Annotated in this window: 65 protein-coding genes and 1 other annotated feature (1 of these 66 running past the window's edge); of the genes, 12 read left to right on the top strand and 53 right to left on the bottom strand. The window is 48.0% G+C overall.

The window, feature by feature from the left end; all coding sequences use genetic code 11:
• Positions 1–116: 116 nt before the first annotated feature.
• A complete protein-coding gene (gene obgE, locus ACI3E1_RS02965) occupies positions 117–1,418 on the bottom strand; it encodes a GTPase ObgE (RefSeq protein WP_405024192.1) in 1,302 nt (433 codons plus the stop codon).
• Positions 1,419–1,483: 65 nt separating this feature from the next.
• Positions 1,484–3,259 carry an excinuclease ABC subunit UvrC gene (uvrC, locus tag ACI3E1_RS02970; protein WP_405024193.1) on the bottom strand — a complete coding sequence of 592 codons (1,776 nt, stop codon included), beginning with the start codon at positions 3,257–3,259 and terminating at the stop codon, positions 1,484–1,486.
• Between the two features lie 138 nt (positions 3,260–3,397).
• Here uvrC and ACI3E1_RS02975 point away from each other — a divergent pair, with 138 nt between their 5' ends.
• Positions 3,398–3,541, top strand: coding sequence for an SPJ_0845 family protein (locus tag ACI3E1_RS02975; RefSeq protein WP_405024194.1), 144 nt, complete (start codon positions 3,398–3,400; stop codon positions 3,539–3,541).
• A 52-nt stretch (positions 3,542–3,593) separates the two neighbouring features.
• Here ACI3E1_RS02975 and ACI3E1_RS02980 read toward each other — a convergent pair whose 3' ends face one another.
• The 10 genes from ACI3E1_RS02980 to glyQ form a co-directional block, all read right to left on the bottom strand.
• Positions 3,594–3,893 carry a nucleoside triphosphate pyrophosphohydrolase family protein gene (locus ACI3E1_RS02980; RefSeq protein WP_405024195.1) on the bottom strand — a complete coding sequence of 100 codons (300 nt, stop codon included), beginning with the start codon at positions 3,891–3,893 and terminating at the stop codon, positions 3,594–3,596.
• A 1-nt stretch (position 3,894) separates the two neighbouring features.
• A complete protein-coding gene (yihA, locus tag ACI3E1_RS02985; protein WP_405024196.1) occupies positions 3,895–4,503 on the bottom strand; it encodes a ribosome biogenesis GTP-binding protein YihA/YsxC in 609 nt (202 codons plus the stop codon).
• Positions 4,504–4,835: 332 nt separating this feature from the next.
• A complete protein-coding gene (locus ACI3E1_RS02990) occupies positions 4,836–5,024 on the bottom strand; it encodes a hypothetical protein (RefSeq protein ID WP_405024197.1) in 189 nt (62 codons plus the stop codon).
• Between the two features lie 62 nt (positions 5,025–5,086).
• Complete coding sequence (locus tag ACI3E1_RS02995) at positions 5,087–5,296, bottom strand: hypothetical protein (RefSeq protein ID WP_405024269.1); 210 nt, start codon at positions 5,294–5,296, stop codon at positions 5,087–5,089.
• Between the two features lie 17 nt (positions 5,297–5,313).
• On the bottom strand, positions 5,314–6,147 hold the full coding sequence (locus tag ACI3E1_RS03000) for a Nif3-like dinuclear metal center hexameric protein (protein WP_405024198.1): 834 nt from the start codon (positions 6,145–6,147) through the stop codon (positions 5,314–5,316).
• A complete protein-coding gene (locus tag ACI3E1_RS03005) occupies positions 6,131–6,841 on the bottom strand; it encodes a tRNA (adenine(22)-N(1))-methyltransferase (RefSeq protein WP_405024199.1) in 711 nt (236 codons plus the stop codon). The genes ACI3E1_RS03000 and ACI3E1_RS03005 overlap by 17 nt, the downstream gene beginning before the upstream one ends.
• A gap of 173 nt (positions 6,842–7,014) precedes the next feature.
• Positions 7,015–8,139, bottom strand: a complete 1,125-nt coding sequence (gene rpoD, locus ACI3E1_RS03010; RefSeq protein ID WP_405024200.1) for an RNA polymerase sigma factor RpoD — start codon at positions 8,137–8,139, stop codon at positions 7,015–7,017.
• Positions 8,140–8,153: 14 nt separating this feature from the next.
• Positions 8,154–9,998 carry a DNA primase gene (gene dnaG, locus ACI3E1_RS03015; RefSeq protein ID WP_405024201.1) on the bottom strand — a complete coding sequence of 615 codons (1,845 nt, stop codon included), beginning with the start codon at positions 9,996–9,998 and terminating at the stop codon, positions 8,154–8,156.
• A 112-nt stretch (positions 9,999–10,110) separates the two neighbouring features.
• Positions 10,111–12,189, bottom strand: coding sequence for a glycine--tRNA ligase subunit beta (gene glyS / locus ACI3E1_RS03020; protein ID WP_405024202.1), 2,079 nt, complete (start codon positions 12,187–12,189; stop codon positions 10,111–10,113).
• Positions 12,189–13,109 carry a glycine--tRNA ligase subunit alpha gene (gene glyQ / locus ACI3E1_RS03025; protein ID WP_405024203.1) on the bottom strand — a complete coding sequence of 307 codons (921 nt, stop codon included), beginning with the start codon at positions 13,107–13,109 and terminating at the stop codon, positions 12,189–12,191. The genes glyS and glyQ overlap by 1 nt, the downstream gene beginning before the upstream one ends.
• 874 nt (positions 13,110–13,983) lie before the next feature.
• On the opposite strand from glyQ, the gene ACI3E1_RS03030 reads away from it, so the two are divergent.
• A complete protein-coding gene (locus ACI3E1_RS03030; protein WP_405024268.1) occupies positions 13,984–14,229 on the top strand; it encodes a DUF975 family protein in 246 nt (81 codons plus the stop codon).
• 40 nt (positions 14,230–14,269) lie between these two features.
• Here ACI3E1_RS03030 and recO read toward each other — a convergent pair whose 3' ends face one another.
• The 7 genes from recO to rpsU all read right to left on the bottom strand — a co-directional run bounded on the left by recO (position 14,270) and on the right by rpsU (position 18,630).
• Entirely contained in the window at positions 14,270–15,076 is an 807-nt protein-coding gene (recO, locus tag ACI3E1_RS03035; protein WP_405024204.1) for a DNA repair protein RecO, read from the bottom strand.
• 12 nt (positions 15,077–15,088) lie between these two features.
• Entirely contained in the window at positions 15,089–15,994 is a 906-nt protein-coding gene (gene era, locus ACI3E1_RS03040; RefSeq protein ID WP_405024205.1) for a GTPase Era, read from the bottom strand.
• An 18-nt stretch (positions 15,995–16,012) separates the two neighbouring features.
• A complete protein-coding gene (locus tag ACI3E1_RS03045; protein WP_405024206.1) occupies positions 16,013–16,402 on the bottom strand; it encodes a diacylglycerol kinase family protein in 390 nt (129 codons plus the stop codon).
• Positions 16,392–16,862, bottom strand: a complete 471-nt coding sequence (ybeY, locus tag ACI3E1_RS03050) for an rRNA maturation RNase YbeY (protein ID WP_405024207.1) — start codon at positions 16,860–16,862, stop codon at positions 16,392–16,394. The genes ACI3E1_RS03045 and ybeY overlap by 11 nt, the downstream gene beginning before the upstream one ends.
• Entirely contained in the window at positions 16,862–17,839 is a 978-nt protein-coding gene (locus tag ACI3E1_RS03055) for a PhoH family protein (protein WP_405024208.1), read from the bottom strand. Before ACI3E1_RS03055 ends, ybeY begins: the two co-directional genes overlap by 1 nt.
• Positions 17,840–17,976: 137 nt before the next feature.
• Positions 17,977–18,423 (bottom strand): GatB/YqeY domain-containing protein, encoded by a 447-nt coding sequence (locus ACI3E1_RS03060; RefSeq protein ID WP_405024209.1) that lies wholly within the window; start codon positions 18,421–18,423, stop codon positions 17,977–17,979.
• 21 nt (positions 18,424–18,444) lie between these two features.
• Complete coding sequence (rpsU, locus tag ACI3E1_RS03065) at positions 18,445–18,630, bottom strand: 30S ribosomal protein S21 (RefSeq protein ID WP_283581936.1); 186 nt, start codon at positions 18,628–18,630, stop codon at positions 18,445–18,447.
• 183 nt (positions 18,631–18,813) lie between these two features.
• On the opposite strand from rpsU, the gene ACI3E1_RS03070 reads away from it, so the two are divergent.
• On the top strand, positions 18,814–19,641 hold the full coding sequence (locus ACI3E1_RS03070; protein WP_405024210.1) for a pyruvate, water dikinase regulatory protein: 828 nt from the start codon (positions 18,814–18,816) through the stop codon (positions 19,639–19,641).
• Between the two features lie 268 nt (positions 19,642–19,909).
• A complete protein-coding gene (locus ACI3E1_RS03075; RefSeq protein WP_405024211.1) occupies positions 19,910–21,325 on the top strand; it encodes an amino acid permease in 1,416 nt (471 codons plus the stop codon).
• 185 nt (positions 21,326–21,510) lie between these two features.
• Here ACI3E1_RS03075 and ACI3E1_RS03080 read toward each other — a convergent pair whose 3' ends face one another.
• From ACI3E1_RS03080 to hisS, 5 genes are all read right to left on the bottom strand, one after another.
• Complete coding sequence (locus tag ACI3E1_RS03080; RefSeq protein WP_405024212.1) at positions 21,511–22,419, bottom strand: deoxyribonuclease IV; 909 nt, start codon at positions 22,417–22,419, stop codon at positions 21,511–21,513.
• Positions 22,420–22,430: 11 nt separating this feature from the next.
• On the bottom strand, positions 22,431–23,603 hold the full coding sequence (locus ACI3E1_RS03085; RefSeq protein WP_405024213.1) for a CDP-glycerol glycerophosphotransferase family protein: 1,173 nt from the start codon (positions 23,601–23,603) through the stop codon (positions 22,431–22,433).
• An 11-nt stretch (positions 23,604–23,614) separates the two neighbouring features.
• The gene (locus tag ACI3E1_RS03090) at positions 23,615–24,487 is read right to left on the bottom strand and encodes a YitT family protein (protein ID WP_405024214.1); all 873 of its coding nucleotides are present in this window, start codon (positions 24,485–24,487) and stop codon (positions 23,615–23,617) included.
• Between the two features lie 186 nt (positions 24,488–24,673).
• Positions 24,674–26,437 carry an aspartate--tRNA ligase gene (gene aspS / locus ACI3E1_RS03095; RefSeq protein ID WP_405024215.1) on the bottom strand — a complete coding sequence of 588 codons (1,764 nt, stop codon included), beginning with the start codon at positions 26,435–26,437 and terminating at the stop codon, positions 24,674–24,676.
• Between the two features lie 10 nt (positions 26,438–26,447).
• Positions 26,448–27,725 (bottom strand): histidine--tRNA ligase, encoded by a 1,278-nt coding sequence (gene hisS / locus ACI3E1_RS03100; RefSeq protein WP_405024216.1) that lies wholly within the window; start codon positions 27,723–27,725, stop codon positions 26,448–26,450.
• Positions 27,726–28,098: 373 nt separating this feature from the next.
• Here hisS and ACI3E1_RS03105 point away from each other — a divergent pair, with 373 nt between their 5' ends.
• Positions 28,099–28,956, top strand: coding sequence for an N-acetylmuramoyl-L-alanine amidase (locus ACI3E1_RS03105; protein ID WP_405024217.1), 858 nt, complete (start codon positions 28,099–28,101; stop codon positions 28,954–28,956).
• An 80-nt stretch (positions 28,957–29,036) separates the two neighbouring features.
• On the opposite strand, the gene ACI3E1_RS03110 is transcribed toward ACI3E1_RS03105, so the two are convergent.
• Genes ACI3E1_RS03110 through prmA form a run of 5 tightly spaced genes read right to left on the bottom strand, consistent with a single transcriptional unit; the run spans position 29,037 to position 34,052 of the window.
• The gene (locus ACI3E1_RS03110; RefSeq protein ID WP_405024218.1) at positions 29,037–29,666 is read right to left on the bottom strand and encodes an HAD-IA family hydrolase; all 630 of its coding nucleotides are present in this window, start codon (positions 29,664–29,666) and stop codon (positions 29,037–29,039) included.
• Positions 29,667–29,680: 14 nt separating this feature from the next.
• Positions 29,681–30,127, bottom strand: coding sequence for a D-aminoacyl-tRNA deacylase (gene dtd / locus ACI3E1_RS03115; protein WP_405024219.1), 447 nt, complete (start codon positions 30,125–30,127; stop codon positions 29,681–29,683).
• A gap of 10 nt (positions 30,128–30,137) precedes the next feature.
• On the bottom strand, positions 30,138–32,354 hold the full coding sequence (locus ACI3E1_RS03120) for a RelA/SpoT family protein (RefSeq protein WP_405024220.1): 2,217 nt from the start codon (positions 32,352–32,354) through the stop codon (positions 30,138–30,140).
• A gap of 40 nt (positions 32,355–32,394) precedes the next feature.
• Positions 32,395–33,171, bottom strand: a complete 777-nt coding sequence (locus ACI3E1_RS03125; RefSeq protein WP_405024221.1) for a 16S rRNA (uracil(1498)-N(3))-methyltransferase — start codon at positions 33,169–33,171, stop codon at positions 32,395–32,397.
• Positions 33,171–34,052: a 50S ribosomal protein L11 methyltransferase gene (gene prmA, locus ACI3E1_RS03130; protein WP_405024222.1), complete on the bottom strand. Its 882-nt coding sequence runs from the start codon at positions 34,050–34,052 to the stop codon at positions 33,171–33,173. Before prmA ends, ACI3E1_RS03125 begins: the two co-directional genes overlap by 1 nt.
• A gap of 176 nt (positions 34,053–34,228) precedes the next feature.
• Here prmA and ACI3E1_RS03135 point away from each other — a divergent pair, with 176 nt between their 5' ends.
• Complete coding sequence (locus ACI3E1_RS03135) at positions 34,229–35,185, top strand: nucleoside hydrolase (protein WP_405024223.1); 957 nt, start codon at positions 34,229–34,231, stop codon at positions 35,183–35,185.
• 12 nt (positions 35,186–35,197) lie between these two features.
• On the top strand, positions 35,198–35,548 hold the full coding sequence (locus tag ACI3E1_RS03140; RefSeq protein ID WP_405024224.1) for a hypothetical protein: 351 nt from the start codon (positions 35,198–35,200) through the stop codon (positions 35,546–35,548).
• Between the two features lie 61 nt (positions 35,549–35,609).
• Here the strand turns inward: ACI3E1_RS03140 and ACI3E1_RS03145 are convergent, their stop codons facing one another.
• Complete coding sequence (locus ACI3E1_RS03145; RefSeq protein WP_405024225.1) at positions 35,610–35,996, bottom strand: iron-sulfur cluster biosynthesis family protein; 387 nt, start codon at positions 35,994–35,996, stop codon at positions 35,610–35,612.
• 104 nt (positions 35,997–36,100) lie between these two features.
• On the opposite strand from ACI3E1_RS03145, the gene ACI3E1_RS03150 reads away from it, so the two are divergent.
• Positions 36,101–36,895, top strand: coding sequence for a hypothetical protein (locus ACI3E1_RS03150; protein WP_405024226.1), 795 nt, complete (start codon positions 36,101–36,103; stop codon positions 36,893–36,895).
• 79 nt (positions 36,896–36,974) lie between these two features.
• On the opposite strand, the gene ACI3E1_RS03155 is transcribed toward ACI3E1_RS03150, so the two are convergent.
• The 6 genes from ACI3E1_RS03155 to ACI3E1_RS03180 all read right to left on the bottom strand — a co-directional run bounded on the left by ACI3E1_RS03155 (position 36,975) and on the right by ACI3E1_RS03180 (position 41,942).
• On the bottom strand, positions 36,975–38,345 hold the full coding sequence (locus ACI3E1_RS03155; protein WP_405024227.1) for a DUF975 family protein: 1,371 nt from the start codon (positions 38,343–38,345) through the stop codon (positions 36,975–36,977).
• 12 nt (positions 38,346–38,357) lie between these two features.
• Complete coding sequence (locus ACI3E1_RS03160; RefSeq protein ID WP_405024228.1) at positions 38,358–38,807, bottom strand: DUF805 domain-containing protein; 450 nt, start codon at positions 38,805–38,807, stop codon at positions 38,358–38,360.
• A 188-nt stretch (positions 38,808–38,995) separates the two neighbouring features.
• Positions 38,996–39,871 carry a translation elongation factor Ts gene (tsf, locus tag ACI3E1_RS03165; protein WP_405024229.1) on the bottom strand — a complete coding sequence of 292 codons (876 nt, stop codon included), beginning with the start codon at positions 39,869–39,871 and terminating at the stop codon, positions 38,996–38,998.
• Between the two features lie 95 nt (positions 39,872–39,966).
• Positions 39,967–40,767 carry a 30S ribosomal protein S2 gene (gene rpsB / locus ACI3E1_RS03170; protein ID WP_405024230.1) on the bottom strand — a complete coding sequence of 267 codons (801 nt, stop codon included), beginning with the start codon at positions 40,765–40,767 and terminating at the stop codon, positions 39,967–39,969.
• Between the two features lie 145 nt (positions 40,768–40,912).
• On the bottom strand, positions 40,913–41,200 hold the full coding sequence (locus ACI3E1_RS03175; RefSeq protein WP_405024231.1) for a GIY-YIG nuclease family protein: 288 nt from the start codon (positions 41,198–41,200) through the stop codon (positions 40,913–40,915).
• Positions 41,184–41,942 (bottom strand): tRNA1(Val) (adenine(37)-N6)-methyltransferase, encoded by a 759-nt coding sequence (locus tag ACI3E1_RS03180; RefSeq protein WP_405024232.1) that lies wholly within the window; start codon positions 41,940–41,942, stop codon positions 41,184–41,186. The genes ACI3E1_RS03175 and ACI3E1_RS03180 overlap by 17 nt, the downstream gene beginning before the upstream one ends.
• A 103-nt stretch (positions 41,943–42,045) precedes the next feature.
• Here ACI3E1_RS03180 and ACI3E1_RS03185 point away from each other — a divergent pair, with 103 nt between their 5' ends.
• Positions 42,046–42,675: a lysophospholipid acyltransferase family protein gene (locus ACI3E1_RS03185; RefSeq protein WP_405024233.1), complete on the top strand. Its 630-nt coding sequence runs from the start codon at positions 42,046–42,048 to the stop codon at positions 42,673–42,675.
• A 152-nt stretch (positions 42,676–42,827) separates the two neighbouring features.
• On the opposite strand, the gene ACI3E1_RS03190 is transcribed toward ACI3E1_RS03185, so the two are convergent.
• Together ACI3E1_RS03190 and ACI3E1_RS03195 are read right to left on the bottom strand one after the other, a co-directional pair.
• A complete protein-coding gene (locus tag ACI3E1_RS03190; RefSeq protein ID WP_405024234.1) occupies positions 42,828–43,055 on the bottom strand; it encodes a YneF family protein in 228 nt (75 codons plus the stop codon).
• Between the two features lie 75 nt (positions 43,056–43,130).
• On the bottom strand, positions 43,131–43,391 hold the full coding sequence (locus ACI3E1_RS03195) for a DUF896 domain-containing protein (protein WP_405024235.1): 261 nt from the start codon (positions 43,389–43,391) through the stop codon (positions 43,131–43,133).
• A 150-nt stretch (positions 43,392–43,541) separates the two neighbouring features.
• Here ACI3E1_RS03195 and lexA point away from each other — a divergent pair, with 150 nt between their 5' ends.
• Together lexA and ACI3E1_RS03205 are read left to right on the top strand one after the other, a co-directional pair.
• Entirely contained in the window at positions 43,542–44,165 is a 624-nt protein-coding gene (gene lexA, locus ACI3E1_RS03200; RefSeq protein ID WP_405024236.1) for a transcriptional repressor LexA, read from the top strand.
• Between the two features lie 17 nt (positions 44,166–44,182).
• Entirely contained in the window at positions 44,183–44,692 is a 510-nt protein-coding gene (locus ACI3E1_RS03205) for a YbhB/YbcL family Raf kinase inhibitor-like protein (RefSeq protein WP_405024237.1), read from the top strand.
• 87 nt (positions 44,693–44,779) lie between these two features.
• Here the strand turns inward: ACI3E1_RS03205 and recN are convergent, their stop codons facing one another.
• The 14 genes from recN to pepV all read right to left on the bottom strand — a co-directional run bounded on the left by recN (position 44,780) and on the right by pepV (position 55,316).
• Entirely contained in the window at positions 44,780–46,447 is a 1,668-nt protein-coding gene (gene recN / locus ACI3E1_RS03210; protein ID WP_405024238.1) for a DNA repair protein RecN, read from the bottom strand.
• Positions 46,448–46,450: 3 nt separating this feature from the next.
• Positions 46,451–46,909, bottom strand: a complete 459-nt coding sequence (locus tag ACI3E1_RS03215) for an arginine repressor (protein WP_405024239.1) — start codon at positions 46,907–46,909, stop codon at positions 46,451–46,453.
• Positions 46,910–46,917: 8 nt separating this feature from the next.
• Positions 46,918–47,730: a TlyA family RNA methyltransferase gene (locus tag ACI3E1_RS03220; protein ID WP_405024240.1), complete on the bottom strand. Its 813-nt coding sequence runs from the start codon at positions 47,728–47,730 to the stop codon at positions 46,918–46,920.
• Positions 47,727–48,629, bottom strand: coding sequence for a polyprenyl synthetase family protein (locus tag ACI3E1_RS03225; protein ID WP_405024241.1), 903 nt, complete (start codon positions 48,627–48,629; stop codon positions 47,727–47,729). The genes ACI3E1_RS03220 and ACI3E1_RS03225 overlap by 4 nt, the downstream gene beginning before the upstream one ends.
• Complete coding sequence (locus tag ACI3E1_RS03230) at positions 48,616–48,855, bottom strand: exodeoxyribonuclease VII small subunit (protein WP_405024242.1); 240 nt, start codon at positions 48,853–48,855, stop codon at positions 48,616–48,618. The genes ACI3E1_RS03225 and ACI3E1_RS03230 overlap by 14 nt, the downstream gene beginning before the upstream one ends.
• Positions 48,830–50,200, bottom strand: coding sequence for an exodeoxyribonuclease VII large subunit (xseA, locus tag ACI3E1_RS03235; RefSeq protein WP_405024243.1), 1,371 nt, complete (start codon positions 50,198–50,200; stop codon positions 48,830–48,832). Before xseA ends, ACI3E1_RS03230 begins: the two co-directional genes overlap by 26 nt.
• On the bottom strand, positions 50,190–51,050 hold the full coding sequence (gene folD / locus ACI3E1_RS03240) for a bifunctional methylenetetrahydrofolate dehydrogenase/methenyltetrahydrofolate cyclohydrolase FolD (RefSeq protein ID WP_405024244.1): 861 nt from the start codon (positions 51,048–51,050) through the stop codon (positions 50,190–50,192). The genes xseA and folD overlap by 11 nt, the downstream gene beginning before the upstream one ends.
• 215 nt (positions 51,051–51,265) lie before the next feature.
• A complete protein-coding gene (nusB, locus tag ACI3E1_RS03245; protein ID WP_405024245.1) occupies positions 51,266–51,661 on the bottom strand; it encodes a transcription antitermination factor NusB in 396 nt (131 codons plus the stop codon).
• Positions 51,648–52,091, bottom strand: coding sequence for an Asp23/Gls24 family envelope stress response protein (locus ACI3E1_RS03250; protein WP_405024246.1), 444 nt, complete (start codon positions 52,089–52,091; stop codon positions 51,648–51,650). Before ACI3E1_RS03250 ends, nusB begins: the two co-directional genes overlap by 14 nt.
• An 18-nt stretch (positions 52,092–52,109) precedes the next feature.
• Positions 52,110–52,667 (bottom strand): elongation factor P, encoded by a 558-nt coding sequence (gene efp, locus ACI3E1_RS03255; protein ID WP_405024247.1) that lies wholly within the window; start codon positions 52,665–52,667, stop codon positions 52,110–52,112.
• Between the two features lie 165 nt (positions 52,668–52,832).
• Positions 52,833–53,114: a 50S ribosomal protein L27 gene (gene rpmA, locus ACI3E1_RS03260; RefSeq protein ID WP_283581975.1), complete on the bottom strand. Its 282-nt coding sequence runs from the start codon at positions 53,112–53,114 to the stop codon at positions 52,833–52,835.
• A gap of 17 nt (positions 53,115–53,131) precedes the next feature.
• The gene (locus ACI3E1_RS03265) at positions 53,132–53,452 is read right to left on the bottom strand and encodes a ribosomal-processing cysteine protease Prp (protein ID WP_405024248.1); all 321 of its coding nucleotides are present in this window, start codon (positions 53,450–53,452) and stop codon (positions 53,132–53,134) included.
• Between the two features lie 11 nt (positions 53,453–53,463).
• Positions 53,464–53,772 carry a 50S ribosomal protein L21 gene (rplU, locus tag ACI3E1_RS03270; protein WP_405024249.1) on the bottom strand — a complete coding sequence of 103 codons (309 nt, stop codon included), beginning with the start codon at positions 53,770–53,772 and terminating at the stop codon, positions 53,464–53,466.
• A 15-nt stretch (positions 53,773–53,787) separates the two neighbouring features.
• Positions 53,788–53,864, bottom strand: a sequence feature (ribosomal protein L21 leader region).
• Between the two features lie 54 nt (positions 53,865–53,918).
• The gene (gene pepV, locus ACI3E1_RS03275) at positions 53,919–55,316 is read right to left on the bottom strand and encodes a dipeptidase PepV (protein ID WP_405024250.1); all 1,398 of its coding nucleotides are present in this window, start codon (positions 55,314–55,316) and stop codon (positions 53,919–53,921) included.
• 89 nt (positions 55,317–55,405) lie between these two features.
• Here pepV and ACI3E1_RS03280 point away from each other — a divergent pair, with 89 nt between their 5' ends.
• Positions 55,406–56,233 (top strand): NAD(P)H-hydrate dehydratase, encoded by an 828-nt coding sequence (locus ACI3E1_RS03280; protein ID WP_405024251.1) that lies wholly within the window; start codon positions 55,406–55,408, stop codon positions 56,231–56,233.
• Positions 56,234–56,312: 79 nt separating this feature from the next.
• Here the strand turns inward: ACI3E1_RS03280 and ACI3E1_RS03285 are convergent, their stop codons facing one another.
• On the bottom strand, positions 56,313–56,385 hold the 3' portion of the coding sequence (locus tag ACI3E1_RS03285) for an oligosaccharide flippase family protein (RefSeq protein ID WP_405024252.1). 1,607 nt of this gene lie beyond the right edge of the window; 73 of the gene's 1,680 nt are visible here — the last part of the coding sequence; the start codon falls outside the window, past its right edge; its stop codon occupies positions 56,313–56,315.

A 56,385-nucleotide genomic window follows, 5' to 3' on the forward strand; every position in this document is an offset into this window, starting at 1 on the left:
CGTATTGCACAACGCACAATTTAGTGGCGTTTAAACTTATACTTATCCCGTTTATTTTTAAATTCTTGCCCACCTAAAAAAGGCACCCGAAACCATATTTTAGTGCTTATTCCGCCCTAATCAACAAATTCAAACGTAAACTTTTCAATCCGAACCAGATCGCCATTCTTGGCGCCCTGCCGCCGTAATTCATCATCAACGCCCATTCCCCGCATTTGCCGGGCAAAACGCATTAGACTCTCATCATGATTCAAATCGGTCATCTTAAAGAGTTTAAGCAGCCGCGTTCCCCCAAGAACCCAGGTCCCATCCGCGGCCTGAGTAACGGTAAAGGCCGGTTCCGTTGTTGAATCCGCCGTGTATTCAACCGGCTCCTTTTGTCCCGTAGTTGCCACCGGAAACGCCGGTGTTTGATCAAGAACATCCGCAACGTGGTGAACTAACTGATCTAATCCTTGGTGCGTAAGGGCCGAAATAGCCATAATTTCCGGAGCTTGTGGTAAGGTATGGTTCGCTGCAATCTGCTTTTTAAACCGTTCCAGGTTCACTGCTGCATCGGGCATATCCATCTTACTAGCCACAATAATCTGCGGCCGTTCCAGTAAAGCTGGGTCGTACTTTTTTAGTTCAGCGTTAATTTTCAAAAAATCCCCGTACGGATCGCGTTCCTCCGTTCCCGACATATCAACCAGGTGTAGGAGAACCCGGGTCCGCTCAATGTGCCGTAGAAATTGAATTCCTAACCCAATTCCCGCTGAGGCCCCCTCAATCAAACCAGGCATATCAGCCATAGCAAAATCCCGGCCATCGTCTAGCCGAACCATTCCCAGATTCGGCACCAACGTGGTAAAGTGATACTCCGCAATTTTGGGTTTTGCACTCGTCACTACTGAAAGTAACGTCGACTTTCCCACCGACGGGAAACCAATTACCCCAACATCAGCCAGCATCTTCAATTCCAAATTAAGCGTTCGTTCCTGCCCCGGTTCGCCGTTTTCCGCGATCTCTGGTGCGGGGTTTTTCGGACTTGCAAAGTGGATGTTTCCGCGACCACCGCGGCCCCCCTTTGCAACAACCAGCTCAGCGCCCGCTTCGGTTAAATCACCTAGTACCTCTCCGGTATCAGCGTCCGTTACGGTCGTTCCCCCCGGAACAGCCACTACGAGGTTCTGAGCACCCCGACCATACATTCCCTTATTCATCCCGTTTTGTCCGGCTTTCGCCTTAAAAATGCGGTGATAGCGAAAATCCATTAGGGTGCGAAGGCCCTCATCAACCCGGAGGATGATACTGCCTCCCCGGCCACCATCACCACCGGCTGGCCCGCCGTTTGGCACAAATTTCTCCCGCCGAAAGGCAACGATCCCGTCGCCCCCTTTTCCAGCTTTTACTTGGATTTGAACGTGATCAACAAACATATCCGTCCCTCTTTTCCAGTATAATCTCTTGTCCTACTATACCAAATTCACCCACTAACCAGCTACTAAACATTTCGTAAGCTTAATTTCACTGCCTTAGCCACCTTTGTGGAAATGCCAAGGGCTTCAATTTCTTCCAGTGAAGCCTCCTCAATGTGTCTGAGGGAACCAAACTGTTTTAACAGCTTAATTCGCGTCTTCGGCCCAACCCCTTTAATCTGCTCCAAGCGAGACGATAACGAATTCTTGGAACGCAGTTGCCGGTGAAACGTAATTGCAAACCGGTGAACCTCGTCTTGAATTCGCTGTAACAGGTAAAACGCCTCACTTTTGGGGTCCAACTGAACTTTCTGGTACTGTCCGTTCATCAGGTCAGCCGTTTTATGGTGCGTGTTTTTCACCATTCCCGCAACTGGAATCGTTAGTCCCAACTGATTTTCAAGAACGTCCTGGGCGGCCGCAATTTGTGTCTCCGCACCATCCATGAGAATTAAATCCGGCAGCTCACTGTGCTCCTTTAATATCCGGCTGTACCGCCGGTAAATTACTTCCCGGGTGCTAGCAGCCTCGTCCGCATGGTCAACATCGCGTAACTTATACTTCCGGTATTCCTTCTTATTTGGTTGCCCGTCAATAAAACACACCATCGCTGAAACGGGATCCTGCCCCTGAATGTGAGAGTGGTCAAACGCCTCAACCCGGTGCCCATGAGGTAAATGCAAAACATCCATCAACTCATCCATCGCACCCACCGTCTTCCGATTATCTAGCTCTAATAACCGAAACTTCTCTTCCAAAACTAACCGGGAGTTTTTCTGAGCCATTTCAAGGAGGGAACGCTTTTGTCCGCGCACTGGAGTGCGCACCGGGATTCCGAGTAAATCACTCAACATTTTCGTATCCAAACTGGCTGGAACTAATAGTTCCTTAGGCTTTATTCGGTTACGTTGCTGGTACAACTGAAGGATAAACGATGTCATTTCCGCTTCCGGCGTATCTACACACGGAAAAAGTCGTTTTTCCCGCTTCATTAACCGGGCTTGTCGGATTGAGAAAATTTGCAACGATAGCCATCCCTTATCCATGTAATATCCGATTACATCCCGGGGAGTATTATCGTTGGAAATAATCTTTTGCTTTTCGACCGTCATCGCCACATACTTAAGCTGATCCCGAAGCTCCGCGGCCCGCTCGAATTCGAGGTTAGCGGCCGCTTTTTCCATTTTTGTCCGTAGCTCCCGCTTTATTTGCCCAACATTTCCGTTCAAAAAACTCTTAATTTTTTCGACATTCTTCGCGTACGCTTCCGGAGGAACGGTCTTAAAACACGCTCCTAAGCACTGTCCCATATGGTAGTACAGGCATGGCCGTCCTTGACGCCCCGAACAGTGCCTTAACGGATAAACCTTCTCCAGCAGGTGCAGCGTTTCGGTAGCCGCATAAACGTTCGGGTACGGTCCAAAGTAGAAGCCACCATCCCGCTTTATCTGACTAACAATCTTTAGCTGGGGATCCCGTTCGTTTGTAATCTTAATGTACGGATAACCCGTTCCCTGTTTAAGCTTAATGTTATAGTAGGGCTTATGCTTCTGGATCAGCGTGATTTCCAAGAGAAAAGCTTCCTTATCGGTCGACGTGATAATTGTTTCAAAGTCCCTAATTTGGGAGACCAACCGCGCTGTCTTCCCTTCATGGGAACTCTTAAAGTACGACCGCACCCGATTCTTTAAGTTTTTAGCCTTTCCCACGTAAATAATGTGCCCGTTAACATCCTTCATCAGGTAACATCCCGGTAAATCTGGCAAGAGCTTTAATTTATTTTCAATGTGTTGGGTTACCATAAAACCTATAACCCCCCTTCGTAATAATTAATCTCACCTGATTATAACGCGAATAAAATTCCGTTCAAAAATTCCCGTTTGCGCTTTATTTATAAAACTGGTACGCTAACGCTGATAATTATCAAAGGAGGAATCACGATGGGATTAAAAATTACCCGGGACGCTAACCTAGACAAACTATTTGACCAATTTGCCATCGGCCCTGATGACCAGAAGCGGGGAAAAGATGAGCGGAAGCCTAAAAAGAAACCAACGTCAGAAAAAAAGAACGGTGCAAAATAGAACAATAATAAGGGACTGTGACGAGAAGGTCACAGCCCTGTTTTCTTTCAAATTAATTTTCCCGTTTATATCCCCGCGGATACCGCTTCTTGAGAGTATCGATGTTTTGTTCTGCCACCTCACTGAATGGAATCTTAGCCCACTCAGCAATTTGAGAAAGGTACCACAAAACGTCCCCCATCTCATCAATTAACCGGTCACGGTCAAGCTCGTCACCATGAAAAGTGTATTCCTTGATCAATTCGATTAACTGCCCACTTTCGCCGGCCAAACCCAACGCACAGTTGGTTAACACCCGCTCGTTCCCATAAAGTGTCCGGTTTGCTGCTTTTTGGTAGTCATCAAAATCCATTTTATTTTCCCCCGTTCGTTGCGGTTAAATTACACTGCCGTTCAATCCAACGCCACACATCGTCTTTTCCGGTTCGATCCACCGCTGAAAACAACACCAATTGGTCAGCTGGCACCAACCGTAGCGTCTTACGAATCACACTTTCACTCCGATTACGCCGACTCCGCGGAATCTTATCAACCTTTGTACCAACAACCAGCAGTGGAAATTGATAGTAATGAATAAAATCAATCATCTGTTGATCCAATTCAGTCGGCGCATGCCGGGAATCTACCAAGGAAATTACCCCCGCCAACTGCTGCCGCTGGGCAAAATATTCCTCAATCATTGCTCCCCATCTTTCACGGTCCTGCTTGGAAGCCCGGGCATAACCATATCCCGGAACATCCACAAAATTAAGCTGCTTTTCAACATTATAGAAGTTTAGTGTTTGCGTTTTTCCAGGCTGGCTCGACGTTCGCGCAAGTTTTTTGCGATTAATTAGCGTATTAATCAAGGAGGACTTTCCGACGTTCGATCGTCCTGCCAACGCAATTTCTGGTAAATTTCCCTGCGGATACTGTTCCGGACGCACGGCACTAATTGTTAGTTCAACGTTGTGGACTTCCATCTCCATACCCCTTTCTAACCTGCTGTTATTCTAGCATACCTCCTCGAAGCACACGGGAAGAAAAAGCAGAGTCCAGCCCACTTGTGAACTAGCTCTGCTAACGGAAAATTACTTTTATGTTACGAATCAGCTACTCACCAGCAACTAACCGCACAGCCTCCAAAATTACGACCATAGCTTTTTCATCACTTCAACGGACGTAAACTCGTACCGAGAATGCTTGTTTTCCGCCCCGGCAAACAAATTCGACGTTGGAATTTCCATGAGGAAGCCATCCGTTCCACCATCCGAACCGGGTAAACAACAGACAGAATGCCGAGTTTTCCCATGGCCTACTTGGTAATGTTAACGACGGTCATGTCCCTTTCGATTACTTCGCGCATGTCATAGTACTGATTCTTTGTATCAACAATTATCCGCGGTTCATCGTAGTTAGCATTCATCTTAGCCGCAATGTTTTTTACCCGTTGCTTGCGTTCTTCAAATTTTTGCCAATCGTAGCCGCGAATAATGTAGATCATTTCAACGTGCTCCACCGTCCCACTGGAAGAAGCCTTCCCGATCCTCCGTTTCGGCGGGAACTTCATGAGCAGGTATGCGTATCAAACTCCTCGGCTAGTTTGATGGCATTTACCATACACCCTTCGCAGTTACCGGTTTCCACAAACGAAATCTTCGCCTGTGTCTGCGGTGACAGAATTGTCGTTGCGTTTTCATCAGGCCGTGTTTCCGTCCCAACATACTTTAAAAACCAGGGAACGAGTTGCTCATACTTTGCCCCCCTATTAATCACCTCATTAAAAAAACTGCCTAAACAAACTCAAACGGTTCGGTATTAATTTTGGACTGAATAACAGCGATATGCCAACCATTTTCTTGATTCCACTTCTCAAAGAGCTGACGCATATACGAAGCACTTATAACCTCAATATGATGCCCTGGATCAACCACCGTTAAACCAGCCGCCACCATGTCATGCGCGGTATGATAACCCACATCACCCGTCACGTAGGCGTCTGCTCCCTGAGCAAGGGCATCCTGGTAGAAACCAGCACCACTTCCACCTAGTACCGCAACCCTAGAAATCTTCCGGTTATGATCAGGCGTAATTAACCGTAATCCTGGAACGTTCAAGTGATCCTTACAATAGTCAGCAAATTCCCGGGCAGTTAACGGCTGCGGTAACGTCCCAAGCCGCCCAAGCCCGTAGCGACCGGTCCGATGCTCCGCTTTAATTTGCGCCTTCTGGGAGGCATCTGGTTGGATAAGAACAGCAATATCAGTCAATCCGAGTTGACTACATAACCAATCATTCATCCCGTTAGCCGTACTATCCAGATTTGTATGTGCGGCATACACGGTAATTCCGTGCTGCAGGATGGTTGCGTACATCCGGTTTTGCGGCACGGATAAGTCAAAGGTTTTCACAGCGTGGAACAGCGCCGGGTGGTGCGCATAAATCAAGTCCACCCCAGCATCAACGGCCTCCGCCACAGTCTCTGGTCGCACGTCTAACGTCACCATCATCTTATGAACTTCCTGCTGGTTATCACCAAGTTGAAGGCCAACATGATCCCACGACTCTGCTAGCCAAGCCGGTGCATACCGTTCCATCGGGGCAACAACATCATTTACCGTTACCATTTGCCACAACCTCCGTAATCATCTTAATTTCGGATCGAAGCTGAGTAATCCGCGCTTCAGCGGGCGCCTGCGCTTGCTGAACCTGATATAAAATCCGTTCCCGTTTGGTCCGCTCACGGACCCACTTATCCACGAAAGCCTTCGCGTGCTCACGCATTAAGAACGGTCCAAATAGCTCTTCTTCCGGACTGAGCTGGCGAATCCCCTGACCGTAATCCGCTACAATTATCTCATAGGTATGGTGATCCTCCCTAATGATTCGTTCGGCAACAATTCCGTAGCCATGGTGAATACACCACCGCCGAACGTTACTTTCCCCCACATTAGGTTGTAAGATTAATCGGGGATGCTGCAGTAATTGGGATACCCCAGCATCCAAAATATTCCGGATTAATGGTCCGCCCATTCCGCAAATTGTCACGGTATCAATCCGATCATCCGCATTGATTGCCGCTAACCCGTCTGCCAACCGGGGAACAATAATTTCCTGCAGGTTTTCCCGTTTAATTTCCCGGCAAGCATTCTGGTACGGCCCCCGGACAACTTCCCCCGCAACAGCGTACTTAATCTGGCCCTGAAGCGCCAAAAACGCCGGGAGATACGCGTGATCCGAACCAATATCAGCTAACCGCGCACCCGCAGGAACAAATTCAGCGGCCGTTGCTAACCGTCGTGATAGGTGCCGTGCATCCACGTTAATATCCTCCTTAAGAACGAGGCTGGGACAAACGTCTCAGCCTCTTCACTGTTTTCATAATCAATGTCAAAACAAACGCATTCCACTGCAAAATTAGAAAAATTTACTTTTCCGAGTAATTTACCCCACTCGTCTGTATCGTTTTGAATCTCTTGGTCACCTTTGTGTAACTAATCTAAGAAGTCCCGTAACTGCTTCGACCGCGATGGATGCCGCAGTTTCCGCAGTGCTTTAGCTTCAATTTGCCGGATCCGTTCCCGCGTTACCCCAAAGGCCTTACCAACCTCTTCAAGGGTCCGGGTTCGCCCATCATCCAGCCCAAACCGTAACCGTAAAACGTTTTCCTCCCGATCAGTCAGGGTATCTAAAACATCCTCCAGTTGTTCCTTTAAAAGCTCATACGCCGCATGTTCAGCTGGACTCGTTGCATCCTGGTCTTCAATGAAATCGCCAAGGTGAGAATCATCCTCTTCCCCGATTGGGGTTTCCAGCGACACTGGCTCCTGAGCAATCTTTAAGATTTCCCGTACCTTTTCAGTTGGCATATCCATCTCATATCCAATTTCTTCTGGCATCGGCTCGCGGCCAAGATCCTGCAGCATCTGTCGTTGAATCCGGATCAACTTATTAATCGTTTCGACCATGTGAACTGGAATCCGAATTGTCCGGGCTTGATCAGCAATTGCCCGCGTAATTGCCTGCCGAATCCACCAGGTAGCGTACGTTGAAAACTTGAATCCCTTCCGGTAATCAAACTTCTCAACGGCCTTCATTAGCCCCATGTTTCCTTCCTGGATTAGATCGAGGAACGACATTCCCCGCCCAACGTAACGCTTAGCAATCGACACAACCAACCGTAAATTAGCTTCAGCTAACAGCTGCTTTGATTCCTCATCCCCCATTTCAATCTTGAGGGCTAACTCCTTTTCTTCGTCCGCTGTTAGCAGGTCAACCCGCCCGATTTCCTTCAGGTACATCCGCACCGGATCGTTAATTTTAACCCCCGACGGTGCAGAAACACTTTTATCTTTCCGGGCCTTCTCCGCTTCACTATTTGCTGCCCGTAAACTTTGTTCGCTTGGATTCCCGTTTTCGTCAACCACAGAAATTCCTTCGTCCTCCACCTTAATAATAAGGTTATCCATCTGAGTCGCATTAAGGTGAAGCGGCGTTGCCAGTTCATCGGTCAGCTGGTTATAAGTAATCTGCTTGCTCTTCTTGTACTTCTGGACAAGTTTCCGGATTGCCTTTTCATAGGCAACCTTGTCAAATTGATCCTTCTTCTCCTTTGCCACAGTTTACAGCCTCCCTATTCATCTTGTTCCTGTTGCCGCAGTTTAACCAGCGATGTAAGAAGCATCACAATTCTATCCTGGTCGTTCGCCCGCTTGGCATCAGCAATCTCCTGTTTTATTTTATCAACTTTTTCCCTTATCGGGTAGTCATGTTTAATAACCGCCAGACAGTCGTCAACTTCCCCATCCGGCGCCGGCTCCGGATAATGCACCATTTCAATCGCATTAATTACCCGGGCAAGTCGCTGGTCATCCACTAACGTGAGAAAATCAGCGACGTTAAACTCCTTGCGGTCCTGAAAATACCCCTGAAAATGAACGTAGATTTCCTCATACACTTCATGTGGAAATCCAAAATCAGAATCCTCAAAAATCCGTTCCCGCACTTCATCATCGGTAAACATTCGGTGTAATAATAACCGTTCCGCCCGCTCAGTCCGCGAAAGCTTTTCTCGTTGTGTGGGGGCCGCAGCGTACTGTTGCGCAAACTCGTGCGGTGCTTCTTGGCGTTCTTCTCTTTGCTGGACGTCCGTCTGCTGGCGAATTCCCGCTAACTGTAATGAAAGTTGCTCCTGAGAAAGATGAAATTCCTTTGCCAATCGTCCCAGGTACAAGTCAACCTCCATTTGGTTATCAACCCGAGCAATTGCGCGTAAAACATCCTGTAGGTACGCTAACTGATCCGTTTCATTTGCCAGATTACGCCCTTGCCGGTAATACCGCATGAAAAACGCCAACGGACTTTCCCTGGTCGTTGTCAAGGTGCGCTGAAATTTTTCCACCCCGTATTTTTGAAGGTACTCATCAGGATCCAAGCCCGCCGGCAATATAATAACTCCCAGATGAAGCCCCTTTACCGGAAGCATTAGCCCTAATGCCCGGTTAATTGCCCGCTGCCCTGCTTCATCACCGTCATAACACACGTTAATCTCCGTTGTTAGCCGCTGAAGAATAGCTACCTGTTCGTTTGTTAAACTAGTGCCCATCGACGCGACACCGTTTTTAACCCCTGCGCGGTAAGCGGCAATTACGTCCATAAACCCTTCAAACAGGATTACTCCACCGCCCTGCCGGATTGCTTCCCGGGCCTTATCAAGATTAAAGAGCACCCGGCGCTTATTAAAGAGCGGTGTTTCCGGTGAATTGAGGTACTTCGGGGTGTTAGGAGCTTTCTCCAAAATCCGTCCGGAAAAGGCGATTACGTGGCCGTTTTCATTGCGCAGGGGGAACATCACCCGGCCAAGAAACCGGTCCCGAAGCCTTCCGTCCCGTGCCGTTACAAAAAGGCCGGATTTCCGCATTTCGTCATCCTTAAAGCCTTGTTCGTGTAAAACTTCCACGAGCAGGTTCTGCTTTGCTGTCGGGGCAAACCCAAGATGAAACTCTTCGATAATTTCATCGTCAAGGTGCCGCCCGTGCACGTACTGAAGGGCCGGTTCTCCTAAGGCCGTATTCACCAGTACATGGTGATAGAGATCATCAGCCACCGCATACATTTTTCGCAGACGCTGGTCGGGCCCTGATAAAGTTGTTTTCTGACCACCATTAGCTGCATTTCGCACCTGGTCATCGAGCGGAATGTTTGCAAAATCAGCGACCTTAATGACCGCCTCGACAAACGAACAGTGCTCAATTTCCTGAACAAACCGGAAAACGTTCCCGGAGCGGCCACACGAAAAGCAGTAGTAAAATTGTTTATCCTCTCGTACTGAAAATGACGGGGTATTTTCTGTCTGGAACGGACATAGCCCAAACCAGTTTTGCCCCTCTTTTCGGAGTTGAACGTACTTACTAATAACGTCGACAATGTTGACTTCATCGCGAATCCGGTCAATAACTGCTGTTGGAATCCGTGCCACAATTTTCTCCTTTCCGGATTAATACCGCCACCAACCCCAATTATAGTAACTATCATTATAAAAAGGAGCGGACTAAAAGTCCACTCCTGAGCTATTTGAAATGATGGAACCACTACTTCACAATCAACTGGGTTAAATCTCCCAGTGTCCGAGTCAACTGCGCAATTACCACCAGCTGCTTTAAGTGGTTATTCTTAACCTGCTCATTATCACTCATAATCATCGTAGCATCAAAGTACGTACTAATAACGTCCTTCAGGCCAGCTAACGCCGCGTACTTTCCAGCAACATCCTGTTTGGCAAACCCGCCGCTAACTGCCACAACTGCGTCGTTTAACTGCCGCTCCGAATCGTTCTCAAAGAGTGCTGGATCAACCGTTAAGTCGGCTAAGTTTCCGGCCTTCTTGCTCAACCGAACAACCCGGGTTAAGGCTTCAATCGTTTCCTTGAAGTCGGCATCCGCACTGTGGTCACTGAGAACCTGGGCGGCCTTAAAGATAGCCGGGAAGGCGTTGTCCTTTCCCGCAACGACAGTTTCAATAATATCGTGGCGGTACTTAGCATCATGGAGAAGCTGCGCAATCCGGTCCATCATAAAGACAATCATCTGTTGACGGTTTTCCGTTGCCGGAATCGTCTTGTACAGTGCTGGTAACTGCTGAGCAGCCTGATCAACAAACCCTTCTAGAGTAGCCACCCCAAGGTTCCAACCCTGGTCCTTGATAATCCGGATAATTCCCAAAGCCTGCCGCCGGAGAGCATACGGGTCATTCGAACCACTTGGAAGCATTCCCGCAGCAAAGAAGGCCTGGATGCTATCGAGCTTATCAGCAATCGCAAGGACTGCACCGACCTTCGTTTGCGGGAGGGCGCCGTCCGCACTGGTTGGCATGTATTCTTCCCGCATGGCCATTGCAACGGCTTCGTCCTCGCCTTGAAGCCGGGCGTAAATTTCACCCATCGTCCCCTGCAGCTCAGCAAATTCACCGACCATCCCGGTTACCAGGTCAAACTTGTAAATCTGCGCTGCCCGGTGTAGGTACGCTAATTCATCCGTCGTTAAGTTAACCCGCCGCCCAATTTGCTGGGCAAGGTTATCAACCCGCTGCATTTTCTCGTAAATTGTCCCAATTTTATCGTGGAACGAAACCTTCTTAAGCTGTTCAACGTAGTTCGCAATTGTTGTCTTTTGATCCTCTTCGTAGAAGAACTTGGCGTCTTCCAGCCGGGCCGTCAGTACTTTTTCGTTGCCGGCAACCACGTTGTCCAAGTACTCGGTGTTCCCGTTCCGCACGGAAACAAAGTGCGGTAACAGTTTACCAGCATGGTCCGTCACATAGAAGAACCGTTGGTGATCCCGCATTGAAGTAATTAATACAGCGTCTGGCACTTGAAGGTACTTTTCGTCAAAGTTCCCCGCAAAAACGGTCGGGTACTCAACCAAATTATTAACTTCCTCTAATAAACCTGGTTCAACGTTAATCTGCCAGTCGTGTTGCTGGGCTATTTGATCAATCTGGGTTGTAATCATCCGCTTCCGAACACTCGCATCCGCAATCACCCACTCGTCCTTAAGCACCTCCGGGTAATCCGTTGCTTGCTTAATGGTTACCGGGTGGCCAAGAAAACGGTGTCCCTGGGACTCTTTCCCCGCAGAAATATCCCGAATGGTCAGCGGGACAACCGCGTCATCAAGGAGTGCTACCAACCACCGAATCGGCCGAATAAACTTAAAGTCCTGCGTTCCCCAGCGCATCATCGTCGGAAAGTTCATCTTAGTGATAACCGGCGCCATGTCCCGCAAAACCGTCGCAGCAGGTTTGCCCGCCACAAACTTTTTAACGTAGGCATACTCGGTCCCCTTTAATTCCTTAAAAAAGATATCATCCGGCGTCATTCCTTGACCGCGGGAAAACCCAATTGCTGCTCTTGTCCAGTTACCATCTTCATCCTGGGCAATTTTTTTGGCCGGTCCCTTTGCCTCGGTTGAAATGTCATCCTGCTTATCAGCTAATCCGGTGACCTTGAGGGCTAACCGGCGAGGAGTTGAGAACTGTTCAATTTGGTCATAAGCAAGTCGTTGTTCCTTTAAGAAAGCCGCCATCCGGTCAGCTAACTGATGGACGCTAGGTGTCACCACGTGAGCCGGCATTTCCTCGACCCCAATTTCAAGTAAAAACGTATGTGCCATTATTTCTCCTCCTCTGCTAAGAGCTGTTGCCGGAGCTGCTCATCTTTAATCAACGGGAAACCAAGCTTCTTCCGCTCGGCAACAAAAACCCGTGCTACTTCCCGGGCCATATTCCGGATCCGGGCGAGATACCCCGCCCGCTCAGTAACGGACACCGCTCCCCGCGCATCCAACAAATTAAACGTGTGGCTGCACTTTAAGATGTAATCATACGCCGGATGAACCAAATTTAACGCTAAAAGTCGTTTTGCTTCCCTTTCAAAGATATCAAACTGATTCAACAGCATTTTCTGGTCGCTTTCATCAAACGAATACGTTGAGTGTTCAAATTCTGGTTCCTTAAAAATATCACCGTACAAAACGCCGTCCGCCCATTCGAGCTCAAAGACGGAGTTAACGTCCTGAATGTATGATGATAACCGCTCCAGCCCGTACGTTACCTCAACGGCCACCGGGTTCACTTCAAGCCCCCCAACCTGCTGGAAATAGGTAAACTGGGTAACTTCCATTCCGTCCAACCAAACTTCCCAGCCGACTCCGGCACACCCCATTGACGGGTTCTCCCAGTTATCCTCAACAAACCGGATATCGTGCTCGGTAGCTACAATTCCTAACCGCTGTAAACTCTGCAGGTATAACTCCTGAATATTCTGTGGTGATGGCTTCATTAAAACCTGAAACTGGTGGTGTTGGTATAACCGGTTAGGGTTTTCACCGTACCGCCCATCAGCTGGCCGCCGGGACGGCTCCACGTAGGCAACGTTCCATGGTTCCGGTCCAATTGCCCGTAAAAACGTGTACGGACTCATCGTCCCGGCTCCCTTCTCCGTATCATAGGACTGCATCAGCATGCACCCCTGTTCCGCCCAAAACTGCTGCAGCGTCAGGATGATATCCTGCACGGATAACTTCGCTGTCATTTGTATCCATCCTCCTTAAAAAAATTAACCCGCGGCCCAATCATCCATGAGCCCATGCAGGCACATAGGGACGATTTTCACCGCGGTTCCACCCTATTTCTAGCGAACTATCTTCGTTAGCACTTAATTAATTTAGTTCAGGAAGTGCCCCGAACGGTTCACCGACCCCCTCACACTTCCAGGGCTCGCTGTGCGGCTGACACCATTCATCCTCATCCATCGTTACTAAACTTTTCTACCGCCTAGAATAGTAAAAAAGTGGCGGAATGTCAACGTTTATTAGAGGAATTCCCTGACCCACCCCAACTTTATTTGATAAGATTACTAACGTTTTAATTAACTACATAAAAGGAATTGTTGATTAATGATACGTGCTGATTTAAAGGCCGCTGCCAAGGAAAAGTTTCGCGAAAACTGGGATTGGGGCGCACTTACCTTTTTTCTTTTTCATGGCAAGTCACATTGCGACACTTATTTTCTTAGTATTACTCATTCCCGTATCAATTCCCACTATTCTTATTTTTTATACCAATAATGGAGATAGCTATATCGTCGCCTATATAATTACTCTAATCGTCTTTTGGTGCTTCATAATCTACACCCAACTATTCCTTCTAACAGGAACTCAAGCAGCTACATACGACCTTGTTAACAATAAAAAAACAGAGAACGTTTTTACGGCAACCTTTAGCCAATTTATAAACCACCGGGGCTGGCGTTTCTTTACGACGTATCTTTTAACCACGATTTTTAACATCCTGTGGTTCCTTCTCTTCTTTATTCCCGGCTGTGTCAAAGGATTAGCTTACTCCCAGTCTCTCTACATTATTCAGGACGTCATCGATAACGGAACGTCCATGACGCCCGGGAAGCAATTACCCTAAGCCAAAAAGGAATGGACGGCCACAAATGGGAATTATTGGGATTAATGTTATCATTCGTTGGATGGCTATTTTTAAGCATTATCACCTACGGCATTGGTTTCTTCTGGACGTTGCCGTACATGTTCACCACTATGGCCGAATACCATAAGTACGTAATGGCCGATTACACCAGGCGTCATCAGAACGGACTACCCAGTTCAAAGACGTATACAACAGCCAGCTATTCCTTTAAGTAGTTCATTATTCTAAAACAGGCTGAGGAAGTAAATCCTCAGCCTATTTTCTATTATCTGAATTTGCGCCCCTTCGCCGCACCTGTAAGTCCGGGGCCACCATCATCTTACGCAAAAACTCCCGCGAGCGAAGTTGCAAGTCAACGTAGTGGTCATATACCCGATCAATTACCAACTGCAAGTTTCTCTTGGTTGTCGGGCGAATGTCAATCTGGTTAACCCGTTCAAGGTTTAGCACCGTAAACTGGCGCAAGAAATATATCGTGTGGGCATCAAGGTGCAACCGCTGGGGATCACGCCCCCAGTGCCGCTGACATAACAGTCCCCCCATTTCCAAGGAAAAATCAAACGGCGGCGTTTGCTCGTGGCACACCACACAATCAGTAAGGTGCGGCATCACCCCAAAGCACTGCCACAGTTGCACTTCAACGATGTTCGTTACCACCTGCGGGTCCAGCCCATCATCGATCATAGCTAACGCCCGCCGGATCCGGGGAAACCACTGCTGGGCGAGGGCCAGATCGCCCCGAACCGCATGCCGCGCAAGCTCAAGAAGGTACGTACCATAGGCGTTTAACATAATATCCTGGTACAACCCCGCCCACTGCTGTAAGTTTTTGGCCGCATTGATGTACGATAACCCGTTATCATTGACGTTGCCAACGTAAGTGCCCCACGTAAACGGAAGGATCGCTGCGGCTAACCGGAAACCCCGCTTGTGCGCTCCCCGCACGTAAAAGGTCCGGTACCCGAACCGGTCGGTATACATTGTTACCAGCATGTCCCGTTCCTTGTAGTCACGCCGGGAAACAATCATTCCCTGAAATTCAACTGCCCGGTAGATGGTCATGCTTGTCCTCCACTATTTGTAGTCTTCGGCCCGGTAACCAAACTCCCGCAGGTCAACCTGCCGGTCCTTCCAGTTAGGCTGCACCCGCACCCATAGCTCCAGGTAAACCCGATCGCCCAGCATCCGTTCAATGTCCTTCCGGGCCCGCACACCAATCTGCTTGAGCATTTTGCCACCCTTGCCAATGATAATGCCTTTCTGGCTCTTCCGCTCCACGACAATGGTCGCCTGCACCAGGACCTTTTCGTCGTCCTTTCGCTGAACCCGGTCAGTAACCACCGCCACAGAATGCGGCACCTCTTCCCGCGTTAGCTGCAAAACCTTTTCCCGGATCAACTCGCTAATTACAAACCGTTCTGGGTGGTCAGTAATTTGGTCGGCCGGATAGTACTGGGGGCCTTCTGGTAACCGGTGAATCAGCTCATCCACCAGTTGCGGACAATTATTCCCCTCGAGGGCTGAAATTGGAAATACCCCCGTAAAATCCAGGCTATCCTGGTACGCCGCCACAATCTCTGGAAGTTGGTTAGGATGGACTTGGTCAATTTTATTCACCACCAGGTAAATTGGCTGATGGACCTGTTTAAGGCGGTTAATAATGAAATCGTCCCCGCGTCCGCGTTTCTGGGTTGCATTTACCATGAATAACACCGCGTCTACCTCATTAAGGGTGGAAAGCGCAGCATCCACCATGAAATCACCCAACCGACTATGCGGTTTATGAATTCCAGGGGTATCAATAAAGACAATCTGAGCGGCATCCGTCGTATAAATCCCCTGAATCTTATTCCGAGTAGTTTGCGCTTTGTCACTCATAATCGCAATTTTTTGTCCCACCACCCGGTTTAAAAAGGTGGATTTGCCGACGTTGGGTCGCCCCAAGATCGCAACAAATCCTGAATGAAAGTTTTCTTGCATCATTTGCTCCTTTCAGCGCTATTTCACTAACGCTAAGGCATGGGGGCCAAACACTAACACTGCTACCAGTACCGCAAACGCCGCAGCTACTAATACCGCTCCAGCCGCAACATCCTTCGCCTTCTTAGCAAGCTCATCACGCTGCAGGTGACTTGCCAAATCAGCCAAATTTTCCGTAACGGTGTTCCACAATTCACTTACTATCACTAATGTAACCGCTGCAAGCAGCCACAACCACTCCGAATATGTTACCCGGAAAAGAAAACCGCAGACAACAACGCCCACGGCAGCACAACAATGAAAGCGGAAATTTCGCTCTTCTTGGAACGCCGTGACGATCCCATCAAGGGCGTGCCGCAGCGCCTGAATAAAGTGGTGGTTCTTCCATTGATTTTGATTAGCGTTCAAGCCCAAAGTCCCCCAAAATTTTTCGCTGTAACCCAAACATTTCTTTTTCATCTTCCGGTTTCATATGATCGTACCCGTTAAGGTGCAAGAAACCATGCAGGGCCAAAAAGCCCAGTTCCCGTTCTTCAGAATGGCCCAGATAAGCGGCCTGTTCCGTTACCTTTTCCATCGAGATAAAAATATCCCCGATATTGCGGGGAAGCGCCGCCCCTTCTGGCATAATAATGACGTCGTCTTCCGGATCATCCTCAAGCGCAAAACTAATCACGTCAGTCGGCTTATCTACGCCCCGATACTTCTTATTAATCGCGTGAATCCGATTGTTGTCTACGAGTGTCACCGACATCTCCGTATTATCCGGAAGATCAATCGCCTTTCCCGCAAAGTTCAGAATATCGTTAATTAACTTAATTCGTTCCGCACTAACCTGTTTAGTTTCGTCATAAATCTCTAAGTCCACTACTGCTCCTCCTTTGCAGCCTGGGCGTACGCATTAATAATCTCAGAAACAACTGGATGCCGCACCACGTCAGCCTGATTAAACGTAACAAACCCAATGTGGGGTTGCTTCCGTAAAACACGCTGAGCATCCACCAATCCACTTTCCCGGTATCCTTGCGGCAAGTCAATCTGCGTTTCGTCCCCGTTGACAATCATCTTTGAGCCAAATCCGAGCCGGGTTAAAAACATCTTCATCTGTTGCCGTGTGGTATTCTGCGCTTCGTCCAGAATAACAAACGCATTGTCAAGCGTCCGCCCCCGCATGTAAGCCAACGGCGCAATTTCAATCACTCCGCGCTCAATCAGGCGGTCAGTATGATCAGCTCCGAAAATTGCATGAAGCGCATCGTATAGCGGTCGGAGATACGGGTCAACCTTTTCCTTGAGGTCTCCTGGCAGGAACCCCAACGATTCCCCCGCTTCAACCGCAGGCCGGGTCAAAATAAGGCGCTCAACCTCCTTACGCTTAAGAGCCGCCACCGCCATTACAACGGCCAAAAACGTTTTCCCCGTCCCCGCCGGACCAATACCAAACGTAAGGTCATTATGCTTAACGGCTTGCACGTACTGGCGTTGCCCGTAATTCTTTACCCGAATCGGGCGGCCCTTCGCATCTTTAAGGAGAATAGTCGTGTACAAATCAGGGAAATACTCTAACCGGTGATGCTCAGCCATCGTCATTGCGGAAACAATGTCCGGGCCGCCTAACCGGATTCCTTGATTAATAATCTTAATCAACGCATCGAAAATCGCCTTCACCCGTTGCACTGCTTCGACTGAACCAGTAATTTTCACGGTCTCGCCCATCGGATTAAGCGTCACCTTTTGTCCTTCCTCAATTAGGTGCAAGAACTCATCATTAATCCCAAACAACGGCCCTGCAATCTTCGGATTAACGAGCCGGTATTCCCGTTCGACAACCGCTGTATTCGTCACCCACAAAATCTCCTTTACTTCGTTATTAATTCCAGCGTAATTATAGCACATTACATAATCTTACCCGACCATTGTACTGGAGAACAAAAACCGCTATCGTAACCCTCATAGCTACGGTAGCGGCCTCAGACACTGATCTACTCATTTAATTGTTCATTAACTAGCTGATTGACCAGCTTGCCATCAGCCTGACCCTTCAGCTTCGGCATAACCGCCTTCATTACCTTCCCAAAATCGGCTTTTGAGGTGGCACCTACTTCCGTAATGGTTTGGCTGACAATCGCGCGAACCTCATCCGTGCTTAACTGTTCAGGCATATACCCCTGAACAATCTTAATCTCCTGCTTTAACTGGGTAACCGTATCATCCCGACCAGCTTCCTCATACTCCTTAATGGAGTCCTTCCGCTGCTTCAATTCCCGGGATAAAACCGCCAGTTCTTCGTCCGGTGTGAGGTCATGACCAAGGTTAATTTTTTCGTTTGCCACTGCCGCCTTTAACATCCGCACCGTTCCTAACGTTGCCTTGTCATGGCTTTTCATAGCAGCAACCATATCCTTGTTTAATGAATCAAGCAAACTCATTAAGCCAACCTCCCAGAGCGACTAGAAGCGCCGCTTATTCTTCCGCTTACGTGCAGCTTCAGACTTCTTCTTCCGCCGAACACTAGGCTTCTCATAGAATTCACGCTTACGGTATTCTTGCAGAGTACCTGTTTTTGAAACGGAACGTTTGAAGCGACGAAGAGCGTCATCAATAGATTCGTTCTTACGAACAACTGTCTTTGACATGGTGTTTCCCTCCCTCCGAGCTTAAATGTAACCGTCGTTGTACATACGACCAACTTAAACAGTCCTTTCACATTGTACCCCCGTTAATGCACGCCAGTCAATAATCTTTTCACCCCATGCTAACCGCTTTCTTTTTGGTATAATATTTACGAATAAAAGCGCTTTACTTAGAGGAGGATTTCCATGACAACCAGTAACTCAATTCCGGTATATGTAATTTCGGATTCACTTGGTGAAACCGCCAAGCACGTCGTTGATTCAGCTCTTGTTCAGTTTCCTGATAATCACTTCACGGTTGAAAAATTTCCGTTTTCCCGAACGACATCAATAATTGACGGGATCTTAAACCGAGCGAAGCGGGAAAATGCTTTTATCATCCACACCCTCGTTGATCCCCAACTGGCCCACCACGTAAATACGTTCTGTGAAGAGAACCGCCTGGATTACTTTGATACCATGTCACCCCTGATGGCAAAGCTTGAACACCGTACGGGACAGCACGCCGCCCACGGAGTCAGCATGAACCACACCACAGATAAAAACTACTTTGATCGGATTAAAGCAATCGAGTTTGCAGTCACTTATGACGACGGCAAGGATCCAAGCGGTCTTTTAAAAGCTGACATTGTCTTGTTAGGAATCTCCCGGACTTCCAAAACACCATTATCACTCTACCTGGCTAATCAGGGATACAAGGTCGCAAACCTGCCCCTCGTTCCGCAAGCTCAGATTCCTGAAGAAATTTACCGGGTTAATAAGGACAAAATTTTCGGGTTGACGAACGATCCGGACGTCTTAAACGACATTCGGCGGGAACGGATGATTGCATACGGGCTTGATCCTGAAACAACCTATTCTAATACGGATAATATTGAAAAGGAACTGCAGTATGCTAACGACCTTTACCACCAACTTGGATGCCTCGTAATTAACGTTGCACACAAATCCATTGAAGAAACCGCCACCCTTATTATGGAAAGTCTTCCAGCCAATACATCACCCTATGACTAACCATGGAAATAATGCTTTCTATTGCTAATCTCATGTAATTGAATTCTAAACAAACGAGCTAAATGAAAGCGGAAAAGCTAACGGATCACCGCAATTGTGACCCGCACAACTTATCGCTTTTACCACGCCCGTTTTTTATTGATTACATTTTACCTTCATCTGAAAATAAAATGATGATAAAATGAAAGAAATCTCATTTTATGCATTGCTTTTAAATTGCTTGTAGTAAAATGAAATTAGTTTTTTCAATGTGTGAGGAGGAAAATTTATGGCGACGGAGAAACGTAAACTCAAACGGTCCCTATCACCTGGTCAACTAGAAATGATTTCCCTTGGAGGGGCGATTGGGGTCGGCCTGTTTATGGGATCAACATCAACCATTAAGTGGACAGGACCGTCCGTTATTTTAGGATATGCTCTGGTGGGAGTAATCTTGTACATTATCATGCGAGCATTAGGAGAAATGCTATACGTCAACCCCGGAACGGGCTCTTTTGCCCAGTTTGCTACCGAATATATTCATCCATTAGCGGGGTACCTCGCTAAATGGGCTAATGTTTGTGAATACATTGTTGTTGGGATGTCCGAAGTTATTGCGGCAACCGAATACCTAAATTACTGGTGGCCACATCTTCCTGCATGGGTATCTGGGCTTGTCGTCATCGCATTTCTAACCCTTACTAACCTGTTATCGGCAAAGTCATATGGGACCCTCGAGTTCTACTTCTCCATGATTAAGGTTGTCACCATCATCCTCATGATCATTCTGGGAGCACTCATCATTGTTCTGGGCTTTGGTAATCACTGGCATCCTGTCGGTTTCAGTAACCTGTGGTCCCACGGTGGTTTCTTCACCGGCGGAATTAAGGGCTTCATTTTCTCGATGTCCATCATCGTTGGATCATACCAGGGAATTGAACTACTCGGAATTTCTGCCGGAGAAGCTAAGGACCCCAAGCACGCTGTGGTTAAGTCGGTTAAATCCGTTATCTGGCGGATTCTAATCTTCTACGTTGGGGCAATCGGCGTAATTGTCACCATTTACCCATGGAATAAACTAGGGTCAATTGGTTCTCCGTTCGTCCAAACGTTTGCTAAGATTGGCATCACGAGCGCTGCTGGAATTATTAATTTCGTGGTTCTTACTGCTGCTCTTTCCGGGGCAAACTCAGGAATTTATAGTTCCAGCCGGATGCTTTATATGCTGGCCCATGAAAACGATGCACCCAAAAAGCTCGGAAAGCTATCCAAACGCCTTGTCCCGAATAACGCCATCCTTGCTATTTCAGGCGGAATTCTCTTAGGCTTTATCCTTGACCTTGTGTCATCAGCATTCAATAAGTCCACCGCTGACTTGTTCGTGGTTGTCTTTAGTTCAAGTGTGCTACCAGGAATGATTCCGTGGCTGGTTATTCTTCTAGCCGAACTTCGGTTCCGTAAAAATAACCCCGCGATTATGACCGATCACCCGTTTAAGTTACCCCTTTACCCGTGGTCTAATTACCTAGCACTTGCCTTTATGGCCGTAATTATTATCTTCATGTTTATTAACCCGGATACGCGTGTTTCAGTTAGCGTTGGTGCCATTATCCTTATAATGCTAATCATCGTATACATCGTCCGGCACGGATTGGGAGAACGAACTGATTATGATATCAAAACAAACGAACGGAGTGGAAATTAACCCCAAATATGATAGTCCACATGGATAAGTTAACATTACCTTCTAGCATTTGTTTGGTTTAACTTGCAATCATACACAGATAACAAACAAAGAGCGGTTGTGTCAAAAAAATTCCCGAATCTTGTTTCTTCGATTCAAGATTCGGGAATTTTTAAGGCCGCAACCGCTCTTTGGCTATTAGTCGGCTACCCTTCTGTCACTTTTCCCTTCGCCGCAACCACATGAGCCTGAACATCCGGGTCATATTGATTCGTTGTTAACATTTGAATTTCAAACCCGTACGGCGCATACTTATGGTTTTTATCCGGGCCAACATAAGGTGTCTCCAAGATCTTCGGAACATCCGTTAATTGCGGATGGTGCGCAATATAATTCAACGCATCAAAACCGATTGTTCCGCAGCCAATATTTTCGTGCCGGTCCTTGTGACTTCCTTGCGGGTTCTTCGAATCATTAAGATGAATCACCTTTAACCGGTCAAGTCCAACAATATGGTCAAACTCGTTTAAAACCCCATCAAAATTGTCCTTGATAGCGTACCCCGCATCGTTCGTATGACACGTATCCAGGGTAACCGAAAGCCGGTCGTTTAAAGTTACCTTATCAATAATTGCTGCCAGTTCCTCAAAAGTCCGGCCAACTTCGGTTCCCTTTCCCGCCATTGTTTCCAGAGCAATTTGAACGTGCTGTTCCCGGGATAACACTTCGTTAAGGCCGTGTGCAATGCTAGCAATTCCCGCTTCAGCACCAGCTCCAACATGCGCTCCCGGATGAAGGGTCATTTGCGGTGCCCCTAGCGCATCCGCCCGCGTCACTTCTTTTTGTAAGAACTCAACAGCAAACGCAAACTTATGCGGATCAGCATTCCCTAGATTAACAATGTACGGCGCATGCACAACGATGTCGTGAATCCCGTGTTCCTGCATAAATTGTTTTCCAGCCGGGATGTTCATCTCCTCAAGGGGCTTGCGCCGGGTATTCTGTGGTGCGCCCGTATATACCATCATCGTGTTGGCGTGATACCACGCAGCTTCCTTGGCTGATCCCAAAAACATGTCCTTACCCCGCATTTTAACGTGTGATCCAATTAACATTACTTCTCACCTCATTTATTGACCGGAAGGTACGTATCAAGCACCCGCTTAGTTGCCTCTCCGTCATTCATTGTATTCCACTGGGCATTAAATGAAACTAAATTAGCCTGTCCGCTCCTGGACTGAAGCGCGGCGCTAACTTCCCGCGCATTCCGGCATATGGGGCCCGGAAGCCACGCTGCCATGCCAGGTTGCAGGCCAACTTGCCGCTGATATTCGGCCTCATCATACCAATAAAAGACCATCCGCCCTGCATTAGGAAGAACTGCATAATCGAAAATTACCGAAGAATAGTCAGTAATCAGACAATCCGTTACCGTGAGCAGATCCTCCGTGGTAAAGTCAGGAATCACCATCACCTGCCGGCCAAACCGCTTAATAAATGCCTGCTCAGTAGCTTGAACGTGGGGGTGTAACTTAATTATCAATCGTTGCTTGGAAGACAACCCCGCAACAATTTGCGCAAAATCATCGGGGATACTAAATACCGGTTTCCCAACCGCATCTTCCCGGTACGTTGGCGCGTACAAAAAAACCTCTTTCCCCTGAAGTTCAGGATACTGCTTGTATATCCGATTAGGCATTTGCGTACGCCATGTTTGGTTAAATAACCGGTCACTTCGCGGGTATCCTAACACGCGTCCCCGAGATTCTGGAACGTGGTAACTCCGTGCAAACACCCGGGCCATCTGGGTGGAACCAACGACATATTCATCGAACTGATCGTACACACGTTGAAAACGCCGCTTATCTGCCCGGGAACGTTGCTGCGTTCGTGGTTCTTCCCACCCAAAAGATTTAATCGCCCCGTTTGCGTGCCATACTTGAACAACCGTGGTTTGCTGATGATCGAACGGACAGTCTGCCAAAAAGGCGTAATAGTTATCACAAAACAGTAACCGCGCATTCATAATTACCCGTAGTGGCCGTCCCAAAAAACAAAGGCCATCCGTAAAGGCCTGCACCTTAATTCCATCGGCGGCTAGCTGCTGAGCCGTTGCCACACAATTAGGCTTATACAGAATCGTGATCGGTACTCCTAGTTGCCGGGCCCGTTGTGCAAGCGCGCGAATAAACTCCTGATTATTGCCAAAACTCATGACGTACGCAATCTCTTGTGGTGCCCGATTTTTAACCATTCCAGCTACCAACCGCACAAGCCATAAATAAATTACCTTCTTCATTAGGTATCCCCCTATGGTTCGGGTTCGTAAAAGTGTCCCATAATATGAACATTATCCGCAATGCTGACGAAGGCGTGTGGATCCGATTCCTCCATTGCCATTCTTAATTCTGGTTGTTCATAGCGGGAAATGACGGTAAAGAGGATGGTCTTTTCATCGTGTTTATACGCCCCTTCGGCACCGTGAACAATCGTAATTCCCCGCCGCAAGTGATTTTGAATACAGTCAATTACACTCTTAGGCTTAGTCGTTACGATCATCACCTGCATCTTTTGCTGGCGGGTGTAAACCATGTCCATCACGCGCGCGTTGACAAATAAGCCCATCGCGGAGTAAAAAGCATATGGCCAACCGTAAACTGCCCCCGCCGCAAGCACAATTAAGGCGTTAAATAACAGGTTAAACGTCCCGATACTTTTTCCGGTTAGTTTCCGGAGGGTGAGCCCTAAAATATCCAGTCCCCCCGTCGAAATCCCGTTTTTTAGTGCTAATCCGGTTCCAAAGCCATTAATTACGGCCCCAAAAATTGAACAAATGATTGGGTCGGTTGTTAACGTCACGGGTTTAAGCACCTTAATCATGACACTTGAGCAAACAACCGCAATGAACGTAAAAACGGTAAACCGGTGTCCAATTTCCTTCCAGGCTAACCCGAACAACGGAACGTTTAATACAAACAGCATTAGGGCCGCTGATAAGGGATGCTGCCAGTGTGCTGTGAGGGAGGCAACCAGCTGCGCCGCTCCTGTTACCCCTGACGAGTAAATTTTTCCGGGGGTCCAAAAAAAATTCATTGCAACTGACACTAAGATACCGTAAATAAATGCCGTCGATGCCCGTGAAATGTAAGCATGACGCTTCCAGATTTTTTGTAATTCATTCACGCTTGGGACTCCTTCATCTTTTGCTGTCGTTAGGATAACGCACAACCAGTCCCCCGGCAAGCCAACACAGTAAAATTTATTAATTTCCCCCTACCGCAGCTAACCCGTTTATTAGGCACTAGACCATTCAAAAATAACAAGGAGATCGCACCTTCTCTGGTACAACCTCCCGTAAATTATTGGGACTTATTCTTCCGTTTCAAGGTGTAACTCATCCAATTGCTTCTGAGCTACCGGTCGCGGAGCATTTGTCAACGGATCAACCGCCTTTGAATTCTTAGGGAACGCAATGACTTCCCGAATGTTATCCCGCTTAGCAAGGAGCATCGCAAACCGATCCAACCCCAGCGCCAAGCCGCCATGTGGGGGAAAACCATAATCTAAGGCATCCATAAACCAGCCAAACTGCGCCCTTGCCCTTTCTGGTGTAAAGCCTAACGCCTTAAACATCTTCTCCTGAACGTCACGCCGGTGAATCCGGATTGAGCCCCCTCCGAGTTCATAACCATTTAATACAATATCATAACTTTGCGCGTGTGCCTTATGTGGATCCGTTTCAAGCAAGGCAACATCTTCTTCATTTGGCATCGTAAATGGATGATGGGCAGCAATGTAGCGACCAAATTCCTCACTGTACTCAAATAACGGCCAGTCAACTACCCAAATAAAGGCAAATTCATCTTCATCAATCATGCCCTGTTCCTTAGCAATAGCACACCGCAGGTAACCGAGGGAATCCGCCACAACTTTTCGCTTGTCCGCTACGAATAACAGCAAATCACCCTCTGCGGCTCCCGTTGCGTCCTTAACAGCTTTTGCCACCGTATCGCCCTTAAAGAACTTAGCAATTGGCCCGCCAAAACCATCTGCCGTAACCTTCATCCAGGCTAGGCCCTTTGCCCCAAAGCGCTTAATGTACTCCTGTTTTTGCTCAATCTGTTTCCGGGAATACTTATCAGCCCCGTTGGGAACGACGATTGCCTTCACCTGACCGCCGTTTTCAAGTACGCTATCGAAAACCTTAAACCCAGCCGGTCGTACTGCTTCAGCAACGTCCTTTAACTCCATCCCAAACCGAATATCGGGTTTATCTGAACCAAACCGGTCCATGGCTTCATTCCACGTAATCCGCTGAATTGGCGTCTTGATGTCAATCCCCAGCGTTTCTTTCATTACCCGTTTAAGGAGGCCTTCAGTCATGGTTTGAATTTCTTCCGCATCCATAAACGACATTTCCATGTCAATTTGAGTAAATTCTGGCTGCCGGTCTCCCCGAAGGTCCTCATCCCGGAAACAACGGGCAATCTGATAGTACCGGTCAAATCCCGCCCCCATTAACAACTGCTTAAACAACTGTGGTGATTGCGGTAGCGCGTAAAATGACCCGGGATAAACCCGTGACGGTACTAAATAATCCCGTGCCCCTTCCGGTGTTGACTTAGTTAAGTAAGGCGTTTCTACGTTAATAAAGTCATTTTCATCTAAGTACCGGTGAACGGCCTGGGTAATCCGGTTACGAATCAATAACGCCCGTTGCATTTCCGGCCGCCGCAAATCCAAATACCGGTATTTTAACCGTAAATCGTCTGCCGCACTAATATCATCCTTAATTTCAAACGGGGTGGTCTTGGCCTTATTAAGGATAATCATCTCCTGAACATTCACCTCAACCTGCCCGGTCTTCATTTCAGGGTTGACTGCGCCGTCTCCCCGTTTAACCACGGTCCCATGCACCTCAATAACATCCTCACCGTGCAAAGACTCTGCCATCTCCCGGACATTAGCAGGCGTTTTAGGGTTAACTACCAGCTGGACAATTCCATGCCGGTCCCGTAAGTCGATAAATACCAGGTTCCCGAGGTTGCGCTTTTTTTGTACCCACCCCTTTAAGACGACCTGCTGGTCAACAAATGCCGACGTTAGATTCCCACAATACGTTGTTCTTCTCATTCTCCTACTCCTACTTCAGTAACTCATTAAAATGCTGTTCAACATCCGCCAGGGAAACCTGCCGCTCCGTTCCCGTCGCCATTTCTTTCAAATTAGCGGTCTGGTTGGCAAGTTCTTGCTGCCCAATGGTTAACGTGTAGCGGGCGTTTAACCGGCTAGCTGCTTTGAACTGCCCCTTCGGCTTTCTTGCCAGGTAGTCCCGGTCAGCACTGATTCCTTGCTTTCTAAGAGCCTGAACAATCCGTAACGTTGCCGCATTAGTCTCCGCGCCGATCCCAACCACGTACACATCTAACTGATCATCAGTAGGCAAGTTACCCTGTTCTGCTTCAAGGATTAGTAGAAGTCGTTCAACGCCAATTCCGAACCCAATTCCTGGTGTTTCCGGACCGCCAAGTTGTTCAACTAACCCATTATACCGCCCCCCTGCACACACGGTCATCCACTTACCGCCGAAGGCCTGAGCGTTACTCATAATCTCAAAAATTGTGTGGTTATAATAATCCAATCCCCGGACCATGTTCGGGTCAACTTCGTATTCGATTCCCAATTCATCAAGCAGGTTCTTTACCTGGTCAAAATGCTCCTGTGCCGCTGGTGTTAAGTAGTCAAGGATTGACGGCGCGTTCTTGACAATTTCCTGGTCGTGTTCATCCTTACTATCAAGCACCCGGAGTGGGTTTTTGTGTAACCGTTCCTTGGAGTCATCCGATAATTCCGCCTCGTACGGAGTTAGAAAGTCAATTAAAGCTTGCCGGTATGCTTGCCGGGATTCAACGTCGCCAAGCGTGTTCAGGGCAATTCTCAGTCCTTTTAACCCCAAACGGTGAAGAAAATCAACCGCCATGGCCATTACCTCAACATCTAAAGCCGGGCTATCCACCCCGAATGCTTCCACCCCAATTTGGTGAAATTCCCGGAGCCGGCCAGATTGTGGGCGCTCGTACCGAAACATCGGTCCCATATAGTAAACCTTTAGTGGCTTTTGTACTTCCGGACCATACAACTTATTTTCAACAAAGGCCCGAACGACCCCCGCCGTTCCTTCCGGCCGCAGCGTAATGTGCCGGCCACCCTTATCGTTAAAGTCGTACATTTCCTTAGTAACAATGTCGGAAGTCTCCCCTGATGTCCGGGAAAAAACCTCGTAGTTCTCAAACATCGGCGTTCGAATTTCGTGGTACCGGTACTGGTTAAATAATTTCCGGGCAACCCCTTCAACATACTGCCATGCAGCTGTTTGGGTTGGTAAAATATCTGCAGTTCCCTTCGGCTTTTGATACTTCATTTAATAACCTCCTCTAACAATGTCGGCTCCAACGGTTAATAAAATAAAAACGCCCCATCCAGTAACTGCCAGATAAGGGCGCAACGTGGCGCGGTACCACCTTATTTTTAACTTAACTGAGATAACGTATCACACGACATTGGTTTAATGTACCTCGAGGGTGTCTTCCCCAACACTAACCCCGAACCTTCCACCATTCATTCGGTCGCTACCGGTCGCTCATCGGGTACTAATCCCTGTCACTGGCTTTCATATTCAGTTTTCAGAATACTGACCGTACCCCTAAAAGTCAAGTCTTCCCCCGTTTTTAAAGCCCGTTTCTTTGTACTATAATGGCAGAGGACGACTAATTACACGGGAGTTGAACGTAATCATGCAAACAAACCACCAGCACCGGCAAATCCGGGGAGACCTCATCGTCCTCATTGCGGTGTTTTGCGTTTTAGGCGGATACCTTGCCTACCGAACAAAAACATACTTTAACCAAACAACAATTCAGCAAACGACAACCATGCGCACTGGTCCGGGGATCGAGTATCACGGTAGCATGGTTCTTCCCAAGGGGACCCGCGTGGCGGTTATCCGCTCAAAGTACGAATGGCTTAAAGTAACAACAAGTGCCAACCAACGAGGGTGGATTCCTGCGTGGAAAGTTCCAGCCAAATACCGGCCCGTAGTCCGGAGTTTAAAGGATACAACGATTGTAATTGACCCTGGCCATGGCGGATCTGATTCGGGGGCATTAGCCGTTCACGGACAAATGGAAAAAACGTATACCCTAAAGTTTGCGCAGATGGTCGCAAAAAAGCTGCGAGCAAAAGGCGCAAAGGTGTACCTCACCCGTAATAGCGACCGGTTTGTCAGCTTAAAATCCCGGCCAACCCTTGCAAAACAGGTGCACGCCAACCTCTTTATCAGCTTCCATTTTGACTCGTCACCGGACGAAAATGAAGCTTCCGGACTTACCACCTACTACTACTATCGAGGGGCATCCCTGTGTCTTGCCCAGGACATTAACCGTCAGTTGCGGCACCTCCCGATCACGGATAAAGGATCGCGCTTCGGGAATTTCTTGGTAATCCGGGATAACACCGTCCCCGCAATTTTAATTGAAGGAGGCTACATTAACACGAGTCATGATTTTCAATATATCCGTTCATACCGGTACCGTAATGTAATGACAAGTGACGTGGTCGCTGGAGTTCAGCATTTCATTAAAACGAATCACTAAATTAAAAAGGATGTGACTTCCCATCACATCCTTTTTATTGCCCTTATAAGGCGCACTTTATTGAATTAAAACATACTGGTTTAGGCCTTCTTGTCGACAAGCTCCCACATCGACTTAATCCGCTTATCCGGATTACCATCTTCATCAATAATGTTATCCGGGTCAAAAAGAATTCCCTTCATATCAGCGTTATGACCCGCCTCAACGTCTAAGGCGCGGTCCCCAATCATAACCGCATGCTCCTTATCAACAGAATACTCATTGCATAAATAGTTTAAGGATGCCGGATCTGGCTTCCGGGGAAACGACAACTTGGAGGTAACGAACCCACTAAAGAATCTCTTCAATCCATCACGTTCCAAAATCATTACGGCCTGTTCGTCCCGGTGAGTCAACAAGAAATTCCGTCCCCCGTGGTCAACAACTTGCGCGCACACTTCTGCAACCCCTGGAAACGGGTGCATTTCGCCATGGCGCTGCTCTTCATATTCCTTATATGCCGCCCGGGCGGTTGGCTCATCAAGCTCTGGATGGTTTGTTAACGCCCACTTAAATGTCCGCCCGAGTGATGTTTGCCGCATATGATGGTATACCTCGTCCTTTTTCACCTTAATGTGCTGTTCTTGCATTGCATAAATAAACGCAGCCACCATCACCGGGTATGTATTGTACAACGTTCCATCAAAATCCCAGAAGTAGGTCTCGCTCATGGTTCTCCCTCTTTCTACTTATCGTTAGTATCATAAATAACAGTAACCGGGCCGTCGTTAACCAGTTCAACCCGCATGTCAGCCCCAAATTGCCCCGTTGCAACCGGAACTCCGGTTTCCCGTAAGCAAGCAATAAACTGCTCGTAATGGCTTTGCGCCTTCCCCGCTTCTTCGGCCGCCGTAAAGCTAGGCCGATTCCCCCGACGGGTATTGGCGTACAGGGTAAATTGGGAAATCACTAAGATTGCCCCGCCAACCGCCTGAATATTCTGGTTCATTTTACCATTCGAGTCAGCAAAAATCCGCGCCCGGGTAATTTTCCGGGTACAATACTCAATCTCTGCTGGCCCGTCCCCATCAGTGAACCCGACTAATAGTACCACGCCTGTTCCAATTTTACCAATTACGGCTTCGTTAACCGTTACCTGAGCCCGCTTAACCCGCTGTAAAACAACCCGCATTTTACTCCTCCTAGTGAATGGGACGCTTAACAACATACACGTCCGGGACACGCTTAACGTTATCAATCACCCGCTGAAGATGTGCTTGATCCCGAATAGCCATGACAACTGAAATAATTACCGTCCGCTGATGATTAACGCGCCCATTAATGGACGTAATGTTTTTTACAGTGTTAGTCACGGCTTGTAACACGTCCGTTAATAATCCTGAACGATTATATCCTTGGACCTCAAGCTCGGCCTCGTACGTCCGTTCAGCCCCAGGAATCATGTTCCAATCGACCGCCACCAACCGGGCATTTTCACCCTGAGGAATATTAGGGCACCCGACGCGGTGGACTGACACTCCCCGCCCCTTGGTAATGTAACCAATAATCTTATCGCCCGGAATTGGATTACAACACCTGCTAAGGTGCATCATCATGTTATCTGCGCCTTCAAGGAGCACGGCATCGTTTGGCTTTTGCTTTTTCTTTTCGCGGTGATCATCAGTTACTGGAGCTTCACGTTGCAAAACAGCCTGTTCCCGGGCGGCATTCCGTTGCGCTTGTTGCTCCTTTCGAATCGCTTCTGTCAGCCGGTTTATCACTCCTTCAGGTTGCATCTCACCAAACCCAACCGCCGCATACATATCATCCGCCGAGTTCAGCTGCCGTTTAGCTAATACCCGTTCAATGTTAGTGGGGGTTAATACCTGCCGTGGGTCATACCCTGCATCCAACAGAGCATGATCAATGATGTCGCGCCCCTTATCAATGTTTTGCTCCCGGTCACGCCGCTTAAAGAAACGCTTAATCTTATTCCGAGCCCGACTAGTGCGAACCATATCAAGCCAGTCATTACTTGGCCCCGCTGAATTCTTAGAAGTTAAGATATCAACGATGTCCCCATTCTTCACCCGGTAGTCGAGCGGCACAATCTTCCCGTTTACCTTCGCCCCCGTTGTATGGTTCCCGATTTCCGTATGAATGGCATACGCAACATCAAGGGGGCCAGCCCCTTTTGGTAGTTCAACCACTTCTCCTTTAGGAGTAAAAATGTAAACGCGGTCACCAAAAAGGTCCCCCTTAACGCTTTCCATGAAGTCACTTGCATCAGTGGTTTCGTGTTGAAGTTCAACAATTTCCTTAAACAGATTCAACCGGTCACCCGTAGCACTCTGCTTCACCCCGGCAGTGTTACCTTCCTTGTATGCCCAGTGGGCAGCAATTCCGTACTCAGCAACCCGGTGCATCTTCTTTGTCCGGATCTGTACCTCTAACGGTTTCCCTTGCGGCCCAATTACCGTTGTGTGAAGCGATTGGTACATATTGGCTTTGGGCATTGCGATGTAGTCCTTAAACCGCCCCGGCATTGGTTTCCATTCCGAGTGAATCGCTCCCAGCACCGCGTAACAGTCCTTGATGGAATCTACCACTACCCGAACAGCTAATAAATCATAAATCTGGCTAAATTCCTTGTGTTGGTCGTGCATCTTCCGGTAAATGGAATAAATGTGCTTTGGCCGTCCGTAAATCTCACAATTCAGATGCAACCCCGCAATTACCCGGCGGATCTCCTGGATTGCCGTGTTAATGTAATGTACCCGTTCCTCGCGTTTAGCGTTCATTAAGTGAACAATCCGGTAATATTGCTGGGGGTTAAGGTACCGGAGGGAAAGGTCCTCTAGTTCCCATTTAATGGTATTAATCCCCAACCGGTCCGCTAACGGAGCGTATATTTCGAGCGTTTCATTAGCAATCCGGCGTTGCTTATCTGGGCGCAAATGGACAAGGGTGCGCATATTATGTAGCCGGTCCGCAAGTTTTACGATAATTACCCGTAAATCCTGCGCCATCGCAAGTAACAGCTTCCGATGATTCGCAGCCAATCGTTCTTCGTGTGACTTATACTGAATTTTACTCAGCTTAGTCACCCCGTCGACAATTACTTCCACGTCATGTCCAAAAAGCTCACCCACGTCGCCAAGGGTTACAGGCGTATCCTCTACTACATCGTGAAGGTATCCCGCTGCTACCGTTTCTGGATCCATGTGTAGGTTAGCTAAAATTCCCGCCACCTGAATGGGATGGATAATGTATGATTCGCCAGACTGCCGCCGCTGTTCCCGGTGAACGTACGTTGCAAAATCACACGCCCGTTGCACAAACGCAACATGATCATCATTCATATACTCCCGACACATATCAACAACGTCTTGTGCATCCCAAACTGTTTCCTGCTTCACGGTCCCATTCCTCCATCCAGAAGTATTTATTCCTATCTTACTACTTATCCTCCAAAACGCCCATCCGGGTTTCCGAAGTAAGCTCAGTAGCATACGATAATGCTGCTAACACGTATAATGGAGCAGTTTCAGCCCGTAAAATCCGGGGGCCTAACCCCACTGCGGTATAGCCAGCCCGTTGCAGGACTATTACCTCTGCAGGCGCAAGGCCTCCTTCCGGCCCAATAACCACGTTTACCGTATCCCCCGGCATAAGGGCGTGCACCTGCTGCTCCAGCCGGGTTACCTCCCCTTGCTTGGCTTCTTCTTCGTACGCCACTAGTTGAACCATATACTTCTGCGTTGTAACTGCTGCAATTCCGGAAACATACTCAACAGTCGGAATAACGAGCCGATGGGACTGTTCAGCCGCTCCCCGGGCAATTTTTTGTAACCGTTCGACTTTCCGGGCCCGCTTGCTTGACTGCCACTTGGCCACCGCATACTGACTATCACAAAAAATAAAATGCGTGGCGCCAAGTTCGGTTCCCTTCTGAACAATCCATTCTGCCTTATTCTGCTTAGGAACCCCACACGTAATTGTTACTTCCACGGGTAGCTCAACTGGCCGGGTCACTTCCCGGACAACGTGGCCGGTCACCCGTTGTGGCCCTACTTCGTCTAATTCAACAACGTAACATCGCTGGTCTGGATGAACCAGTTCAACCTGATCACCCGCCTGCATCCGCATCACGGTCGCAATGTGACGGTAAGTCTCTTCCGGAAGGTCAAAGGTCGTTGTTAGTGAAAATGATGTAGCACTAAAGTAATGTTGCATTATTCATCCTTTCCGGGCCGGCGAGCAACTAGTGCAACCCAGTCACCCCGCTGAAGCGTTTCTTCGAGTACAAAACCCGTAGCGGTCAATGCATCAACCAGCTGCTCCTTCTTCATAGCAATAATTCCCGATAATAACAGGTGCCCTGTCGGCTTCAACCACGTCCATGCCTGGGGAATAAGGGGGGTAAGGACATCCGGTAAGATATTCGCCGTGATTAAATCAACCCGATGAGTCACCCCATCTAACATATTCCCCACACTAACCGTAATGGGCGCTGCCTGAGGATTAAGCTGAAAATTCCGTTTAGCCGATTCAACCGCTTCTTCACTAATATCATTGGCCATCACCTGAGATACACCTAGCATCCGCGCGTAAATTGCTAAAATTCCCGAACCCGTCCCCACATCAATCATCTCTTCGCCCCCGCGCACAACTGCTTCAAGGGCTTGCAACGTTAGCCTAGTTGTTGGATGGGCTCCCGTCCCAAACGCCTTTCCCGGATCAAGGTAAATCAAACGTTCATCTGCTTGTTGCGGCTGATAATCCTCCCACCGGGGAACAATCGTTAGCCACCGCGTTAGGCGAAGCGGATGGTAGTACTTTTCCCACTTATCAACCCAATCAGCATCATCCCGGGAACAAACGCTTACTTTTCCCCTTCCAGGATTTAGACCATACTGTGTTAACCCCTGCACCTGCGTTTCAATCTGAGTCACTACTTCAGGCAAAGCGGTCGTAGCCGGGAAATACGTAATTAATTGATATTCCGTCCCCGCATCATCAACCTGAACACCCCCGGCACCGTTTGTCATCAAAATATTGGTGACCGCATCTGCTGCCTCAGCGGTTGTTACCACGCGGACCTCATTCCACTTCATCTCATTACCTCTTCCTTTCAGTAACTATTTTTTACCAAAAATTTGGTCATCTTGCTACCAATATAGCGTATTTTCCGGACAACGACTAGTTCCGCCCTTAAAATCCCGAAGCGCCCCCCACACGGAAGAAAAATTCTGCTACACTGGAGATAATTATTATTATGGGAGTGACCAGCATGACCAAAAAGAAAATGATTTTAGACCTTGATACGGGAATTGACGACGCCCTTGCAATTGCGTACGCGCTTACCGTCCCCGAAGCAGATTTAATTGGAATAATTGGCTCGTACGGCAACGTTCTGACTCCACAAGCAGTCCAAAACTGTTTTGATCTGCTTGACATGCTTGGCCACCCTGAAATCCCCGTCTTTATGGGACCCACCCATCCTTCAACCGCCACAACATTTAGTGTTATGCCGATTAGTCAGCGTATTCATGGAATGAACGGGGTCGGGGATGTAATCCTGCCCCACTCTGCACGCACCGCTGAACAGATGAGCGGCCGTGATTTTATCATCGAAGCCGCTCACCAGTACGGAAACGACCTCATTGTTGTTCCCACTGACCCCTTAACGACACTTGCCGCCGCAATTAAAAAAGATCCGACCATTACCCATCTCATTGGAAACGTAACGTTAATGGGCGGGGCGTTGACAATTCCAGGAAACGTAACTTCCACCACGGAGGCTAACATCAACCAGGACCCTGCGGCCGCAAATGAAGTCTTTCAAAGTCCCCTCCCACTAACAATGGTGGGACTGGACGTTACGACCCGCACTATCCTCACGAAGGAGCAGACGGCTCAGTGGCGTTCGCTGGGAACAACTGCCGGAGAGAAGTACGCTGCCATTGTCGATTACTACATCGACATTTACGCGGATATTCACCCGCACCTGAACGGGTGTGCCCTGCATGATCCCTTGGCAGTTGCCGTCGCTGTTGACCCTAGCCTCGTAACAACGCTTGCGCTTAACATGAAAGTCGAGGTTGAAGGTCCGTGTGCCGGCCGCACAATCGGGGACGAAAAACTGCTTGATCAGCCCGCCCACAGCCGGGCAGCCGTCAACGTTGACAAGGATCGATTTGAACGCCTCTTTATGACGCGGCTTACAACCCTTTTTCAAAATAACTAACGGAGGCCCTTTATGGAATTAATCGCACTACTTTTATTTGTTTTCTGGCTTTTTACAACAGCTCTGCGCTTTAACATGCTCGCTTCCCGCTCCCAGTTCACGTACACCCAAATCTTTATGGGAAACGCACGGTGGTACCAAAGTCCGCGAATGATTATTCTTATCATCGCCCTTGCGCTACTAGTATACTTTGGCACCCTTCACATAATCTATCTTGTAGGCGCAATCACTGCCGGACTCATGCTCCTTCTCTTTATTCGTAACCTACTACACCATTGGGGAAATCAGACCATCACGCTTATTAACTGTGGGGTATGCCTCGTTATTTTAGGAGGAGCTTTGGTACTACTTCACCGACTCTAAAACCCTTATAAATACTAAAGACACCGCCATAGAGGCATATCCTCCATGGCGGTGTTTTGGACTATTTTTCAATATGTGCCGGGGCAAGCTTTTTCCCCCGGACATCCTTAACCCGTAAATCAGCTGATAACAATCCAGAACGGTTACCCTTTAATTCTAAGTTACTATACCGGGGATTGACAGTCAGCGTCATATCATTATCCATGAACGCTGCACTGTATCCCTTGTAGTACCACGTTCCGTACGTTGCCGGCAATTGCTTTTGATAATCGCTCAAGTCAGTCTGGTGATTAGCAACAACTAGCGTAAACTCCTTATCAAACGAACAGGTCCCGGAGCCCTGCTTAGAAAGCCCAACGCCGTCCTCAAAATCAAGAACAAACAGTGTCCCCGGCGTATTGTACTTAGCCAGCCTCTCCTTAGCCGCAGCAGTAACAGTTAACTTCATGCCATCACCCTCCTAATTCTCTTGTCAAGTTAAGCATACCCCCGAAGCAAACCGCCGGCAAGCAGTCTGCTATAATGACTGGTAGATTAAACGGAGGAGAAACCATGCAAATAATTAAGCACCTAACAGGACTAACACTTACAACTTCCCAAGCACACGTTAACGTTGATGAACTAACGGATAAAACAACTCCTGTAGTTATTAGTCACCTCACCCCGTCAGTGATTACTTTCCTACAGCATCCTGCAACTCCGCCCGTTTTTATTTCTCAAGATCTCTATGAACTCCTTCAAATTTTGATCGTAACCGGGGTACTTAAGCTTTCACTTAAAGGGGTCCAAATTATGCCTACCGGGTACCCCACAATAATCGGCGATCTGAAAATCACCCCATTTCCAAACGATGATGGTCTATGGGGAAGTACCGCACTCCTTATTAAAGACACCGAAACAACTATTGGATTCTGTGCAACCTTTACGCCCCATGGAAATAAGAAAAAACGGCTAAAGAAATGGAAGCGGCACTTCCGCGATGCTCACATCAAGCAGTTCTATTTCCTGGCCACTACGCTTGACACTCACCAGGAGGCCCCCGGAATCTTTGAGCCTGACCGAGTTCTTAATCTACTATCAACGGATTCCCACCAAACCGTCTCCCCCGCGTACGGTCGGGTGCTCCAGTTTCTGTTCCGCCGGGTGGACCACCAGCTCCCGGTTCAAACCGCCACCCACCCAACAATTCAACTGGCAACCACCGTTCCGGTTAGTCCGGTTGCAACCGCACCAACAGTTGCCGAATTACACGATATTGTGACGGTCCTGCAGGCGTCCCCGGTTCTTCTGGGAACGCCGAATGAACGGGTATCCCTCGCAAAGCAGCTCAACCTGTCGGAAAGCTAGAACTGTCCCGCACTACTTAGAATGAAATAACGGATTGAAATAGCAAAAGAAGTTGGGAACGAGTCCCAACTTCTTTTTACTAGTTAACTTTTTGAAGTTTAACGTGGTACGTCATATCAGTTTCCTTAACGTGCCACCGTGCAGTAAGCACCCTTCCGTGGTCCGAACGCTTTACGTGTTGCAATTCAATTGCTGGATCATTATCCCTATCATTCAGAATAATTTCATTCTGTGATGGTTTGACCTCATACTTTGGATAATTTTCAAGGTCATCAAGGAATGATCTAACCCGCCGACGCCACCGCGCACGGTCATGATGCCCATCAACCGGCAGGAAGGTGAAGTGCTGCCCCTCGTCTCCGGTATTCATATATGCATTATTAGTATGAAAAATTATCCGGGCATGTTGGGTGTAATCAAAACCTAGAACTTCACCCTTAATCGTGACGCGGTATTCGTTACCACAAATAGTGGCCCGTAGGTTTGGTGAGAGCCGACATAATCCCCAATTAAGGAATATTCCAGCAAGGAGTACAGCATTAACCGCAATCCCAATAATCCAGAACGGCTTACTTGACGGTCGCTTACCGACCTCTTCTCCTGCAAGCGTCTCAGCCTGCCCATTCGGGTATATCACAACGGGGATTGATGCCGTGGCACTGTGGAACTCCCGCTTTAACTGCAGGTAGAAACACACCTTCGTTAAGTACTGATACGTTGAAACAAACATCATTAGTAAAATAGCAACAATACACCCTGCTACTACGGGAATAATACTCGAACCCCATAACAGAAAAACTTGGTTAAGCCGTTGTAAGAAGAGGGCAACGATAAATCCGACTAATACAACTGGAAGTTCCCAGTTCATGAAACTTAAATCAAGAATAAACAGGTCTTCCTTCCACCCGTTCATCAACCGGCGACTTTCATTAATACACTGCCGGGCCGTCACCTTTTCCCCTGCCTCAACGTGTTCGCGCATAATTAACAGTGTCTGCGAATATGCATACTCCTTTGCCCATCCTAAGGGAACAAAGAAAAGCTGCCAGAAGAACGTCCAAATAAACAGTAGCAACGAAACCCGTAATGTTAGCCAAAAATAGCCTGCCGTAAACGGGGTAACAAAGAGATGGAACCAGTGCTGCGGACGCTTCTTGGTTTTCGCCCACTCCAGCATCAAGAAACACAGCCCCGTGCTAAAGTAAGAAGAAATAATAGCTCCTAATAATATCCCCAATAATAGACCTACTGCCAAAGCAATCGCTGACGCACTAGTAGAATCGCCATTAAAGAAGAGTGTAATGAATTTTGCACAGCATGCAACTAAAAGTCCACAGCCAAAAACACAAACAAAAGCTATCACAAGGCCTGCAAAGGAATAAAGTGCCCCCATCCACAAGTTATTACGGAGTAGGTCCTTTGCCTGCTGCTTTAACTCAGAACGATTCAATTCATTTTCCTCCTATCGTAAAACATACCGTAACCAGTTATCCTTATGAAACACCAGCTTGTCCGTTGGTACAAAAATCATGATTCCTAACAGGCATCCCAGCATAATTAGTCCGAGTAAATCCAGAACCATCATAAACACAAAGGTAACAACCAGACCAATAAACGCTGCCCAGCCCTTAACTCCTGCATCGCGAAACCGCCGAATAATAACGGGAACTAAGGATAAAATAATTACCCACGTCAAGACGTTTTCAACTACATTAGAAATGTTTCCATACTGCCAGTACGTCGTTAGCCCGTCCAAAATATTTTGCATAAATGCTATTACGACAAACGCACCAATCAATGTCCACGCTAACCCGCGCCGCGTTGTTCGACCCTTAAAGTTAAACAGCCCGTGAAAATAATCGCTTCCAGCTTGCCGGAAGGTCACCTTTCCGTGCTCATCAATCCTCTTCATTAGAATTAACTCCTCACTTTCATACGATATGGAAAATAATAACTTAATTTAATGTATCATATTTTGCTGACCTTTTATAGTTTCTTAAAGAATTATTCGTCAACCATTTTTAACACTGAGAATCGTATATCGGCATAAAAAAAGGACGTGATGCTCACCACGTCCTTTCTAGCAATTAACAATAATTGTTACTTAATCTGACCCATAACTTCGTCAACAAAGTTATCAGCCTGCTTTTCAATTCCTTCACCAACTTCGTAACGGACAAAGGATTCAACCTTGCCACCCTTCGAAGCAACGTACTTACCTACCTTCTGGTCAGAATCCTTAACGAATTCCTGGTCGTCCAGGCAAATCTCACCGAAGAACTTGTTCATCCGGCCCATCACCATCTTTTCAACGATCTTCTCCGGCTTGCCTTCGTTCTTGGCCTCTTCAGTCAGCACTTCTTTTTCGTGAGCGACAACATCAGCCGGAACCTCATCGCGGTTAACGTACTTCGGGTTGATAGCAGCAACGTGCATTGCAACGTCCTTAGCCGTTTCATCGTCCGCCCCGTTAACCTTAACGAGAGAAGCAATCTTTCCGCCCATGTGGATGTATGCGCCGAAGTGTTCGTCATCGTTCTTCTCAACAACCGCAAACCGCCGCAGAGAAATCTTTTCCCCGATTACGGCCGTGGCTTCAACGATTTCGTCATTGATTGTCCCCTTGTCCGTCTTAACCTGAAGGGCAGCCTCAACGTCTACCGGCTTTTCAGCAGCAATCACCGCGCCAATGTGCTTAACCAGCGTCTTGAACTGGTCGTTTGCAGCAACGAAGTCCGTTTCAGCGTTAACTTCAAGGATTGCAGCGGTGTTACCATCAATCACAACGTCAGCTAATCCTTCAGCAGCAACCCGGTCGCTCTTCTTGGCAGCCTTAGCCATGCCCTTTTCACGTAAGAAGTCCGTTGCCTTGTCCATGTCACCGTCACACGCAACCAGCGCCTTCTTGGCGTCCATCATTCCAACACCCGTCTTATCACGGAGTTCCTTAACCTGCTTTGCAGAAATACTTGCCATTTTTGTGGCCTCCCTTTCTTCTAGTTCATTGTTAATAAAAAGCCGCCTCGTTCGGGCTTAACGCCCTCCCGAGACAGCCCAAGATTGTTGATTAATTATTCAGCATCCTTCTTGTCGTTGTCACCTTCAACGGCCTCAACGATGTCTTCAATTGAGTCAGCCTTAGCATCATCCTTGTTATTGAATGATTCTTCAGTAACATCGTTGTCGTCTTCACCCTGACGACCTTCAACGATTGCGTCAGCCATCTTTGAAGTAATCAGACGAACGGCCCGGATAGCGTCATCGTTTGACGGAATCTTAACGTCGATTTCATCCGGATCAGCGTTCGTGTCGACCATGGCAACAATCGGAATGTTCAGCTTCTGGGCTTCCTTAACGGCAATCCGTTCCTTCCGCGGGTCAACGATGAACAGAACGTCTGGAATCCGCGGCATGTCTTCAATCCCGCCAAGGAACTTCTGCAGGCGGTCACGCTGCTTTTCTAACTTAGCAACTTCCTTCTTTGGAAGCCGGTCAAACGTACCGTCTTCAGCCATCTTCTTGATCTGCTTTAACCGCTTGATCCGGGTCTGGATTGTATTCCAGTTAGTCAACGTTCCCCCTAACCAACGATGGTTAACGTAGAACTGACCACACCGCTTAGCCTCTTCTTCAATTGAGTCCTGGGCCTGCTTCTTGGTACCTACAAACAGAACAACGCCGTCGTTTGCGGCAACATCCTTCATGTAGTCGTAGGCTTCATCAATTAACTTAACCGTCTTCTGTAAATCAATGATGTAGATCCCGTTCCGTTCGGTGAAGATGTATTCCTTCATTTTTGGATTCCACCGGCGGGTTTGGTGACCAAAGTGAACCCCGGCTTCAAGCAACTGCTTCATGGTAATAACTGCCATTGAAATTCCCTCCATATTGTTTTTGCTTCCTCCGGTCTCCACGAAGACAAGGACTCATCCGAGCACCCCCGCTTTCATCCACCGGAGTGTAAACTAGCGTTGCCGAACAACGCCTTTTTTAGTCTACCGGATTTGTTCCCAAAATTCAACGCCTTTCGGAAACAATTACGCCATGTTGGCGTAAAAAACACACTTTTGCGTGGCGGGATTGATGTTTGAACGCATACTCCGCTTTTAAGGCTGCTGATTTAGTTGAATATTCCTCAGAATAAATCATCTTTACCGGTCGCCGGGTACGGGTATACTTGGCCCCCCGTCCGCTGTTATGCATAGCAAGCCGATGTTTTTTGTCCGTCGTAAACCCACCGTACAGCGTCTGGTCGGCGCACAGCAGGACGTAAAAGTAATATTTTTGTTCACTGGTGGGCGTCACCGTACAACATCTCCCTCACTGCTGGCGTATACTGCCCGTCCTTCCCGTAAGTTAGCACTGGTGGTTCAAACCGCATGCCTCCCGGACGGCCATCCTTAATCCCTTCGACCAGCACAATGTTGGCGTCCCGGCCCGCCTTCGGGTAAACCAACCGTACCCGTTTAGGCGCAAGTCGGTATTCTCTCATCAGCATAATCAATTCACCTAGTCTGTCCGGTCGATGCACCAAATAAGCATGCCCATTTGTTTTTAAAAGCCCACTAGTTATTCGAATAACCTGCTCAAGGGTTACCGTTAACTCGTGACGAGCAACGGCAAGGTACCGGTTGGGGTTTTTCTTACTTGCCGGGGTTACCGGAAAGTACGGGGGATTACACGTAACCGTATCTACCGAATCCTTAGGAATCCGCGTAAACGCATCATTCAGGTCTAACGTTAATACCCGCATCCGGTTTTCTAAATTATTTAGCAAAACACTGCGCCGGGCCATATCAGCTAACCGGGGCTGAAGCTCAACAGCAGTAATGGTGGCCCGGGTTTTTGCTGATAAAAACAGTCCCACTGCGCCGTTCCCCGCGCAGAGGTCAACAACTTGCCCGGTTCTTTTCAGTATAGGGCGGGCAAAGTCCGCTAGAAGCACCGCGTCAAGGGAAAACGAAAAAACACTTGGGCTTTGAATAATTCGAATGTCGTGGGCATATAACTGATCAATCCGCTCATCTGACTGTAACCTTACCTGCACTACTTCCCCTCCGTTTCACCAGTTCCTTCTTGCACCCGGTACAAAAATCCGGCATACTAGTCATGATTTAATTTTACCATTACATGCGAAAGGAATGACCACCGTGTTTTTCTCGTTTATCCGTTTTATCGGAACCACGTTTCTCCGAATCATTAACGGAGCACCCCGCGTTTTAAATAAAGAATGCCTTCCTGAGGGAAACTACATTCTTGTTGCTCCGCACCGCGCCTGGTTTGACATGGTCTACCTCTCATGGGCAGCAACCCCTAAACAATTTTGCTACATGGCCAAGAAGGAGCTCTTCAAAAACCCACTCTTGCGTTGGTTGATTACCCACCTCAACGCCTTTCCGGTTGACCGGAGTAAACCAGGCATGAAGGCAATTAAAACCCCCGTTAAGTGGCTGAAAGAACGGGATATCTCCCTCATTATGTTTCCGTCCGGAACCCGTCACTCCCAAAAGTTAAAGGGTGGCGTACTTCTCATCGCCAAAATGGCCAACGTCCCAATTGTCCCCGCCGTTTACCAAGGCCCCCTCACATTCCGGGACATATTAAAACGCCACAAATCAACCATTGCGTTTGGTAACCCGATCACCGTTGGGCAAGGACGCCTTAGTAAAGACAAACAAGCTCTGATCCTTGAACAAATGAATACTGCTTTCCAGCAGCTTGATAACCAAATCGATCCAAATTATGTTTACCAGGATCCCACTAAAACTAAAAAACAATGATCAAATGTGAATAAAAATAAAGGGGTTGGGGCGTTAAGCCCTAACCTCTTTACTTCTGATGGATAACCTAGTGCCAAAATAAACGGGCTGAATTGACTCGCTGCTTTACGATTTTCCCTATACCCGTTTTCTTCGCCCCTACATCCCGATAATTAGTTTTGCTTCTTGTAGCTGGCCTTCATTGCTGTCATCATTTGGTGCAATTTCTTTTCTGACGGGCGTTGTCCCATCTGAACCATCATCGTCCGTAACATTTGCTCGTTAAACGGCGGGTTATTTTTGAAGTAATTTTCCATGTATTTCCGGGTAAAAAAGAAGCCCCCTACAAATCCGCCAACTACGCCAATTACTACAATTAGAATCCATATCCCTGTTGACATCCTAAAATTCCCCTTTCTAAACTTTCACCTAACAATTCTACATAATAATAAGAAGCGGAGCAACACCCGCTTCACTTAATCGTCCCGGAGCCCGCGGTCCCGCTGAATCTGCTTAACCTTTTCGGGCGTGACCTCTTTTCCGTTTTTATCATATACCTGTAACATTTCAACCTGACTCCGAAAGTTTGCGCGAAACCGTGCTAGGTAATCTTCCCGCAGTCGTTTTTGTTCAGCCTGCTCCTCTACGGTAAGCCCCGTCGCCTTTTTCTTCCGGGCTAATTCATTAATCCGATCAATTAAGTCCTGCGGAATCTTCCCCTGTCGTTCATCTGCCACTGTCCACTCCTCCTTTGTTTACACATTTATCACCATTTATTTTACCGAAAACCGCGGAGTGGTACAAGCATGGTGCGAACATCCGTTTGCACCACAGCGTTCTTCTATGGTATCCTAGCGATAGAGAGTACTTATTATAGGAGTTATAAAATGTCTCAACCAACCGAAAAGCGGCAGATTGCCGTCTTACGCTATATCTATGATCACGTTAATGAACAGGGGTACCCGCCAACCGTACGAGAAATTTGTCAGGCTGTTAGCCTCTCGTCAACTTCAACCGTTCACGGCCACCTTGCTCGTCTTGAAAAGAAGGGTTATCTTCAGCGGGATCCTACTAAACCCCGGGCCATTGAAGTTACCGTTGCTGGAAAAGAAGTATTAGGAATTCGCCCCCACGCTAAACAAATTCCAGTAATTGGAACCGTTACGGCGGGGCAACCAATCTTAGCAATCGAAGATACGGATGAGTTTTTCCCGCTTCCCCCGGAATTTAGTTCCGCCGAAGACCTGTTTATGCTAACAATTCGTGGTGAGAGTATGATAAAAGCGGGGATTCTTGACGGAGATAAGGTAATTGTACGCAAGCAACGTTTTGCTGATAACGGCGATATTATTATTGCCATGACAGCCGAAAACGAAGCAACGTGCAAACGGTTCTTTAAAGAAAAGGATCATATCCGGCTACAGCCTGAGAATGATACCATGGCACCGATTATTCTTCCTGACATTACCATTCTCGGAAAAGTTATCGGTCTTTATCGTAATACAATTTAATTATTGGGGGACTTCATATGAAAATTACAGTTCCACTCGTTAACGGGCATCTTGCTGACCGGTTTGGAAGCCGAGCGCCCCAAACAGACCAAGTTGCTAATCATCCGGTACGGTCGTTTCCGGTAACATTTACCGGTTTCCCAAAAACAACCAAAACGCTGGCCCTTACCCTTGTTGACTATGATTCTATTCCCGTATGTGGGTTTGCTTGGATCCACTGGACCCTTGCCAATCTTCCCGCAACAACTCCTGTATTGCCCGAAGATGCAAGCCGACAACTCGCTGCCCAGTTCATTCAGGGAAAGAATAGTAATGCCAGTAGGTTTGTGACTGCCCCATCAGAAATTTGCCAAGGATATACGGGACCGCGACCACCGCACGGCGTTCATGACTACCTTCTTACAGGATATGCGCTGGACACATTCCTCCCCCTCCCACAAGGATACTGGATGAATGAATTACTGCACGCCATGGAGGGCCACGTCCTTGACACCGCCCGGATACCTCTTCCATATTCTGCTGATTAACCCCAAACGAAAGAAGCGAGCATAATAAAAAGAGCAACGGGAGGGACAGTAAGTCCCTCCCGTTGCTCTTTTTACATAACTATTTTCTTACTCTTTTTGCATTGCTGACAGCATTTCCTGCGCATGTTTCTGGGTTAATGGTGTCACCGTGCTCCCAGCTAACATCCGGGCAATCTCATCAACCCGCTGCGCATCGTTTAACACTGTTAGGTGCGTGGTTGTACGCCCTGCCCGCACCATTTTTTCAATGTAATAGTGATGCTGCGCAATTGATGCCACCTGAGGCAAATGAGTAATACAAAGTACCTGCGAATTAGTGGCAATCTGGTAAATTTTTTCAGCAATCGCCTGCGCTACCCGGCCGCTTACTCCGGTATCCACCTCATCAAAAATGATACTGGTAACGTTTTTCCGGTGTGCAAAAATTGTCTTTAACGCCAGCATTATCCGGGACAACTCTCCACCCGAAGCAATTTTCGCCAGCGGACCAATTTCTTCCCCTGGATTAGTCTGAACGTAAAATTCAACCCCATCCTGACCGTTAAATGTTAGCTTTTCTTTACTAAAACGGACTTTAAAAATAACCTTGTTCATGTACAACGCCGCCAATTCAACATGGATCGCCTGTTCAAGTCGCTGGGCCGCTTTTTTCCGGGCAGTAGTCAGTTGGTCTGCAAGGGTTTGCGCCTTTTTCTTAATGGATTGCACGCCTCGCTCAAGGGACTGAAGGTCAGCATCCTCTCCTTGCATCGTCGTAAGCTCCCGCTTAATTTTCTCGTAATGTTCTAACACAGCCGCAATTGAGTCACCATATTTCCGCTTTAATTGGTGGATTACTTCCAAACGCTGTTCAATTTCATCAAGGCGGCCTTCGTCCCATGCCGAATTATCACGTTCATCCGCAATATCCCGCTCGACGTCCTGCAGGCTATAAAACGCCGCACCGACTGTTTCGCTAATCTGCGTTAACCGGTCGCTATACTGGGCCACCTGCTCTAGCTCATCCATTGCCGTCCCCAAATGGCCGAGGACATCTGCCTGACCGTTAAGTAACTGATAACTATGCTCAAGCGCATCGTGAATCGCCTGGTAGTTAACAAGGCGCTCCTTTTCAGCAGCCAATTCCTCCTCTTCGCCTGGTTTTAAGTGGGCTGCTTCAATTTCCTTTACTTGAAAATCAAGCATATCAAGTCGTTGGGCCCACGCTTGTTCATCCTTTTTTCGCTGGTTAAGGGCCTGCTGTTGTTGCTCATAATCCTTATAGACAGCCTGGTAACGCTCCCGGAGTGTGTTCGTTTCCTGCGCATACTCGTCAAGCAATCCTAAGTGTGTCTCGGGTCGCATCAGCTCTTGGTGTTCATTTTGGCCGTGAATATCAATCAAACGTTCCCCGACCGCTCGTAACGTTGCCAAATTTACCAGGGTCCCGTTCACACGACATACGTTCCGGCCCGCCCGGGTAAGGTTTCTTTCAAGGAGAATTTCACCGTCATTAACAGAAATTCCCCTGTCCGTTAACTCTTGAACAACCGGTGCATCTACTGGGACAACAAAAAGACCACGTAAAACCGCCCTTTGAGCCCCTTTCCTAATAAATTCGCTAAGGCCCCGTCCCCCAGCAAGAAGCCCAAGGGCATCAATGATAATGGATTTCCCTGCTCCTGTTTCTCCTGTAAGCACGGTCATTTGGTCATAAAAAGTAACGTTTAACTGCTCAATAATCGCAAAATCATGAATTTCTAACTCCTGGAGCATGCCCTACACCTCCTTACTCCAAGCCATAACCTGATCCGCAAACTGCTTAGCGACCGCCGGATTATTCATAAATACCACCACCATAGCATCGTTTGCTAATGCTGCAAAAACCGTTGGAAACTGCGCTTGCTCAATTAAATGCGCTAACGCCGGGCCATTTCCGGGGAGAACCTGGAGGGCACACATTGAGTCGTGCACCCGAATTCCCACCAAAGCCCCCCGAACCGTTCGTTCAAGGCGAGGTAAGACGGGGGAACCTTCTGCTGTTGGAAGCCGGTAATATCCAACTCCCGCCGCGTTCGTCGCCTTTTCAACCCGGAGTGCAGTTAAATCCCGGGACACCGTCGCCTGCGTAACGTGAATTCCCTGGTGTGCAAGGGCCGTAACAATTTCTGCTTGGTTGTGGTACTGCCCATCCTGCAATAACCGTTTTACGGCTTGTTGCCGTGCCTGACGTTGCATTCAATCACCTACTTTAACGTTGCGTGTGCCTGTTTCACAACAGCCACCGGATCAATTGCAGGATCAATGGTTGCGGTGGTCGCCGTTGCTTGTAAATCAACCAAAAACTCGATATTCCCGTGCCCCCCAGTAATCGGGGAAAAGTCCAGGTGGCACACGTTAAATCCCGCTTCCGTTGCCATAACCATTACATGCTGGAGCACATCACAATGAACAGCTGGCTCACGAACAATTCCGTGTTTTCCAACCCGATCACGCCCTGCTTCAAACTGGGGCTTAATTAACGCTACCACGTGTCCCCCATCCTTAATAATTGCGTGCAGCGGGGGAAGAATTAACCCCAACGAAATAAATGAAACGTCAATTGAAGCAAATTCCGGTTGCCCGTGGGTAAAATCAGCAGGTTTACTGTACCGAAAATTGGTATTTTCCATAACAACAACCCGGGGATCCTGCCGCAGTTGCCACACCAGTTGGTTGGTTCCCACATCAAGGGCATAACTAAGTTGCGCCCCTTTTTGGAGCATCACATCCGTAAACCCTCCCGTGGACGAACCAATGTCAAGCACCGTTCGGTTACGGACACTAAGGTGAAAAACCTTCAACGCCTTAGCGAGCTTGAGCCCCCCCCGACTAACGTATGGCATTTTAGTTCCCTTAAAATGAAGTTTCGTTGTCGGGTCAATTTTCACTCCTGGTTTATCAAGGCGTTCTTCATTCGCTCCTAAAATTTCACCGGCCATCACCGCACGCTTGGCTTGCTCGCGCGTTGCAAACAGTCCCTGTTTAACTAATAAAACATCAACCCGTTCCTTCGTCATTGCACCTCATCCTCAAAATACCGCAGCATTTCGCCAAGTAACGTTCCGTCAAGACCAACCCGTTCCATTTGCCGGACACAACGCCGAGCCGCCATTACCGCTATGGTTAATTGTTCCCGCGCACCGGCCATACCAAGTAATCCCGGGTAAGTATTTTTATGAGCAATAGCATCCTTATTTACTGCCTTTCCCAATTGCTCCTGTGTCCCGGTGACATCAAGAATATCATCATAAATCTGAAAAGCTAGCCCAAAGTGTGCCCCATATTCACTTATCAAATCAATTACCGCCCGGGATTGGTCACTTAAAACCGCTCCCGCATAGCACGCATATTTAATTAGGACTCCGGTTTTCCCCCGGTGCAACCGCTGTAATTGTGGGAGTGTTAATTTTTTACCGGTATTAGTCACATCAAGCGTTTGTCCTGCTACCATTCCTTCAGGTCCAGCTGCCCGGGCCAACGCACTGACAAGCTTCGTTGTAGTAACAGTTGGTAATTCCGCCCGAGTAACTAAGTCAAAAGCCGCTGTTAGTAACCCATCACCTGCCAAAATTGCAACCGCTTCACCAAATTTTTTATGGCTTGTCGGTTGTCCCCGCCGTAAATCATCATTATCCATTGCGGGCAAATCATCGTGAATTAGCGAATACGTATGCAATAATTCAAGGCTAGCCGCAACCTGTAAGGCGGCTTTATCCGCCCGCTGACCGCAACTTACCGCGGTTGCAAGTACTAACAAGGGGCGGATACGCTTTCCTCCAGCCATCACGGAATACTTCATTGCATCTCGGAGCTGAGCAGGAGCTGCTAATCCGTCTAAGTACGTGGTTAAGGTTTCGTCAATGAGCGGTAACATTTGCTGCTCAAAATTCATTAGAACGCTACTACTTTGCATCATGGTACGTATCCCGCTGGTAGTCTGTTTCATTTCCGTCCGGGCCAATAATTTGTGTCATCATTTGTTCCGCGTCGGCTAACTTATGCTGTAATTTTTTGCTCAGGGTGACCCCCTGTTTAAACTTTGCAAGGGAATCGTCAAGCGTTAGGTCGCCTTGCTCCAACTGCTTAACAATTTGTTCGAGCTGACTTAGCTGCTCCTCAAACGTTGGTTGTTTTACTGCCACCATTATCATTCCTTTCAATTTGTTCAATCCGCGCCGTCGCTTGTCCCGTGCTCATATGCAAGCACACCTGGTCATCCGGTTCAAACGTTGTTACGTCCCGAACAACCTGGCCAGCAGCATCGGTTACGTATGCGTATCCCCGTGTCATAATTTTCAGTGGACTCAACGCATCAAGCTGTCCAACCAACTGCCCCGCTTGGTGCTGCTTGGTTTGAATCAACCGGGACTCATCCGTTTGCAGCCGGTGAGCCAACGCCTGTGCCCGCTGCTTCCATGCCGCCACCTTAGTCTGAGGGGACTGGCGTTGAAGACGCGTTGTTATTGTCATCACACGTCTTTGTAATTCCTTCAACCGTGTTGTTTGGCAGTTTTCTAATCTAAGCATTAGTTGATCAAGCGTCTGTCCCCGCTGTTCGAAAAGCCGGTGCGGGTGCTGTAAAGCAGGTGCGGTTATCAGTTGTTGAACCCGCTTAGTTTGGTAATGAAGCGTCTTATTTTCCGCCCGTACCATCCGATTTCGCATTTCAATAATATTAGCAATTTCATCAGTTAACACGGGGGTAGCAATTTCTGCCGCCGCGGTAGGAGTTGCTACCCGACAGTCTGCTACTAAATCAGCAATGGTTGTATCCGTTTCGTGCCCAACCGATGAGATTACGGGAATCTTACTAGCGACGATTGCCCGCGCAACTTCCTCTTCGTTAAACGGCCAGAGGTCTTCAATGGATCCTCCGCCCCGCCCGATAATAATCGTATCAAAGTTTTCCCGGGCATTGACCTCCTTTAGACGACCAACAAGGGAGGCCGCCGCCTGCTTCCCCTGAACAGCCGCCGGAAAAAGGACCAACTGCACAATTGGATAGCGGCGGTTAACGGTAGTCATAATATCCTTAATTACCGCCCCGGATTGGCTAGTAATGACCGCAATCCGCCGAGGAAACCGCGGAATCGGCCGCTTAGGGCGATCAAATAATCCTTCCGCCTTCAGCTTTGCCTTTAACTGTTCATAAGCCTGATAAAGAGCACCGATGCCCTGGGGCTCCATGTGGTCAATGATCAACTGGTACCGTCCACTTTTTTCATACACATCAACCCGCCCCGTCGCAAGTACCTTCATCCCCTCTTCGGGTTTAAACTTAACCTTTTGGTACGCCCCCGCGTACATTACCACCTCAAGGACCGCATCCTTATCCTTTAAGCTGAAGTACTGGTGCCGCGACCGTTCCCGAAAATTAGAAATCTCTCCCGTCACATACACTCGCTCAAGGTACGGATCCGCCGTAAATTTTCGGTGGATATAACGGGTCAGTTGCCCGACTGTTAGGTATTCATGCTCACTTGTCATTATGGGTATTCCTTTCAGCAAACTCGACCACCTGTTTCATTAACATTGCAATGGTCATTGGGCCAACTCCCCCCGGAACGGGCGTAATGTAACCTGCTTTCTGGGCAACATCATCCTGGGCAACATCGCCGACAAGTTTTCCAGCAGCATTCCTATTCATCCCCACGTCAATTACAATAGCGCCATCTTTAACGTAATCCGCGGTAATCATTTCAGATTTTCCAACTGCGGCAATTAAAATGTCTGCCTGCCGGGTAATTGCCGCCAAATCCTTCGTATGACTATGGGCAATTGTCACCGTTGCATCATGATTCAACATCAGCGCTGCCATGGGACGGCCAACTATATTACTCCGCCCAACAATTACCACGTGCTGTCCGGCAACTTCAATCTTCTCAGCAGCAAGGAGCGCCATGATCCCCCGGGGCGTACATGGTAAGGAATTTGGTTCATTCATGAACAAGTGACCCATGTTAATGGGATGAAAACCGTCAACATCTTTCCGGGGATCGATTTCCCGCTCGACCGTATCTTCGTTAATGTGGGGAGGAAGCGGCAACTGAACAAGAATTCCATCAATGGATTCATCCGCATTGTACTTTGCGATTAATTTCAGCAAATCATACTCGCTCGTTTCAGCCGGAAGACGCACATCAAGGGTTTCAATTCCGATTGTCTCCGCTGCCCGCTTCTTATTTCGAATATAGACCTCACTTCCAGTATCGTTCCCTACCAGAATAACTACGAGCTTCGGCACCACGCCACGTTGCTGTAAACGCAACACTTTTTCCTTTAAATCAGCCCGAATTTCCCGGGCCACACTGCGACCATCAAGTATTTTTGCTGTCATCTTTTCACGTCCCTTACTCCACTATTTCCCTGTTATTTTAGCATACTCCCACGTTAAAAGCGGGCGGGGTTAAAACGATAAAACGAATGAAACACGGAGCATAAATTAGGTAGCCAGCACATTCCCGCTTTTCCCTTTTTCCGCGGCCAACACGACAAAAAAGCTGAGATCCATACCCCAGCTTTTCTCACTATTCGCAAACCATTAATCCCAAACTAGTCCTTCAAAATTGCAGCAAGTACCCCGTTAATAAACCGCCGGGATTGGTCGTCGCTAAACTCCTTGGCTAACTGAAGAGCCTCGTTTACAGCCACCTTATTCGGAACATCCGGACAATACTTAATTTCATACGTTGCTAGCCGAAGAAGATTCAAGTCAACCTTGTTTAATCGTTCAAGTGACCACCCCTTCGCCAAGTGCGGGATGATTGCCTGGTCAATTTCCGTTTGGTGCGCTAACACACCCGCAACAAGTCCGCTAAGAAACGCTGGGACGGTTGTTGTCCCTAAAATTCCCTCATACACATCAACTGGTTTTCCTTCAGGATTACTCGTCAGGGCAAACAGTGTCTGAAACGCCACCGCGCGCATTTTATGCCTACTTAACTCCATCGGTACCTTCCTCTTCGTCCGCAAATAAATTATCCGGATCAACCGTTGCCGGCTGCTTTTCGGGCATAATGCCCTCAACATGAACATCGACTTCCTGAATTTCTAATCCAGTCATAAACAAAAGTTGCTGCTTTACCCGTTTTTGAATTTCAAGCGCAGTTTGGGGAATTGAAACGCCGTAAGCCAGGGTAACATACACTGCAACCTGCAGGTGCCCCCCATCATCCTGACTCAATTTAACGCCCTTCCCCAGTGACGACCGCCCTAACAACTCAGAAAAACTCGTGGCCAACGACCCGCTCATGGAAAATACACCATCGACCTGACTAGCGGCAATTCCAATCATAATTTCAACAACTTCTGGCGCAATCCGGATTTGTCCGTTTTCATCACCCGAACCAGCTAAAATAATATTGCTCTCATCAGCCATTACTGTTTCCCCCTATCGCTAAGCCCGTGAAATATACGTCCCGTCCTGGGTATTAATTGTCAACACATCGCCTTCGTTAATGAAGAACGGCACCTGAACAACCAGTCCGGTTTCCATCGTTGCAGGCTTGGAACCACCAGAAGCGGTATTCCCTTTAATCGTTGGTTCGGTCTCCTTAACTTCCAAGTCAACCGTGTTTGGTAGGTCAACCCCCAACGTTTCACTCCCGTACATCATGATGTTCACTAACATGTTTTCCTTCATGAACTTCAACTCATCTTGAATCTTGTCACCTGGCAATTCAAGCTGTTCATACGTTGTCGTATCCATGAAGACATAGTTATTCCCATCAGCGTACAGGTACTGCATTTGCTTGTTATCAATCTGGGCCTGTTCAACCTTCTCACCAGCACGGAACGTTTTTTCCTGAACAGCACCAGTCCGCAGGTTCTTCAGTTTTGAGCGTACAAATGCTGATCCCTTTCCCGGCTTAACGTGCAGGAACTCAATTACCCGCCACAGTTCGCCGTCAACTTCAATGGTTAATCCAGTCTTAAAATCGTTAACTGAAATCATAATAATTCACTCCATTTAGGGGATACCCCATCCCACCATTTTAATCACACCTAATCATAGCAGGACTAACCCATAAAATGCAAATGGTTATCCTACCGCTGTTAAATTCCAGTATAAAAAGAGAGGTTCATTATATAAATGAACCTCCCAAACAGCTAACCGGAATTATTCAGCAACCGGATAAACGGAAACCTGCTTCTTATCGCGGCCCTTCCGTTCAAACTTAACAACGCCTTCAACCTTAGCGTAAAGGGTGTTGTCACCGCCCATACCGACGTTCTTACCCGGGTAAATATGTGTTCCCCGCTGCCGGTACAGGATTGATCCTCCTGAAACAAACTGGCCATCAGCCCGCTTAGCACCAAGCCGCTTAGCGTTTGAATCACGGCCGTTAGCTGATGAACCGCCCCCCTTTTTGTGGGAGAAGAACTGTAAATCCATTAACATCTGCGCGCACCTCCTCGTTAATCCTGCGTTATTCTTATACGATCATAATAATTTTGCGCAACGTCCCGGATGCCCCGCTCAAAAACAGCCATAATTGTCACTGCTTTTTCCGGTAACGGTTCATTAACGGTAACCTTCATCAAACCACCGTTAATTGTATCAGCCGTTACCTGCGGATGAACCCCTGCAATTTGCTCAAGGCAATTCACCGTATTAATCGCTAATACCGATGCTGCCGCACAAACAATATCTTGACCGTACGGTCCTGCGTCGGCATGCCCCGTCATTTGGAATGCTACTAACTGATTATCATCATACGTTAGCTTTACGGTAATCATCGTTAACGCTATTATGCTTTAATACTGTCAATGACGACCTTGGTGTATGGTTGCCGATGACCTTGCTTGGTGTGCTGGTGCTTCTTTGGCTTATACTTAAACGTAACAACCTTCTTTGCCCGGCCCTGCTTTTCAACAGTTCCCGTAACACTTGCACCATCAACAAGCGGTGAACCAATCTGCGGCTTGTCACCCCCAACGAAGATCACCTCGTCAAAAGTTACCTTGTCACCAGCCTTGGCATCCAGCTTTTCAACGTAAATCGTTTGTCCTTCTTCGACCTTTAGCTGCTTACCACCAGTTTTAATAATTGCGTACATTCTGTGCACCTCCCTTAATTGACTTAGACTCGCCGTAATGTGGTGGGCATTTGCCACTTAAAAAAACCTAAAACGTGCGGTTGCAGTTGTGACATGCACAAATACAACGGGTACATGTTATCAAATAATCATTCATCCGTCAATTTTTACTTAATTAATTCGTAAATTGATTCGGCATAAATTGCCGCCGCCTTCATGATATCCTCAACCGGCATGTATTCATCCACCTGGTGCATCATGTTCGGGCAGTCCGGAAAAAGTGCCCCAAAGGCTACTCCCCGCTTCATCAATCGGCCATACGTTCCCCCACCAACTACCTCGGCAGGAGCATCCGTTCCCGTTTGGCGGTGGTATACGCCAAGAAGCGTTGTAACCAACGGGTCGTCTAATGCAACGTAATGCGGCGCCATCGCTTCCCCAACACTAATTACAGCATCCCACTGGGATGTCACACGATCAATTGCTGTCCGAATTGTTGCTGGCTCAATTCCTTGCGGATACCGGAAGTTAAGGGTAATTGATCCGGTTTGGCCAGCAGTAAAGTTTAACAGTCCGGCGTTCATGGTGAGATCTCCCATCACCGGGTCGCTAAAGGCAGCACCAAACTTTTCTAACCGCGAAGCCTCGTGCAGGTAATTTACGATAAACGTAATAAAATGAGCGGCATCGCCCCCAAAATCATAGTTTTTCAAGAATGTAGCCAGATACGTCCCGGCATTAATTCCTTCCCGTGGCTCCATCCCGTGGGCAGCTTTCCCGGTAACTGCAAGCGTTAGTCTATCCAATGTCCGCGTTGCTTTACCACTTACAGGGGCTGTTTTTATAAACCGGCTAAACGCTTGTTCAATTTCGTCTAAGCACGCACCACTCACCGTCGCCTTCGCATTGCCAGGAACCATATTTTCGCGTAATCCAGCGGTAAATTGGTGTAGCATTACGGTCCCACCATTTGTTCCCCCAAACTTAAGTTTCAGGCTAACATTGCCTTTCTCCCCGTTAATTAAGGGAAACTCGGCATCAGGCGAGAAACCAAAATCTGGTGCAGGCATGTGGGCAAAATAATACTTCATTCCCCGCCAACTACTTTCTTCATCCGTTCCTAGAATGAACCGTACCCGTTTGGTTACCGGCAACCCTGATTCTTTAACCACCTTTAACCCGTAGTACGCTGCCATGCTTGGGCCCTTATCGTCCATCGCTCCCCGGGCATAAATCTTACCATCCTTAATAATCGGATCAAACGGCGCGTGACTCCACCCGTCACCAGCAGGCATCACGTCGACGTGCCCCAAGATTCCCAAAGTTTCATTTCCAGTACCAAACTCGATATGTCCCGCCATCCCATCAACGTTCTTCGTTTTAAATCCGTCCCGGGTACCCAACGCCAAAAAATGGTCAAGGGCCTGCTGGGGACCAGGACCAAGCGGTGCATCCGGGGTTGCTTGCCTCTCATTCCGAACGCTTTTAATCCGTAACATTGCCTTGAGGTCTGCTAATAACTCGTCGCGGTGTGCTGTAACCGCCTGCTGCCAATCATAACCCATTGCGAAATTGCCCCCTTTGTGAATAGTGCCTTTATTTTACCATAGTGTTCCCTGTTCCTGTGGTATGCTGAACCCATGGAGGGATTGCAATGCATCAAATCACAGCGAACGTTTTATCACGAATAATTACCCCACGGCCCCGGCAAAGTCATAAGGGAACCTATGGCCGGGTTCTTTTAATCGGCGGAAATACAACCATGGGTGGCGCCATTTTAATGGCATCCCGCGCAGCAGTAAACACGGGCGCAGGCCTTGTTGTGTGTGCCACTGCGCCAGCCAACCAAACTGCCCTCCATGTTGCCGTCCCTGAAGCACTATTTACATCCCTTTCAGACCAGCACGCAATCCTCGCGCAAGCTAAAAAGGCCACCGTCGTTGCGGTGGGACCCGGATTAGCACTGACGTTAACAAACCAAGCCCTCCTCAAAAAACTTTTCAAAACGGTAACCGTCCCGCTTATTATTGATGCGGGCGCGCTAACCATATTGGCTGCACACCCCGCTTTTCTTGCAACAACAAATGCTCCTGTTATAATGACCCCTCACCAGATGGAATGGCAGCGCCTGAGCCGAATCCCAATTAGTGAACAAACACCAGCACAAAATTGGCGGATGCGCTCACGTTTGGGAGGAACCCTTGTTCTAAAGGGCGCACCCACCATGATTTACCATACTGACAACACCGTGGGCCAGCTCACCGTAGGCACCCCCGCAATGGCAACCGGGGGGATGGGCGATACCCTCACAGGAATCCTTGCGGCATTTTGTGCACAATTTACCTCTCCCCTTAAAGACCGGGTTGAAGCAGCAGTTTACCTCCATAGTGCCCTTGCCACAGAATTAGCCACAACCCACTACGTCGTCACTCCTACGCTTCTAAGTAGCCAAATCAGTTCGTTCATGCGGCGGTTTATATAAATCTGTAAAAAAAGCAGGCGACTGCGACTTATGTCACAATCGCCTGGTTTTAACTACCATTCAAGTTTTATTTTACAAATTACCGAATATGGAACACGCGCCGTAACCCAGCAGCCCGGCTCCCTAAAACATCATCCGCAACGCGTGACCGC

Origin of the sequence: Ligilactobacillus sp. LYQ139 (assembly GCF_045033025.1) — a bacterium.
In the GTDB taxonomy this organism is placed as follows: Bacteria; Bacillota; Bacilli; order Lactobacillales; family Lactobacillaceae; genus Ligilactobacillus.

Excerpts from the sequence above, each read along its gene's own strand:
- obgE (WP_405024192.1), bottom strand. The coding sequence starts at position 1,418 with ATGTTTGTTGATCACGTTCAAATCCAAGTAAAAGCTGGAAAAGGGGGC.
- uvrC (WP_405024193.1), bottom strand. The coding sequence starts at position 3,259 with ATGGTAACCCAACACATTGAAAATAAATTAAAGCTCTTGCCAGATTTA.
- ACI3E1_RS02975 (WP_405024194.1), top strand. The coding sequence starts at position 3,398 with ATGGGATTAAAAATTACCCGGGACGCTAACCTAGACAAACTATTTGAC.
- ACI3E1_RS02980 (WP_405024195.1), bottom strand. The coding sequence starts at position 3,893 with ATGGATTTTGATGACTACCAAAAAGCAGCAAACCGGACACTTTATGGG.
- yihA (WP_405024196.1), bottom strand. The coding sequence starts at position 4,503 with ATGGAAGTCCACAACGTTGAACTAACAATTAGTGCCGTGCGTCCGGAA.
- ACI3E1_RS02990 (WP_405024197.1), bottom strand. The coding sequence starts at position 5,024 with ATGATCTACATTATTCGCGGCTACGATTGGCAAAAATTTGAAGAACGC.
- ACI3E1_RS03000 (WP_405024198.1), bottom strand. The coding sequence starts at position 6,147 with ATGGTAACGGTAAATGATGTTGTTGCCCCGATGGAACGGTATGCACCG.
- glyS (WP_405024202.1), bottom strand. The coding sequence starts at position 12,189 with ATGGCACATACGTTTTTACTTGAAATTGGGGTCGAGGAAATGCCGGCT.
- glyQ (WP_405024203.1), bottom strand. The coding sequence starts at position 13,109 with ATGACAGCGAAGTTATCCGTGCAGGATATCATCCTGACGCTGCAGCAG.
- recO (WP_405024204.1), bottom strand. The coding sequence starts at position 15,076 with ATGACCATCTACCGGGCAGTTGAATTTCAGGGAATGATTGTTTCCCGG.
- era (WP_405024205.1), bottom strand. The coding sequence starts at position 15,994 with ATGCAAGAAAACTTTCATTCAGGATTTGTTGCGATCTTGGGGCGACCC.
- ACI3E1_RS03060 (WP_405024209.1), bottom strand. The coding sequence starts at position 18,423 with ATGAGTTTGCTTGATTCATTAAACAAGGATATGGTTGCTGCTATGAAA.
- rpsU (WP_283581936.1), bottom strand. The coding sequence starts at position 18,630 with ATGTCAAAGACAGTTGTTCGTAAGAACGAATCTATTGATGACGCTCTT.
- ACI3E1_RS03070 (WP_405024210.1), top strand. The coding sequence starts at position 18,814 with ATGACAACCAGTAACTCAATTCCGGTATATGTAATTTCGGATTCACTT.
- ACI3E1_RS03075 (WP_405024211.1), top strand. The coding sequence starts at position 19,910 with ATGGCGACGGAGAAACGTAAACTCAAACGGTCCCTATCACCTGGTCAA.
- ACI3E1_RS03080 (WP_405024212.1), bottom strand. The coding sequence starts at position 22,419 with ATGTTAATTGGATCACACGTTAAAATGCGGGGTAAGGACATGTTTTTG.
- ACI3E1_RS03085 (WP_405024213.1), bottom strand. The coding sequence starts at position 23,603 with ATGAAGAAGGTAATTTATTTATGGCTTGTGCGGTTGGTAGCTGGAATG.
- aspS (WP_405024215.1), bottom strand. The coding sequence starts at position 26,437 with ATGAGAAGAACAACGTATTGTGGGAATCTAACGTCGGCATTTGTTGAC.
- hisS (WP_405024216.1), bottom strand. The coding sequence starts at position 27,725 with ATGAAGTATCAAAAGCCGAAGGGAACTGCAGATATTTTACCAACCCAA.
- ACI3E1_RS03105 (WP_405024217.1), top strand. The coding sequence starts at position 28,099 with ATGCAAACAAACCACCAGCACCGGCAAATCCGGGGAGACCTCATCGTC.
- ACI3E1_RS03110 (WP_405024218.1), bottom strand. The coding sequence starts at position 29,666 with ATGAGCGAGACCTACTTCTGGGATTTTGATGGAACGTTGTACAATACA.
- dtd (WP_405024219.1), bottom strand. The coding sequence starts at position 30,127 with ATGCGGGTTGTTTTACAGCGGGTTAAGCGGGCTCAGGTAACGGTTAAC.
- ACI3E1_RS03125 (WP_405024221.1), bottom strand. The coding sequence starts at position 33,171 with ATGCAACATTACTTTAGTGCTACATCATTTTCACTAACAACGACCTTT.
- prmA (WP_405024222.1), bottom strand. The coding sequence starts at position 34,052 with ATGAAGTGGAATGAGGTCCGCGTGGTAACAACCGCTGAGGCAGCAGAT.
- ACI3E1_RS03135 (WP_405024223.1), top strand. The coding sequence starts at position 34,229 with ATGACCAAAAAGAAAATGATTTTAGACCTTGATACGGGAATTGACGAC.
- ACI3E1_RS03140 (WP_405024224.1), top strand. The coding sequence starts at position 35,198 with ATGGAATTAATCGCACTACTTTTATTTGTTTTCTGGCTTTTTACAACA.
- ACI3E1_RS03145 (WP_405024225.1), bottom strand. The coding sequence starts at position 35,996 with ATGAAGTTAACTGTTACTGCTGCGGCTAAGGAGAGGCTGGCTAAGTAC.
- ACI3E1_RS03150 (WP_405024226.1), top strand. The coding sequence starts at position 36,101 with ATGCAAATAATTAAGCACCTAACAGGACTAACACTTACAACTTCCCAA.
- ACI3E1_RS03160 (WP_405024228.1), bottom strand. The coding sequence starts at position 38,807 with ATGAAGAGGATTGATGAGCACGGAAAGGTGACCTTCCGGCAAGCTGGA.
- tsf (WP_405024229.1), bottom strand. The coding sequence starts at position 39,871 with ATGGCAAGTATTTCTGCAAAGCAGGTTAAGGAACTCCGTGATAAGACG.
- rpsB (WP_405024230.1), bottom strand. The coding sequence starts at position 40,767 with ATGGCAGTTATTACCATGAAGCAGTTGCTTGAAGCCGGGGTTCACTTT.
- ACI3E1_RS03190 (WP_405024234.1), bottom strand. The coding sequence starts at position 43,055 with ATGTCAACAGGGATATGGATTCTAATTGTAGTAATTGGCGTAGTTGGC.
- lexA (WP_405024236.1), top strand. The coding sequence starts at position 43,542 with ATGTCTCAACCAACCGAAAAGCGGCAGATTGCCGTCTTACGCTATATC.
- ACI3E1_RS03205 (WP_405024237.1), top strand. The coding sequence starts at position 44,183 with ATGAAAATTACAGTTCCACTCGTTAACGGGCATCTTGCTGACCGGTTT.
- recN (WP_405024238.1), bottom strand. The coding sequence starts at position 46,447 with ATGCTCCAGGAGTTAGAAATTCATGATTTTGCGATTATTGAGCAGTTA.
- ACI3E1_RS03215 (WP_405024239.1), bottom strand. The coding sequence starts at position 46,909 with ATGCAACGTCAGGCACGGCAACAAGCCGTAAAACGGTTATTGCAGGAT.
- ACI3E1_RS03220 (WP_405024240.1), bottom strand. The coding sequence starts at position 47,730 with ATGACGAAGGAACGGGTTGATGTTTTATTAGTTAAACAGGGACTGTTT.
- ACI3E1_RS03225 (WP_405024241.1), bottom strand. The coding sequence starts at position 48,629 with ATGATGCAAAGTAGTAGCGTTCTAATGAATTTTGAGCAGCAAATGTTA.
- xseA (WP_405024243.1), bottom strand. The coding sequence starts at position 50,200 with ATGACAAGTGAGCATGAATACCTAACAGTCGGGCAACTGACCCGTTAT.
- folD (WP_405024244.1), bottom strand. The coding sequence starts at position 51,050 with ATGACAGCAAAAATACTTGATGGTCGCAGTGTGGCCCGGGAAATTCGG.
- nusB (WP_405024245.1), bottom strand. The coding sequence starts at position 51,661 with ATGGAGTTAAGTAGGCATAAAATGCGCGCGGTGGCGTTTCAGACACTG.
- ACI3E1_RS03250 (WP_405024246.1), bottom strand. The coding sequence starts at position 52,091 with ATGGCTGATGAGAGCAATATTATTTTAGCTGGTTCGGGTGATGAAAAC.
- efp (WP_405024247.1), bottom strand. The coding sequence starts at position 52,667 with ATGATTTCAGTTAACGATTTTAAGACTGGATTAACCATTGAAGTTGAC.
- rpmA (WP_283581975.1), bottom strand. The coding sequence starts at position 53,114 with ATGTTAATGGATTTACAGTTCTTCTCCCACAAAAAGGGGGGCGGTTCA.
- ACI3E1_RS03265 (WP_405024248.1), bottom strand. The coding sequence starts at position 53,452 with ATGATTACCGTAAAGCTAACGTATGATGATAATCAGTTAGTAGCATTC.
- rplU (WP_405024249.1), bottom strand. The coding sequence starts at position 53,772 with ATGTACGCAATTATTAAAACTGGTGGTAAGCAGCTAAAGGTCGAAGAA.
- pepV (WP_405024250.1), bottom strand. The coding sequence starts at position 55,316 with ATGGGTTATGATTGGCAGCAGGCGGTTACAGCACACCGCGACGAGTTA.
- ACI3E1_RS03280 (WP_405024251.1), top strand. The coding sequence starts at position 55,406 with ATGCATCAAATCACAGCGAACGTTTTATCACGAATAATTACCCCACGG.